This window comes from Stenotrophomonas sp. GW821-FHT01H02A (assembly GCF_059422145.1).
In genome coordinates this window covers 1-55000 of the sequence record NZ_JBWKWI010000003.1, presented here as the reverse complement: position 1 = coordinate 55000, position 55000 = coordinate 1, and the positions used below count along the sequence as shown (strand labels likewise).

At 67.1% G+C, this 55000-nt stretch carries 58 protein-coding genes and 4 tRNA genes (1 of these 62 cut by a window edge); 27 read left to right on the top strand and 35 right to left on the bottom strand.

Features of this window, described 5'->3' with window-relative positions; genetic code table 11:
- The 3 genes in view from AC07WC_RS05825 to AC07WC_RS05815 are tightly spaced (at most 32 nt apart) and all read right to left on the bottom strand, a layout consistent with a single transcriptional unit that may run on beyond the window.
- A protein-coding gene (locus AC07WC_RS05825; protein ID WP_495209412.1) for a purple acid phosphatase family protein crosses the window boundary here: on the bottom strand, positions 1-13 show its beginning. 1337 nt of this gene lie to the left of the window's left edge; only the first 13 of its 1350 coding nucleotides appear in the window; it begins with the start codon at positions 11-13; the stop codon falls past the left edge of the window.
- 32 nt (positions 14-45) lie between these two features.
- Positions 46-1164: a phytase gene (locus AC07WC_RS05820; RefSeq protein WP_495209165.1), complete on the bottom strand. Its 1119-nt coding sequence runs from the start codon at positions 1162-1164 to the stop codon at positions 46-48.
- Positions 1164-3734 carry a TonB-dependent receptor gene (locus AC07WC_RS05815; RefSeq protein WP_495209164.1) on the bottom strand — a complete coding sequence of 857 codons (2571 nt, stop codon included), beginning with the start codon at positions 3732-3734 and terminating at the stop codon, positions 1164-1166. The genes AC07WC_RS05820 and AC07WC_RS05815 overlap by 1 nt, the downstream gene beginning before the upstream one ends.
- Positions 3735-3918: 184 nt before the next feature.
- Here AC07WC_RS05815 and upp point away from each other — a divergent pair, with 184 nt between their 5' ends.
- Positions 3919-4554, top strand: coding sequence for a uracil phosphoribosyltransferase (gene upp, locus AC07WC_RS05810; RefSeq protein ID WP_019183235.1), 636 nt, complete (start codon positions 3919-3921; stop codon positions 4552-4554).
- Positions 4555-4662: 108 nt separating this feature from the next.
- Entirely contained in the window at positions 4663-4947 is a 285-nt protein-coding gene (locus tag AC07WC_RS05805; protein WP_495209163.1) for a PsiF family protein, read from the top strand.
- A gap of 97 nt (positions 4948-5044) precedes the next feature.
- Here AC07WC_RS05805 and AC07WC_RS05800 read toward each other — a convergent pair whose 3' ends face one another.
- The 6 genes from AC07WC_RS05800 to rsmD form a co-directional block, all read right to left on the bottom strand.
- Positions 5045-5932 carry an MBL fold metallo-hydrolase gene (locus AC07WC_RS05800; protein ID WP_495209162.1) on the bottom strand — a complete coding sequence of 296 codons (888 nt, stop codon included), beginning with the start codon at positions 5930-5932 and terminating at the stop codon, positions 5045-5047.
- A gap of 96 nt (positions 5933-6028) precedes the next feature.
- Complete coding sequence (ggt, locus tag AC07WC_RS05795; RefSeq protein ID WP_495209161.1) at positions 6029-7765, bottom strand: gamma-glutamyltransferase; 1737 nt, start codon at positions 7763-7765, stop codon at positions 6029-6031.
- Positions 7762-8046: a YfhL family 4Fe-4S dicluster ferredoxin gene (locus AC07WC_RS05790; RefSeq protein ID WP_070427136.1), complete on the bottom strand. Its 285-nt coding sequence runs from the start codon at positions 8044-8046 to the stop codon at positions 7762-7764. The genes ggt and AC07WC_RS05790 overlap by 4 nt, the downstream gene beginning before the upstream one ends.
- A gap of 125 nt (positions 8047-8171) precedes the next feature.
- Positions 8172-8663 (bottom strand): hypothetical protein, encoded by a 492-nt coding sequence (locus AC07WC_RS05785; protein WP_495209160.1) that lies wholly within the window; start codon positions 8661-8663, stop codon positions 8172-8174.
- Between the two features lie 47 nt (positions 8664-8710).
- Complete coding sequence (coaD, locus tag AC07WC_RS05780) at positions 8711-9220, bottom strand: pantetheine-phosphate adenylyltransferase (RefSeq protein WP_019183241.1); 510 nt, start codon at positions 9218-9220, stop codon at positions 8711-8713.
- A gap of 7 nt (positions 9221-9227) precedes the next feature.
- Positions 9228-9830 (bottom strand): 16S rRNA (guanine(966)-N(2))-methyltransferase RsmD, encoded by a 603-nt coding sequence (gene rsmD, locus AC07WC_RS05775; protein ID WP_495209159.1) that lies wholly within the window; start codon positions 9828-9830, stop codon positions 9228-9230.
- Positions 9831-10258: 428 nt separating this feature from the next.
- Here rsmD and htpG point away from each other — a divergent pair, with 428 nt between their 5' ends.
- On the top strand, positions 10259-12157 hold the full coding sequence (htpG, locus tag AC07WC_RS05770) for a molecular chaperone HtpG (RefSeq protein WP_495209158.1): 1899 nt from the start codon (positions 10259-10261) through the stop codon (positions 12155-12157).
- A 91-nt stretch (positions 12158-12248) separates the two neighbouring features.
- Here htpG and AC07WC_RS05765 read toward each other — a convergent pair whose 3' ends face one another.
- Positions 12249-12545, bottom strand: coding sequence for a hypothetical protein (locus tag AC07WC_RS05765; protein ID WP_495209157.1), 297 nt, complete (start codon positions 12543-12545; stop codon positions 12249-12251).
- A 165-nt stretch (positions 12546-12710) separates the two neighbouring features.
- Here AC07WC_RS05765 and ftsY point away from each other — a divergent pair, with 165 nt between their 5' ends.
- From ftsY to AC07WC_RS05750, 3 genes are all read left to right on the top strand, one after another.
- Entirely contained in the window at positions 12711-14132 is a 1422-nt protein-coding gene (gene ftsY, locus AC07WC_RS05760; RefSeq protein ID WP_495209156.1) for a signal recognition particle-docking protein FtsY, read from the top strand.
- 134 nt (positions 14133-14266) lie between these two features.
- On the top strand, positions 14267-15406 hold the full coding sequence (gene mutY / locus AC07WC_RS05755) for an A/G-specific adenine glycosylase (protein ID WP_495209155.1): 1140 nt from the start codon (positions 14267-14269) through the stop codon (positions 15404-15406).
- A gap of 4 nt (positions 15407-15410) precedes the next feature.
- Entirely contained in the window at positions 15411-15680 is a 270-nt protein-coding gene (locus AC07WC_RS05750) for an oxidative damage protection protein (RefSeq protein ID WP_019183247.1), read from the top strand.
- Positions 15681-15849: 169 nt separating this feature from the next.
- Here the strand turns inward: AC07WC_RS05750 and AC07WC_RS05745 are convergent, their stop codons facing one another.
- From AC07WC_RS05745 to AC07WC_RS05700, 10 genes are all read right to left on the bottom strand, one after another.
- Positions 15850-16314, bottom strand: coding sequence for a DUF6491 family protein (locus tag AC07WC_RS05745; RefSeq protein WP_495209154.1), 465 nt, complete (start codon positions 16312-16314; stop codon positions 15850-15852).
- A gap of 104 nt (positions 16315-16418) precedes the next feature.
- Complete coding sequence (gene lolD, locus AC07WC_RS05740; RefSeq protein WP_495209153.1) at positions 16419-17132, bottom strand: lipoprotein-releasing ABC transporter ATP-binding protein LolD; 714 nt, start codon at positions 17130-17132, stop codon at positions 16419-16421.
- The gene (locus AC07WC_RS05735; protein WP_495209152.1) at positions 17125-18366 is read right to left on the bottom strand and encodes a lipoprotein-releasing ABC transporter permease subunit; all 1242 of its coding nucleotides are present in this window, start codon (positions 18364-18366) and stop codon (positions 17125-17127) included. The genes lolD and AC07WC_RS05735 overlap by 8 nt, the downstream gene beginning before the upstream one ends.
- A gap of 23 nt (positions 18367-18389) precedes the next feature.
- Positions 18390-18761: a hypothetical protein gene (locus AC07WC_RS05730; RefSeq protein WP_495209151.1), complete on the bottom strand. Its 372-nt coding sequence runs from the start codon at positions 18759-18761 to the stop codon at positions 18390-18392.
- A gap of 28 nt (positions 18762-18789) precedes the next feature.
- Positions 18790-19038 (bottom strand): FAD assembly factor SdhE, encoded by a 249-nt coding sequence (locus AC07WC_RS05725; protein ID WP_019183252.1) that lies wholly within the window; start codon positions 19036-19038, stop codon positions 18790-18792.
- Between the two features lie 120 nt (positions 19039-19158).
- Positions 19159-19944: a succinate dehydrogenase iron-sulfur subunit gene (locus AC07WC_RS05720; protein WP_495209150.1), complete on the bottom strand. Its 786-nt coding sequence runs from the start codon at positions 19942-19944 to the stop codon at positions 19159-19161.
- A 163-nt stretch (positions 19945-20107) separates the two neighbouring features.
- A complete protein-coding gene (sdhA, locus tag AC07WC_RS05715; protein ID WP_495209149.1) occupies positions 20108-21898 on the bottom strand; it encodes a succinate dehydrogenase flavoprotein subunit in 1791 nt (596 codons plus the stop codon).
- Between the two features lie 31 nt (positions 21899-21929).
- Entirely contained in the window at positions 21930-22316 is a 387-nt protein-coding gene (gene sdhD, locus AC07WC_RS05710; protein WP_088432212.1) for a succinate dehydrogenase, hydrophobic membrane anchor protein, read from the bottom strand.
- Positions 22313-22705: a succinate dehydrogenase, cytochrome b556 subunit gene (gene sdhC / locus AC07WC_RS05705; protein ID WP_019183256.1), complete on the bottom strand. Its 393-nt coding sequence runs from the start codon at positions 22703-22705 to the stop codon at positions 22313-22315. The genes sdhD and sdhC overlap by 4 nt, the downstream gene beginning before the upstream one ends.
- A 56-nt stretch (positions 22706-22761) precedes the next feature.
- Entirely contained in the window at positions 22762-22935 is a 174-nt protein-coding gene (locus tag AC07WC_RS05700; protein ID WP_495209148.1) for a DUF1674 domain-containing protein, read from the bottom strand.
- A 39-nt stretch (positions 22936-22974) separates the two neighbouring features.
- On the opposite strand from AC07WC_RS05700, the gene ygfZ reads away from it, so the two are divergent.
- Complete coding sequence (gene ygfZ / locus AC07WC_RS05695) at positions 22975-23844, top strand: CAF17-like 4Fe-4S cluster assembly/insertion protein YgfZ (RefSeq protein WP_495209147.1); 870 nt, start codon at positions 22975-22977, stop codon at positions 23842-23844.
- Positions 23845-23967: 123 nt separating this feature from the next.
- Here the strand turns inward: ygfZ and AC07WC_RS05690 are convergent, their stop codons facing one another.
- Positions 23968-25059, bottom strand: coding sequence for an ABC transporter ATP-binding protein (locus AC07WC_RS05690; RefSeq protein WP_495209146.1), 1092 nt, complete (start codon positions 25057-25059; stop codon positions 23968-23970).
- Between the two features lie 354 nt (positions 25060-25413).
- Here AC07WC_RS05690 and zwf point away from each other — a divergent pair, with 354 nt between their 5' ends.
- The 5 genes from zwf to AC07WC_RS05665 all read left to right on the top strand — a co-directional run bounded on the left by zwf (position 25414) and on the right by AC07WC_RS05665 (position 31400).
- Positions 25414-26853, top strand: a complete 1440-nt coding sequence (gene zwf / locus AC07WC_RS05685; RefSeq protein WP_495209145.1) for a glucose-6-phosphate dehydrogenase — start codon at positions 25414-25416, stop codon at positions 26851-26853.
- Positions 26850-27857: a glucokinase gene (gene glk / locus AC07WC_RS05680; protein WP_495209144.1), complete on the top strand. Its 1008-nt coding sequence runs from the start codon at positions 26850-26852 to the stop codon at positions 27855-27857. The genes zwf and glk overlap by 4 nt, the downstream gene beginning before the upstream one ends.
- A complete protein-coding gene (gene pgl, locus AC07WC_RS05675; RefSeq protein ID WP_495209143.1) occupies positions 27854-28576 on the top strand; it encodes a 6-phosphogluconolactonase in 723 nt (240 codons plus the stop codon). The genes glk and pgl overlap by 4 nt, the downstream gene beginning before the upstream one ends.
- Positions 28577-28621: 45 nt before the next feature.
- A complete protein-coding gene (edd, locus tag AC07WC_RS05670) occupies positions 28622-30538 on the top strand; it encodes a phosphogluconate dehydratase (RefSeq protein ID WP_495209142.1) in 1917 nt (638 codons plus the stop codon).
- Between the two features lie 202 nt (positions 30539-30740).
- The gene (locus tag AC07WC_RS05665) at positions 30741-31400 is read left to right on the top strand and encodes a bifunctional 4-hydroxy-2-oxoglutarate aldolase/2-dehydro-3-deoxy-phosphogluconate aldolase (protein ID WP_495209141.1); all 660 of its coding nucleotides are present in this window, start codon (positions 30741-30743) and stop codon (positions 31398-31400) included.
- Between the two features lie 54 nt (positions 31401-31454).
- Here the strand turns inward: AC07WC_RS05665 and AC07WC_RS05660 are convergent, their stop codons facing one another.
- From AC07WC_RS05660 to ispG, 3 genes are all read right to left on the bottom strand, one after another.
- Positions 31455-32102, bottom strand: coding sequence for a response regulator (locus AC07WC_RS05660; RefSeq protein WP_495209140.1), 648 nt, complete (start codon positions 32100-32102; stop codon positions 31455-31457).
- 222 nt (positions 32103-32324) lie between these two features.
- Positions 32325-33032 carry a phosphatase PAP2 family protein gene (locus tag AC07WC_RS05655; protein ID WP_495209139.1) on the bottom strand — a complete coding sequence of 236 codons (708 nt, stop codon included), beginning with the start codon at positions 33030-33032 and terminating at the stop codon, positions 32325-32327.
- Entirely contained in the window at positions 33013-34278 is a 1266-nt protein-coding gene (gene ispG / locus AC07WC_RS05650; protein WP_495209138.1) for a flavodoxin-dependent (E)-4-hydroxy-3-methylbut-2-enyl-diphosphate synthase, read from the bottom strand. Before ispG ends, AC07WC_RS05655 begins: the two co-directional genes overlap by 20 nt.
- A 145-nt stretch (positions 34279-34423) precedes the next feature.
- Between ispG and AC07WC_RS05645 the strand changes: the two genes are divergently transcribed.
- Together AC07WC_RS05645 and AC07WC_RS05640 are read left to right on the top strand one after the other, a co-directional pair.
- Positions 34424-35650 (top strand): ATP-binding protein, encoded by a 1227-nt coding sequence (locus tag AC07WC_RS05645; protein WP_495209137.1) that lies wholly within the window; start codon positions 34424-34426, stop codon positions 35648-35650.
- Positions 35647-36231: a response regulator transcription factor gene (locus tag AC07WC_RS05640; RefSeq protein WP_495209136.1), complete on the top strand. Its 585-nt coding sequence runs from the start codon at positions 35647-35649 to the stop codon at positions 36229-36231. Before AC07WC_RS05645 ends, AC07WC_RS05640 begins: the two co-directional genes overlap by 4 nt.
- Positions 36232-36364: 133 nt before the next feature.
- On the opposite strand, the gene pgi is transcribed toward AC07WC_RS05640, so the two are convergent.
- From pgi to pcnB, 6 genes are all read right to left on the bottom strand, one after another.
- Positions 36365-37879, bottom strand: a complete 1515-nt coding sequence (gene pgi, locus AC07WC_RS05635; protein ID WP_495209135.1) for a glucose-6-phosphate isomerase — start codon at positions 37877-37879, stop codon at positions 36365-36367.
- Positions 37876-38256, bottom strand: a complete 381-nt coding sequence (panD, locus tag AC07WC_RS05630) for an aspartate 1-decarboxylase (RefSeq protein ID WP_019183273.1) — start codon at positions 38254-38256, stop codon at positions 37876-37878. The genes pgi and panD overlap by 4 nt, the downstream gene beginning before the upstream one ends.
- Before the next feature lie 183 nt (positions 38257-38439).
- On the bottom strand, positions 38440-39282 hold the full coding sequence (gene panC / locus AC07WC_RS05625; RefSeq protein WP_495209134.1) for a pantoate--beta-alanine ligase: 843 nt from the start codon (positions 39280-39282) through the stop codon (positions 38440-38442).
- On the bottom strand, positions 39279-40094 hold the full coding sequence (panB, locus tag AC07WC_RS05620) for a 3-methyl-2-oxobutanoate hydroxymethyltransferase (RefSeq protein ID WP_495209133.1): 816 nt from the start codon (positions 40092-40094) through the stop codon (positions 39279-39281). The genes panC and panB overlap by 4 nt, the downstream gene beginning before the upstream one ends.
- A 31-nt stretch (positions 40095-40125) precedes the next feature.
- On the bottom strand, positions 40126-40614 hold the full coding sequence (gene folK / locus AC07WC_RS05615; protein WP_495209132.1) for a 2-amino-4-hydroxy-6-hydroxymethyldihydropteridine diphosphokinase: 489 nt from the start codon (positions 40612-40614) through the stop codon (positions 40126-40128).
- 3 nt (positions 40615-40617) lie between these two features.
- Positions 40618-41985, bottom strand: a complete 1368-nt coding sequence (gene pcnB / locus AC07WC_RS05610) for a polynucleotide adenylyltransferase PcnB (RefSeq protein WP_495209411.1) — start codon at positions 41983-41985, stop codon at positions 40618-40620.
- Positions 41986-42035: 50 nt separating this feature from the next.
- Here pcnB and AC07WC_RS05605 point away from each other — a divergent pair.
- Positions 42036-42110, top strand: a tRNA-Glu gene (locus AC07WC_RS05605).
- Between the two features lie 95 nt (positions 42111-42205).
- On the opposite strand, the gene AC07WC_RS05600 is transcribed toward AC07WC_RS05605, so the two are convergent.
- Positions 42206-43693, bottom strand: coding sequence for a sugar porter family MFS transporter (locus AC07WC_RS05600; protein ID WP_495209410.1), 1488 nt, complete (start codon positions 43691-43693; stop codon positions 42206-42208).
- Between the two features lie 294 nt (positions 43694-43987).
- Between AC07WC_RS05600 and fdxA the strand changes: the two genes are divergently transcribed.
- Complete coding sequence (gene fdxA, locus AC07WC_RS05595) at positions 43988-44311, top strand: ferredoxin FdxA (RefSeq protein WP_019183294.1); 324 nt, start codon at positions 43988-43990, stop codon at positions 44309-44311.
- A gap of 88 nt (positions 44312-44399) precedes the next feature.
- On the opposite strand, the gene AC07WC_RS05590 is transcribed toward fdxA, so the two are convergent.
- Together AC07WC_RS05590 and dapA are read right to left on the bottom strand one after the other, a co-directional pair.
- Positions 44400-44924, bottom strand: a complete 525-nt coding sequence (locus tag AC07WC_RS05590) for a hypothetical protein (protein ID WP_495209131.1) — start codon at positions 44922-44924, stop codon at positions 44400-44402.
- A 26-nt stretch (positions 44925-44950) separates the two neighbouring features.
- A complete protein-coding gene (gene dapA, locus AC07WC_RS05585; RefSeq protein WP_495209409.1) occupies positions 44951-45844 on the bottom strand; it encodes a 4-hydroxy-tetrahydrodipicolinate synthase in 894 nt (297 codons plus the stop codon).
- A 164-nt stretch (positions 45845-46008) separates the two neighbouring features.
- Here dapA and AC07WC_RS05580 point away from each other — a divergent pair, with 164 nt between their 5' ends.
- The 9 genes from AC07WC_RS05580 to AC07WC_RS05540 all read left to right on the top strand — a co-directional run bounded on the left by AC07WC_RS05580 (position 46009) and on the right by AC07WC_RS05540 (position 51183).
- A complete protein-coding gene (locus AC07WC_RS05580) occupies positions 46009-46569 on the top strand; it encodes a glycine cleavage system transcriptional repressor (protein WP_019183297.1) in 561 nt (186 codons plus the stop codon).
- A gap of 78 nt (positions 46570-46647) precedes the next feature.
- A complete protein-coding gene (locus AC07WC_RS05575; protein WP_495209130.1) occupies positions 46648-47127 on the top strand; it encodes a peroxiredoxin in 480 nt (159 codons plus the stop codon).
- Positions 47128-47208: 81 nt separating this feature from the next.
- Positions 47209-48606 carry a PhoH family protein gene (locus AC07WC_RS05570; RefSeq protein ID WP_495209129.1) on the top strand — a complete coding sequence of 466 codons (1398 nt, stop codon included), beginning with the start codon at positions 47209-47211 and terminating at the stop codon, positions 48604-48606.
- The gene (locus AC07WC_RS05565) at positions 48603-49109 is read left to right on the top strand and encodes a hypothetical protein (RefSeq protein ID WP_495209128.1); all 507 of its coding nucleotides are present in this window, start codon (positions 48603-48605) and stop codon (positions 49107-49109) included. The genes AC07WC_RS05570 and AC07WC_RS05565 overlap by 4 nt, the downstream gene beginning before the upstream one ends.
- The gene (gene thiD / locus AC07WC_RS05560) at positions 49109-49918 is read left to right on the top strand and encodes a bifunctional hydroxymethylpyrimidine kinase/phosphomethylpyrimidine kinase (RefSeq protein WP_495209127.1); all 810 of its coding nucleotides are present in this window, start codon (positions 49109-49111) and stop codon (positions 49916-49918) included. The genes AC07WC_RS05565 and thiD overlap by 1 nt, the downstream gene beginning before the upstream one ends.
- Positions 49915-50754 carry an alpha/beta hydrolase family protein gene (locus tag AC07WC_RS05555; RefSeq protein WP_495209126.1) on the top strand — a complete coding sequence of 280 codons (840 nt, stop codon included), beginning with the start codon at positions 49915-49917 and terminating at the stop codon, positions 50752-50754. Before thiD ends, AC07WC_RS05555 begins: the two co-directional genes overlap by 4 nt.
- A 62-nt stretch (positions 50755-50816) precedes the next feature.
- Positions 50817-50893, top strand: a tRNA-Arg gene (locus AC07WC_RS05550).
- A gap of 54 nt (positions 50894-50947) precedes the next feature.
- Positions 50948-51024, top strand: a tRNA-Arg gene (locus AC07WC_RS05545).
- An 82-nt stretch (positions 51025-51106) separates the two neighbouring features.
- Positions 51107-51183, top strand: a tRNA-Arg gene (locus tag AC07WC_RS05540).
- A 46-nt stretch (positions 51184-51229) separates the two neighbouring features.
- On the opposite strand, the gene AC07WC_RS05535 is transcribed toward AC07WC_RS05540, so the two are convergent.
- Positions 51230-52378, bottom strand: a complete 1149-nt coding sequence (locus tag AC07WC_RS05535; protein WP_495209125.1) for an alpha/beta fold hydrolase — start codon at positions 52376-52378, stop codon at positions 51230-51232.
- Positions 52379-52479: 101 nt separating this feature from the next.
- Positions 52480-53463, bottom strand: coding sequence for a LysR substrate-binding domain-containing protein (locus AC07WC_RS05530; protein ID WP_495209124.1), 984 nt, complete (start codon positions 53461-53463; stop codon positions 52480-52482).
- A gap of 140 nt (positions 53464-53603) precedes the next feature.
- Here AC07WC_RS05530 and AC07WC_RS05525 point away from each other — a divergent pair, with 140 nt between their 5' ends.
- Positions 53604-54305: a pirin family protein gene (locus AC07WC_RS05525; RefSeq protein ID WP_495209123.1), complete on the top strand. Its 702-nt coding sequence runs from the start codon at positions 53604-53606 to the stop codon at positions 54303-54305.
- A 193-nt stretch (positions 54306-54498) separates the two neighbouring features.
- Positions 54499-55000: Ig-like domain-containing protein (locus AC07WC_RS05520; RefSeq protein ID WP_495209122.1), on the top strand; the 502-nt coding region annotated here is incomplete at its 3' end.

Genomic DNA, 55000 nt, shown 5'->3' with positions numbered 1-55000 from the left:
GCAGCAGCGCCATCGCCAGTGCGATCAGGGCGGCAGGAACGCGGCTCACGCGCCACACTCCAGCGGCAGCGACAACTGCCTGGCGATGCTCGCCCAGTCGAACGCGACCACGCCCTGGTCATCGTGCACGGCGTACAGCGCACCGTGCGGGAAACGCGCGGACGGCGCCTGCATCGACCAGATGCCGTCGGTGTTGGCCACCGTATTGCCCTGGAACGCCCCGACATGTTTCAGGCTGTGGCGGTCGAACAGATGGAACACGCTGCGCTGCTTGCCCTGCTCGGTGGTGATCCACCAGCCATCCTTGCCGCAGGTCCGCAGCATCACGCCTTCGGCCTGGGCCTGGAATGCATCGCGTCCGAACGTGGTGCCGCTGAAACGGCCCTCCAGCGTGTAGACCTTGATTTCACTGGCGTAGGTTTCGTCCTCTTCGGCGATCAGCAGGCGGTCATTGGCCGGGTCGCCCCAGATCGATTCGACCACCCGCAGCGCGCCTGCGTCGGTGGTGTCACCGATGCTGGCGGTGAGCGAGGCCTGCGCCATGCCGTCCTGCACGGTGAGCGCATAGCGGCGCACTCGCTTGTCCAGCTCGGCCAGCGGCGGCAACACGTCGTTGCCCTGCGCGTCTTCGCCAGCGTCGTAGGAATCGGTCACGTAGACATCGTAGCCCCCGCCCTGTTTGTTCACCCACAGCCCGTACGGTTTGCGCAGGTCCTCGGCGCCGAACACGCCCAGCGGGGTGAAGTCCGGCAGCTGCAGCACCTGCACGCGGTGGTTGTCGCGCTCCACGATCAGCACCAGGTCATCGACCACGGCGATGCCGTTGGGGCGGTCGAACTGGCCCGGGGCGGTGCCGAGGCTGCCGACGTCGCGCAGGTGCGCGCCAGTCTGCCCGTCATAGACCACCAGCTTGTCGGTTGCCTTGGCGGTGGCGATCAGCCAGACCTGGCCCTCGGGGGTAGTCCAGCTGGCCGGCGAGTCGATGTTGTCGTCCGGGGTCATCGGGGTCAGGAATGCCTCGGCGACGGTGGCGACATGGCGTGCGGTGCGGGCATCGACGGCCGCGGTCGGCGCGGCGGGTGCCGCCGGCTCCGGTGCGCCGCCCGGCTTGCAGGCGCTCAACAACGCCAGCGTGAGCAGGCCCAGGCAATGCGTGGCGCGCATCACAGGGCCACCTTCAGGCCGAGGGCGTAGGTGCGACCGTATTCCTCGTTCTGCAGGGTGCGCGAGCGCACGCCCTGGTAAAGCTCCAGCGGCTTGTCGAGCAGGTTCTGCGCTTCGAAGTAGACGCTCACGTTCGAGGTGATCTTGTAGTCCATGCTGAAATCGAGCTGGGTGTTGGGTGCGACGTAGATGTCATAGGCGCGGCTGTCGCCCAGCGAGTCCAGATACTCGCTGCGGTAGACCGCCGCCACGCGGGTACTGAAGCCGGCCTTCTCATAGCCGATGTGCGCGCTGTACACGTGCCTGGACGCGCGCGGCAGCATGAAATCGTCGCGCTCGCGGCCGGCCACGCCCGGGTCGAAATCGGTATCCAGCCAGGTGCCGCTGGCGCCGACCAGCAGACCATCCCAGCCGGCCGGCAGGAAGGCGAGCTGTTGCTGCCAGTTGAACTCGGCGCCCTTGACCGTGGCCTTGTTGCCGTTGATCACCCGGGTGACTTCGAAGCCGGGATACGCCGGATCGCTGTTGCTCACGGTGTTGACGATGTAGCCGTCGATCGACTTGTGGAACACGCCCAGCGAAACGATGCCAGTGCTGCCGAGATACTTCTCGATCGACAGGTCGATGTTCTTCGATTCGTACGGATCCAGCTGCGGATTGCCGACCCGGACTTCCTCATCGCCACGGCTCAGGCCCACGCGCGGTGCCACGTCACCGAACGACGGGCGCGAAACGGTCTTGTTGGCGGCCGCGCGCAGCACCCAGTCATCGCCTGCGTCGTAGCGCAGATGCAGGTCGGGCAGCACGTTGGTGTAGCTGCGGCTCACGCTCAGCGGGGTGACCGTGAAGCTGCGGCCGTTGGGCGCCACGTCCACGCTGTTGCCGGTGGCGCTGAACTGGGTGCTTTCCACGCGCACGCCGCCGATGATGCGCAGCGCGCCAACATCCCAGGTACCCATCGCGTAGCTGGCGAAAATGTCTTCGCTGGCGGTGTAGTCCTCTTCCAGCGAGGTCAGCGCGTTACCACCGGCATCCTGCGGGCGGGCACTGTACTGGCCCCCATGCTGGGCCCAGTAGCGGCGCATGGCGTCCGAGCTCATCCCTTGGCCGAGGCTGCCACCCCGGTGATCGGGAGTGGCGGTGGTCCAGTCCGACAATGCCACGTCCGGGCCGACGCGCAGTTCGCGCTCATCGACGTTGACGTCGCGGTCGCGCCAGCGGCCCAGCAGGCCGATCTTGTAACTGGAGGAATCCCCATCGAAGCGCACGTTGATCTGCGCGCTGCGCTCGCTGTCGTTGACCTGCTTCGGGGAGAGCACGAAGCGGTCGAAGTCGTAGTTGCCGTTGTCCATCCACTGCGCGCTGGTCAGGGTGTAGCGCGGGATGCCGCTGGTCTGATCGACGGTGGCGCCGAGGTCATCCCCGTTGTACTCGAAGCGCGCTTCCATCTCGTCGTTGACGCGCTCTTCGGTCCGCGTGTAGCCCACCTTGTAATCGACCACCGCGTTGGTGAGGCGGTTCTCGCCACCGGCGCTGGTGGTGAAGGTATTTTCCTTCTTGGTGCGGTAGCGCATGCGCTTCTGGATCGCATCGGCGGGCAGGTCATCGACGCGATACTGGTTGTTGCCCAGCGCGGTGACCTCGCCATCGCCGAAGTTGAAGATCGTGCGCTGGCGGGTTTCGGCATCATCGAACTGGCTGTACAGCGTGCGCAGGTAATAGCGATTGTCGTCGTCCGGATGCCAGTCCAGATTCAGATTGGCGCCGATGCGCTTGCGCTCGATATCGTACTTGCGCTGCTGCAGGCTGTTGGCGAACAGGTCGTCCTCGGCACCACCGTCGAACTCGCCGTACTCCACTTCGGTATTGTCCGACTCGAACTTGCGGTTCTGGTAGTTCACGCCCAGCGCCACGCCGAAGGTATCGGCGAACACTTCGCTGTAGTTGATCGCGGCCTTCGGGCTGGTGTTGCCCGACAGTTGCTGGTGGCTGGCCTCGATCTTGCCGCGCAGGTTGCGGCCTTCGCGGTCGAACGCCGAGGCCGACTCGACCAGGATCGCGCCACCGATGGCGTCGCCGGGCATGTCCGGGGTCGGCGACTTGACCACGCGCAGGCGCTCGGTCGAGTCGGAGGGAATCACGTCCAGCGGTGCAGCGCGGCTGGAGTCCTCCGGCGTGCCGATGGCGATGCCGTCGACGCTGACGCTGTTGAGATTGGCATCCAGGCCACGGATGACCACGAAGCGCCCCTCGCCCTGGTCACGGGTGACACTCACGCCGGGCAGGCGCTGCAGCGACTCGGCCACGTTCTTGTCCGGGTAGACGCCCATGGCATCGGAGGACACCGCGTCTTCGATCGCATCGCTGCTGCGCTTGAGGTCGACCGCGCGGGTCTGCGACTCCAGCTGCGGGCGTACTTCTACACGGTCCAGATCGATGGCCGCGGCACCGGCCGCGGCGCCGCTGGTCACCGCACCGCCATCGGGCGCGTCGGCGGCATGGGCGGACGGGGTGATCACCGCCAGCAACGAGAGGCTGATCGCCAGGCCCAACGGACGCTTCTTCTGCACTGCATTCCCCAATCTGTGTAAAGAATGGGTCAGCACGGTATGTCCGGCAGGTTGCATGGGGATGACACCGGTGGATGCGGCACCGCTCCAGAGACCCCCCCGTCACCTTTCCGTCACGCGACTCTGGCCCGGTACAGTGCGGCTGCGGCACACTATCAGCCTCTCCTTTGCCAACCCTCCCCCCATGAAAATCGTCGAAGTGCGCCATCCGCTGGTGCAGCACAAAATCGGCCTGATGCGCGATGCGTCCCTGAGCACCAAGGACTTCCGCGAGCTGGCCAATGAACTCGGTGGGCTGCTGGCCTATGAGGCGACCGCCGATCTGGATACCGAAGCCCACACCATGGCCGGCTGGGCCGGTCCGGTGACGGTGCAGCGCATCGCCGGCGCCAAGATCACCGTGGTGCCGATCCTGCGCGCCGGCCTGGGCATGCTCAGTGGCGTGCTCTCGCTGATCCCCGCCGCGCGGGTGAGCGTGGTCGGCCTGCAGCGCGATGAGGAAACCCTGCAGCCGGTGCCCTATTTCGAGCGCCTGACCGGCCGCCTGGAAGAGCGCGATGCGCTGATCCTGGACCCGATGCTGGCCACCGGTGGCACCCTGATCGCCACCATCGACATGCTCAAGCGCGCCGGCGCCCGCCGCATCAAGGGCATCTTCCTGGTCGCGGCGCCCGAAGGCATCGCCGCCGTGCAGGCCGTGCACCCGGACGTGGAGATCTTCACCGCCGCGATCGATGCCCAGCTCAACGAGAAGGGCTATATCCTGCCGGGCCTGGGCGATGCCGGCGACCGCATCTTCGGGACCCGCGTGGTCGGCTGATGGTGTCGTGCTGACCGGCGGCCAGCACCGGCCGCCGCGGCTTCACACGGCCTAGCCATGGCCGGGCAGAAGCTGCGCGCACCATCAACCCGTGCGTGGAGCTGCGTCATGAAGACCGTGTCCCTGCTGGCCTGCCTGCTGCTTCTGGGTGGCCCCGTGATTGTCAGTGCCGCCACGCCGCAGCAACAGCGCATGGCCGACTGCTCAGCCAAGAACAAAGGCAAGACCGGCGAGGACTACAAGTCCGCGCAGAAGGCCTGCCTCAGCGGCCCCGCCCCGGTGGCGAGCACGCCGCAGGAACGCATGAAGAGCTGCAACGCCGATGCGGCCGCGAAGAATCTGGCCGGCGATGCGCGCAAAACGTTCATGAGCGGTTGCCTGAAGGCGCATTGAGGCGTCGAACCGGGCTGTTGCCCGTGCCACGGGGATCGGTGCCGAGCAACGGTCGGCACCGACCGGCGTGGTTACGCGGCCGGGACAGCCCTGGGCGTTACGCCAAGGCGCGGGCTTTCAGTTCGGCCTGTTCGTGCACGGTGCCGAAGCGGCCCTTTTCATCGCGTGACACCTGCGCCAGCGCGCACTGCGGGTCATGGGTGAAAAACAGATGGACGTTACGGGCCAGTTTGTCTTCCAGGAAGCTGCGCTTCTCGTCGATCAGCAGTTCGGCGTTGCGGTCGTAGCCCATGGTGATCGGCACGTGCACCCACGAGCGGCCCGGGATCAGGTCCGCGCAGAACACCACCCCACCCCGTGCCTGGCCATCCACGGTTTCCGGCCCCGTGATCTCGGCCAGCATCAGCCCCGGCGTGTGCCCGTCGCTGAAGCTGAAACGCACGCTGTCGCCCAGCGTCTTCGAGTACGGGCCATCGACGATTTCCAGTCGCCCGCTTGCCTGCAGCAGGCCGGGCAGTTCGGGGATGAAACTGGCGCGGTCACGCGGATGCGGATGCAGCGCGCGGGCCCAGTGCCCGGCGCCGACCAGGAAAGTCGCGTTCGGGAACAGCAGTTCCGGCGAGCGACCTTCGCTCCACGGCGCCAGCAATCCACCGGCGTGATCGAAATGCAGGTGGCTCAGCACCACCACATCGATATCCTCATGCTCGAAACCGGCCTCGCGCAGGGATTCGATCAGCACATGGCTGGGTTCCTGCACGCCATAGCGGTCGCGCAGCCGAGGCTCGAAAAACGCGCCGATCCCGGTTTCGAACAGCACCGTCCTGCCGGCCAGCGGGCTGGCAAGCAGTGCGCGGCAGGCCAGTTCGATCCGGTTGAGATCGTCCGGCACTGCCCACTTTTCCCAGACGGCGCGCGGCGCGTTGCCGAACATCGCACCGCCGTCGAGTTTCTGGGAGTTACCGCGGATGGACCATAGTTTCATTCGCAAATTATCGTCGTGTGGCCGTTAAATATTCGCTAGCCACCGCCCATGAAAAAACCCCGCCACTGGGACGGGGTTTCTCGTTTCTGGGTTGAATCAGTGCGCCTGGCTGACCTCGGCACTGCCGACCGGATTGCGCGGGTCGCTGCCCCCGCTGAGCAGGTTGCTGCGGCGGTCCCATTCCACGGTCTGCAGGTTGCCCCATACGTGGCTGGAGCCGCGGCCACCGGCGGCGGTATCGCCGGGCAGATCGATCTTGTGGCCCATCGCCTGGAGCTGCTTGATGGTGCCGGCATCGAAGGTGCCATCCTCGGCTTCGATCAGATCCGGCAGCCACTGGTGGTGGTAACGCGGCAGCGCAGCGACCTGCTGCGCGGTCAGGCCATCATCGTAGCCCAGGATGCCCAGCAGCACCATGGTGATGATGCGGCTGCCACCGGGCGTGCCGAGCACCACGACCTTGTCGGCGGACTCCATGAAGGTCGGCGTCATCGAGCTGAGCATGCGCTTGCCCGGCTTCGGCGCATTGGCCGCATAGCCCATCACGCCGAAGGCATTGGGCGTGCCCGGCTTCAACGCGAAGTCGTCCATCTCGTTGTTGAGCAGCACGCCGGTGCCCGACGGAATCAGGCCCGAGCCATACAGCAGGTTGACGGTCTGGGTCGCGCCGACGCGGTTGCCTTCGCGGTCGATGATCGAGAAGTGCGTGGTCTCGTCATCTTCCAGCGGGGTCGGGTTGCCCGACAGCAGGTCGCTCGGGGTGGCCTTGTCCGGATGGATGGTGGCACGCAGGCCCTGCGCGTAATCCTTGCTGGTCAGCACCTTCTGCGGGATGTCCACGAAGTCCGGGTCACCCAGGAAGAAGGTGCGGTCGCGGTAGGCGCGACGCATGGCTTCCACCACCAGATGGGTGCGGTGCGCCGGATCCAGGTCCTTCAGGTCCCAGCCTTCCAGGATCTGCAGCATGGCGGCCAGCGCGATGCCGCCGGAGGACGGCGGCGAGGCGGTGGTGATGGTCCAGTCGCGGTACTTGAAGGAGATCGGTTCGCGCAGCTTGACCCGATAGCCGGCCAGTTCTTCGGCGGTCCATTGGCCACCGGCCTGCTTCACGCCCTTGAGCAGCAGCTTGCCGGTCTCGCCCCGGTAGAAGCCATCGAAACCCTGGTCGGCCAGGCGCTCCATGGTCCGGGCCAGTTCCGGCTGGCGGAACAGGTCGCCTTCGGCGATCGGCGTGCCGTTGCGCTCATACACTTCGCGCGTGCCGGGGTAGCGCTGCATCACCGCGCGCCGCGATTCGTAGCCCTTGGCCATCCGCGCATACACCGGGAAACCGTCGCGCGCGATGCGCATCGCCGGTTCCAGCGAGGTCTTCAGCGGCAGCTTGCCATGCTTGGAGGACAGTTCCACCAGTGCCGCCGGCAGGCCGGGAATACCGGCCGACCACGGGCCATTGACCGAACGGTCGCGGTCCAGCTCGCCTTTCTTGTCGAGGAACGCGGCGGGGGTGGCGGACGCTGGCGTGGTCTCGCGCGCATCCAGCATCACGTCCTTGCCGGTGGCCGCATCGTGCAGCAGGAAGAACCCGCCGCCGCCCAGGCCCGAGCTGATCGGCTCGACCACGGCCAGCGTCGCCGAAACGGCCACGGCCGCATCGAATGCGTTGCCGCCCTTGGCCAGGATTTCCATGCCCGCTTCCGTGGCCAGGTGATGGCCACTGGCGACGGCCACGCCATCAGGGTGTCCGGCCAGGGTCGACTGCGGGGATTCCGCAGCCCAGAGGCCCGGGCTGACCAGCAGGACCAACAGCAACCAACGACGCGACAGCGTGCTCATTTGGGCAGAAACTCCGTGACATACAATTCGGGATGATCGCGCTGCAGCCCGTGCAGCTTGGCCAGCAGGGCGTCCTGGGTTTCCGGAATGTCCGGATCGGGATCGATGCACTCGACCGGGCAGACGACCACGCACTGCGGTTCGTCGAAATGTCCCACGCACTCGGTGCAGCGGGCCGGATCGATCACGTAGATGGTTTCACCCATCGAAATGGCCTGGTTGGGACAGGCCGGCTCACAGACGTCGCAATTGACGCAGAGCTCATTGATTTTCAGCGACATGGCGTTACTCCACGCCCGCGCCGGCGGATGAGAACCGGCCCACGCGGGCGCGCGGGCCGGTCATCGGTGACGCCCCTGCGGGCGCCACCCGGGCCGCGCACGAGGCACGGCCGCCACTGCACGGGTTACTTGGCTTCGACGAAGATGTACTCGGCGCCGGTCGGCTGGATGATCGACTGGACACGGGCGTTGTCGGCAGCCTTGCCGATGAACACCACGCGCACACCCTTCATCGAGTCCGGCGAGACGTCCTTGAACACGGCCTGGATCATGTCGGCCATCTTGGCCGAGGCCGAAGAACCGAAGGCCAGCATGTTGCCCGGCTGCACGCCACGGCCCACGGCCTGGGTGGCGCTTTCGACCTGGCGCTCATACTTGGCGGCGAATTCCGGGTCCGATTCCGGGGCGAGGTAATACAGGTACGGGCTGTTGGTGATGTTGCCCATGTTCTGCACGGCCACGGCCTGCAGGTACTTCTTCCAGCCGGCATCGTCATCGGCAGCCGGGGCGACCAGCGCCTGCTGGGCTTCGACGACCGGTGCGGCCTCTTCCTTCTTGCAGGCGGTGAAGGCCAGCGCGAACGACGCGATCAACATGGCACGCATGGTGTTGTTCATGGAATTCCTCCCTTGGTGATTCTTGGTATGTATGGGTCTGACAGGTACTACGCTTGGCCCGACTTCGCTTCACGGACCTTGCGCAGCGCCTCAAGCACTGCGGACGGCACAAAGCCGGACACGTCGCCGCCCAGGCGGGCGATCTCGCGGACCAGCGAAGACGAAATGAAGCTGTGTTGCTCGGCCGGGGTCAGGAACAGCGTCTCGACCTCCGGGATCAGATGGCGGTTCATGCTCGCCATCTGGAATTCGTATTCGAAATCGGACACCGCGCGCAGGCCGCGCAGCAGCACCCCGCCCTGTACCGAGCGCACGAAATGCGCCAGCAGGGTATCGAAACCACGCACTTCCACGTTGCGGTTATGGCCCAGTGCATCGCGGGCCAGCTGGACGCGCAGCTCCAGCGGCAGCGTCGGCCCCTTGGATGGACTCTGCGCCACGCCCACCACCACCTTTTCGAACAGCGGCGCAGCACGGTTCACCAGGTCGATGTGACCGTTGGTGATCGGATCGAAGGTGCCCGGGTACACGGCAATGCGGCGGTTGGCCACGGTCATACGGTAGCTACGCGTGTTGGTCTGGTGAAAGTGTAGCAGTGGCGCGGCGATACAGGGCAAAACGGACCTCCCGGGTGCCCCCTTCGCGGTGCAGCAGCCACGGCGCGGGCATCCTCGGTGCCTGGTCGGCCGGGGACTCCACGTACAGCCAGGCATCGGTGGCCAGATGCGCGGGCAGCCCGGCGATCACCGCGTCCCACAGCCCATCGGCGAACGGCGGATCGATGAAGACGATGTCCGCCAGCGGCCCCGCCGGCTGCCGCAGCCACTGCAGCGCATCGGCCTGCACCACCGCGATCTGCTCCTGCGCCCCCAGCTTGGCCACCGACTCGCGCAGCTGCCGGGACAATGCCGCGTCCCGCTCCACCAGCGTCGCCTGCGCCGCCCCCCGCGACACCGCCTCCAGCCCCAGCGCCCCGCTGCCGGCGAACAGGTCCAGCACCCGCGCCCCGCCCAGCCGCGGCATCAACCAGCTGAACAGCGTCTCGCGGACCCGGTCACTGCTCGGCCGCAGCCCCGGCGACAGCGGCACCGGCAGCTTCGTATTGCGCCACTTGCCCCCGATGATCCGCACCTGGCCCACGGCGGCGGCCGGCTGTCGCGGTTTCATGCGTGGCTCCGGAGACAAAGGGAAACGGGATGGGCAAAGGGGCGGAAAAGAGTCATGGGCACCGAGGGCAGGCGATTCAGCCTGACATTCTAGGTTGTCGCAGTAAAACCCGCGCCCTTCGCTCACGTACCACGTGCCGTTACGACGATGCCAACCTGCCGGAGGGGTCCACCTGCACCACACCGGATCCCTGACAGGAGGATGGCGGGTACGGGGTGCCGGGAACGTTGGGCAGCAGGGATGCTGCCCACGAGGCCCCATGAATGGGTTCACGCCGCGTCCCGGCACCCCGTACCCGCCATCCTCCCTGCGCAGCCAGGCAGGCGCCGTGGCGGACGCACACCACTTGAATTCGGGACAATCCACCCCTACCCCTTGAGCCAGCCGCCGCGCCGGGCGCGGCAATGTCCCAAGGAGCAACACGACCCATGACCGTGCAGACCCAAAAAGAAACCCTGGGCTTCCAGACCGAAGTCAAACAGCTGCTGCAGCTGATGATCCACTCGCTGTACTCCAACAAGGAAATCTTCCTTCGCGAGCTCATCTCCAACGCTGCCGATGCCTCGGACAAGCTGCGCTTCGAAGCACTGACCCAGCCGGCGCTGCTCGAGAACGACGGCGATCTGCGCATCCGCGTCAGCTTCGATGCCACGGCCAATACGCTGACCATCGACGACAACGGCATCGGCATGAGCCGCGACGAAGCGATCACCCACCTGGGCACCATCGCCAAGTCCGGCACCGGCGACTTCCTGCGCCAGCTCTCCGGCGACCAGAAAAAGGACTCCCAGCTGATCGGCCAGTTCGGCGTCGGCTTCTACAGCGCCTTCATCGTCGCCGACCAGGTGGACGTCTACTCCCGTCGCGCCGGCCTGCCCGCCAGCGAGGGCGTGCACTGGTCCTCGCGTGGCGAAGGCGAGTTCGACGTGGAAAGCATCGACAAGCCCGAGCGCGGCACCCGCATCGTGCTGCACCTGAAGGACGACCAGCGCGATTTCGCCGATGGCTGGCGCCTGCGCGGCATCATCAAGAAGTATTCCGACCACATCGGCCTGCCGATCCAGATGGTCAAGGAACACCACGGCGAAGACGCCCCGGCCGAGGTCGAATGGGAGACCGTCAACCGGGCCAGCGCGCTGTGGACCCGCCCGCGCACTGAGATCAGCGACGCCGAGTACCAGGAGTTCTACAAGCACGCCGCGCACGATCACCAGGATCCGCTGGCGTGGAGCCACAACAAGGTCGAAGGCAAGCTCGAGTACACCTCGCTGCTGTACGTCCCCGGCCACGCCCCGTTCGATCTGTACCACCGTGACGCGCCCAAGGGCCTGAAGCTCTACGTGCAGCGCGTGTTCGTGATGGACCAGGCCGAGCAGTTCCTGCCGCTGTACCTGCGCTTCATCAAGGGCGTGGTGGATTCCAACGACCTGTCGTTGAACGTCTCGCGCGAAATCCTGCAGTCCGGCCCGGTCATCGACTCGATGAAGTCGGCGCTGACCAAGCGCTCATTGGACATGCTGGAGAAGCTGGCCAAGGACAAGCCGGAGGTCTATGCCGGCTTCTGGAAGCAGTTCGGCCAGGTGCTCAAGGAAGGGCCGGCGGAAGACTATGGCAACCGCGAGAAAATCGCCGGCCTGCTGCGCTTCGCCTCCACCCATGATGACAGCGGTGAGCCGAGCGTCTCGCTGGCCGACTACGTGGGCCGCATGATCGAGGGCCAGGACAAGATCTACTTCCTGACCGGCGACAGCCACACCCAGGTCAAGGACAGCCCGCACCTGGAAGTGTTCCGCAAGAAGGGCGTGGAAGTGCTGCTGCTCACCGACCGCATCGACGAGTGGCTGATGGGCTACCTGACCGAGTTCGACGGCAAGTCGTTCGTCGATGTCGCACGTGGCGATCTGGACCTGGGCGCGCTGGAAAGCGCCGAAGACAAGCAGGCGCAGGAAGCGGTTGCCAAGGACAAGCAGGCGCTGGTGGACCGCATCAAGTCCGCACTGGGCGATGACGTTGCCGACGTGCGTGTCTCGCACCGCCTGACCGACTCCCCGGCGATCCTGGCGATCGGCGAACAGGACCTGGGCCTGCAGATGCGCCAGATCCTGGAAGCCAGCGGCCAGAAGGTGCCGGACAGCAAGCCGGTGTTCGAATTCAACCCGGCCCACCCGCTGATCGGCAAGCTGGACCAGGAAGGCGATGCCGCGCGCTTCGATGACCTGAGCCGCGTGCTGTTCGATCAGGCCGCGCTGGCGGCAGGCGACACGCTGAAGGACCCGGCGGCGTATGTGCGCCGGCTCAACAAGCTGCTGCTGGAACTGTCGGCGTAAGGCGTTCTGCAGGGGGCGCCGGCTTCGTGTCGGCGCCCTGTTGCGGACGGTGATGCGTGGCGCTGGGCAGCGGCCGGCGCACCCGCCGGGATCAGGCCCAGCGGTCCAGCAGGGTGCCCAGCATTTCGTCCTGGCGGCGCACCACGGTCGCGTTGGCGGCAAACGCCAGCGCGGCCTGTTTGGCCGTGAGCAGGTCCGCGATCGGCGCATTGGCATCGTCGGGCGCGGCAACCACGGCGGCGGTCACACCGCCTCCAGCCGTTGTCGCCTGCGCGACACCCAGCCGTGTCGCATCCGTGACCGGCAACCGCGCCACGTTGGCGGCGGCGGCCTGCAGGCCCAGCGAGGCGGCACGCATGCCGGTGCTGGCAATGGACATCACGCTCATCGTTCACCGTTTCGCTGTTCCGGCCACGCCCGCATGGCGCAGCCCTTCACAACCGGTAACGGCCGCATCGGCCATTACTTGAGTCCCGCCCCACCGCACCTGCACGCCCATGGGCCTTCGGGGCGCAGTGGTAGCATACCCCTCTGATTTCAGCGTCTTTTGCCAATGCTCAGCTTCTTCCGTCGCAAAAAGCCCCAGGACGCCCCCCAAGAGGCGGCCAAGACCCAGCATTACTCCACCGAGGAGCTGGCTGCTGCGTTCCCGCAGGCCAGTCCGGAGCCTGCTGCACCGTCTGCACCATTGCCGGCCGTGGTGGAAACCCCGGCGCCTGCTGCAGCCCCGGTAGAGCGCGTGATCGCGCCGACGCCGGTTGAGCCTGCGCCTGCCGTTGCCACCCCGGTAGTGCCTGCTCCCGTCGTCCCTGCGCCCGTGGTCGCACCGCCGGCTGCCCCGGCGCCGGTTGCTCCCGCTGCCGTGGTGACCGCACCGGTTGTCCCGACTCCGGCTGCGCCTGCGCCTGCCGTCGTCGCGCCGCCGGTCGCCGCGCCGGTTGCGCCCACTCCGGTCACTCCGGCTACGCCTGTTACGCCTGTTACGCCGGCGGCTCCGGCTGCCCCGACCATCGTCACCGAGCGCCCGTCCTCACAGGACATCGCCCCCGCCGCGGCTGGCAAGAGCGGCTGGCGCGAGCGCCTGCGCAACAGCGTGATCGCCCGCAGCTTCGGCGGCCTGTTCTCGCGCAATCCCAAGCTCGATGACGACCTGCTCGACGAACTGGAGACCGCGCTGATCACTGCCGATGTCGGCGTCGGCGCGACCACCGCCCTGGTCGAAGGCCTGCGCAAGCGCATGAAGGCGCGCGAGTTCGCCGATGCCAATGCGCTGCTCACCGCGCTGCGCGCCGAGCTGATCGCGATCCTGCAGCCGGTCGCCAAGCCGCTGGTGATCGACCGTACCGCCAAGCCGTTCGTGGTGCTGACCGTCGGCGTCAACGGCGTCGGCAAGACCACCACCATCGGCAAGTTGGCCAAGCGCTTCAAGGACGATGGGCACAGCCTGATGCTGGCCGCCGGCGATACCTTCCGTGCTGCCGCCGTCGCACAGCTGCAGGCCTGGGGCGAGCGCAACGGCGTGGCCGTGGTCGCGCAGGGCCAGAACGCCGATGCGGCCTCGGTCGCCTTCGATGCGCTGCAGGCCGGCAAGGCGCGCGGCACCGAAGTGCTGATCGCCGATACCGCCGGCCGCCTGCATACCCAGGCCGGGCTGATGAACGAGCTCGGCAAGATCCGCCGCGTGCTCGGCAAGATCGACGCCCATGCGCCGCATGAAGTGCTGATGGTCATCGATGGCACCACCGGCCAGAACGCGCTCTCGCAGCTGCGTCAGTTCCATGCCGCGGTCAATGTGACCGGCCTGGTGGTGACCAAGCTGGATGGCACCGCCAAGGGCGGCGTGGTGTTCGCGCTGGCCCGCGAGTTCGGCATTCCGATCCGCTTCTGCGGCATCGGCGAGCGTCCGGAAGACCTGCGCGTGTTCGATCCGGAAGCCTTTGTCGACGCCCTGCTGCCGGAAGCGCTGGGCGCCTGATCAGCGCCGGGCCAGGCAGCGGCTTCACTTGTAGAGCCACCCCATGGGTGGCTGCTTCACCTCCGTGACCGCCCTCCCCCTGGCTGCCGATGCAGCCACGCATGGCGTGGTTCCAGCCCTTCTCCGGAATCTGCATGACCCGCCAGCCTCCCGCCAGCGCCGTATTGCCCGCCGACGATGTGTTCGTTTCCCGGCTGCTGCACTGGTTCGACGACCATGGTCGGCACGACCTGCCCTGGCAGCACCCGCGCTCGCCGTACCGGGTGTGGCTGTCGGAGATCATGCTGCAGCAGACCCAGGTCAGCACGGTCATCCCGTACTTCCTGAAGTTCCTCGCGGTGTTCCCGACCCTGCCCGATCTGGCCGCGGCGAGCAATGATGCGGTGATGGCGCAGTGGGCAGGCCTGGGGTATTACGCCCGTGCCCGCAACCTGCATGCGGCCGCACAGCGCTGCGTCGAGCTGCACGACGGCGAGCTGCCGCGCGATTTCGATGCCCTGCATGCGCTGCCCGGCATTGGCCGCAGCACCGCCGGCGCGATCCTCAGCCAGGCCTGGAATGATCGCTTCGCGATCCTCGACGGCAACGTCAAACGCGTGTTGACCCGCTATCACGGCATCGAGGGCTTCCCTGGTCTGCCGGCGATCGAAAAGCAGTTGTGGGCGGTCGCCGAGGCGCACGCCGCGCAGGTGCCCGCGACGCGCATGGTCGATTACACCCAGGCGCAGATGGACCTCGGTGCCAGCGTCTGCAGCCGCAGCAAGCCGGCGTGCGTGATCTGCCCGCTGCAGGCGACCTGCGTCGCCCGCCGCGAGGGCCGCACCGATCAACTGCCGACACCGAAACCCGGCAAGACCCTGCCCGAGCGCGAGGCGGTGGCGCTGCTGCTGCGTGACCCGCGCGGCCGCATTCTGCTGCAGAAGCGGCCCGACACCGGCATCTGGGCGCAACTGTGGACCCTGCCCCAGGCCGACAGCGGCATCGCGCTGCAGGACTGGTTCGACGCGCATATCGACGGCTCGCTGGACGATGCCGAGCCGCTGCCGGTGCTGGAACACACCTTCAGCCACTACCGGCTGCATCTGCAGGTACTGGTGGCCGCCGTGCAGGGCCTGCGCAACGAGGCCGAGGGGCTGCGCTGGGTCGCCGCCGAAGAGCTGGCCACGCTGGGCCTGCCCGCGCCGATCCGCAAGCTGCTCCAGACCGGTGCACCGCCCGCTCAGCCCAAGCGCCGTACAATGCGGCGCGCAGCAACATCCCAAGACAACGAGTAACGCTATGCCCCGCACCGTTTTCTGCCAGTACGAACAACGCGACGCCGAAGGCCTGGACTTCGTGCCCTACCCCGGCGAGCTGGGCCAGCGCATCTTCAACCACATCGGCAAGCCGGCGTGGGCCGCGTGGCTGGCGCACCAGACCATGCTGATCAACGAGAACCGGCTGTCGCCGCGTGATCCCAAGCACCGTGCATTCCTCGAAGAGGAACTGGTGAAGTATCTCTTCAGCGGTGGTGCCGAAAAACCGGCCGGGTTCGTTCCGGAGGCGTGACCGGGCCTGATACCGACCAACGGTCGGTATCTACCGCGAGAATCGGGGCTCCGAGCTTGTTGGCGATCGCCAGGTTGTGGCGATCATGGGGTTGTGGTGACCGCCAGGTTGTGGCGACCGCGAGATCGCGGTGCATCCTCGATAGGCCCTGGCCGGCCAGCGCCCGGCACTACCGGGTCGGCGCCTGCTGGCCTTCTTCGCGCTCCTGCAGCTGCGCCTGCCGCAGCTCCTGCTCGGAGGCGCGCAGCGCCTTGGTATCGAGCTTGCGGATGCTGCTGATGAAGCACGGCATGTTCATCGGTCCGGGCGTGGGGTCGCGCACCAGCACCTTGTCGAAGCGGGCCGATACACGGCCGACCCGGCTGGTCAGGCCGATCGCCGGGGCGTAGTCCAGCCCCTGGCACGGCCCGGTCAGTTCCAGCAGATAGCCTTCGCTCGGACGCGTCCACACCGCCAGCGCGCTCTCGCCCAGTTCGGTCCAGCCTGACAGCGAACCGTACAGCGGCATGTCCTGCTGCGGCGGCCCGGCGTGGGCGCGGTAGAGGTCGAGCTTCTGCGCGGTGGACAGGCGGCCGGTGCTGGCGCATGCGGCCAGCCCAAGGCACAGGGCCGCGATGGCAAGGATCTGCTTCATGACGCCTCCTGCTGGGGACTGTGCGCCGATCATGCACCGCCTGGCGTGCTCCCGGCGAGAGGAACCCGCCGGGTGTTCAGCGCTCAGGCAGGCAACAAGGCCGCTCAGACCTCGCTGTGCGCCAGGCTGTGCAGCCGCCCTTCGCGCAGTTCCAGCACGCGGTCCAACTTGCGTGCCAGCGAGCGGTCGTGGGTCACCAGCACCAGACTGGTGTGGTGTGCGCGGTTGAGTTCGAGCATCAGTTCGAACACCGTCGCGGCGGTCTTGTCGTCCAGGTTGCCGGTCGGCTCGTCGCCGAGCACGCAGGCCGGGCGGTTGACCAGCGCGCGGGCCACGGCAGCGCGCTGGCGCTCACCGCCGGACAGCTCGCCGGGCTTGTGGTCCAGGCGATGGCCCAGGCCGACCGACTCCAGCAGCGCCTGCGCGCGAGTGCGCGCATCCGCCACTTCTTCGCCGCCAAGCAGCACCGGCATCATCACGTTTTCCAGCGCGGTGAATTCGGGCAACAGGTGATGGAACTGGTACACGAAGCCAAGCGCGCGGTTGCGCAGCCTGCCGCGCTGGCTGTCGGACAGGCCGGACATGCGCTGGCCGGCGACATAGACCTCGCCCGCCGTCGGCGTATCCAGGCCACCGAGCAGGTGCAGCAGGGTGCTCTTGCCGGCGCCGGAGGCACCGATGATGGCCACGGTCTCGCCGGCGGCCACGCGCAGGTCCAGCCCGTTGAACACCGGCGTCTGCATGCGGCCTTCGGCGTAGGTCTTGGCCAGGGCTTCGGCGCGGATGACTTCCTGGCCCAGGGTGAGTGCTTCATTCATAACGCAGGGCCTCCGCCGGCTGGGTACGTGCCGCGCGCCAGGCGGGATACAGGGTGGCAAGGAAGCTCATGACCAGCGCCACGGCGGTGATCACGATGATGTCCGGGGTCTGCATGTCGGTGGGCAGGCCGGTGATGTAGTACACGTCCTCCGGCAGCAGCTTGACGTTGAACAGCGTCTCGATCGCGCCGAGGATGCGCTCCAGGTTCAAGGTCAGGGTGATGCCGCCAATGACGCCCAGCACGGTGCCGAAGATGCCGATCAGCGAGCCCTGCACCATGAATACCTGCATCACGCCACCCGGGGTCAGGCCCAGGGTGCGCAGGATGGCGATGTCGGCCTGCTTGTCGGTGACCAGCATCACCTGCGAGGAGACCAGGTTGAACGCGCCCATGGCGATGATCAGCGAGAGCAGGATGCCCATCACCACCTTCTCCATGCGCAGCGAGTGGTAGAGGTTGGCGTTCTGCTGGGTCCAGTCGCTGACGCGGTAGGCACCGGTCAGGTTGTGGGCCAGATCGACACCGACGTCCAGCGCCTTGTCCATGTCATGCAGTTTCAGGCGCACGCCGGTGACGCCATCGATGCGCAGCACTTTTTCCAGATCGGCCATGTTGGCGTAGGCCACGCCACGGTCAACCTCGTTGTAGCCGGCTTCGAAGATGCCGCTGACGGTGAAGCGTTTCATCCGCGGGATCGCGCCGATCGGCGTGCCCTGCACTTCGGCCAACGTCACCAGCACGGTATCGCCGACGCCGACACCGAGGTAGATCGCCAGTTCCTGGCCGACCAGCAGGTTGTAGCTGCCCGCGGTCAGGCTATCGAAACTGCCTTTCTTGACCTTCTGGTTGATCACCGAGACGTTCGGCTCCAGCGCCGGGTCGATGCCCTGCACGATGGCGCCCTGCACGCGGGGGCCGCTGAGCATGGCCTGGATTTCGATGTACGGCGCCGCCCCGGCGACACGCGGGTCCTTCCTGGCCACCTCCACCGCATGCGCCCAATCGGCCATGGGCGCGCCGTCGGTGGTGATGGTGGTATGCGCGGTCATCTGCAGCAGGCGATCGCGGATTTCCTTCTGAAAACCGCTCATGACCGCCAAGGTGGTGATCAGCACGGTCACGCCCAAGGCGATGCCGAGGATCGAGGCCATGGAGATGAAGGAGATGAAGCCGTTGCGGCGTTTGGCGCGCAGGTAGCGCAGGCCAATCGAGACAGGTATGGGTTTGAACATGCAGGTACGCCGGACAATTCAGGCTATGGTGCCACCGCAGGGGGTGAACGGGAAATGCAGTGTGCCCGGACGGCTAGTCGCAGTTCACGTGCCTGCGCCGGCGGAAGGGTATCGGGCCAGAACAGGCGCCAGTGGCGGCGGCCCTGCTGCCGCCAGGCCAGCTGCACCAGCGGGCCGCGGCGGCGCATCTGCAGCTCCTCGACCGGCGCGTCGTCCACCTGTGCGGGGTCGTCATCCGCGGGGATCACGAACATGCAGCCCGGGCGGCGCGCATACCGCCACGCCTCCAGCCACGTCCCGGCCATCGCCACCAAACCCGATGCCAGGCCCCAGGGCGTCGGCAGATCGGTGGCCCCCAACGCCCAGGGCATCAGCGCGCCCATGGCGATAAGCACGCAGCACTGCCAACGCGAGGGCTGCCACTCAAGCCGGCAGGGCGCGGATCCTGGCGATGAGGGCGGCGGGCGCGGCATGCGGGCACTCCTCGTAACCCATGAACCAGCGCCACAATTTATCGTCCTCGCTTTCGAGCAGGAACAGGAAAACCTCGCGCTCGTCCGTCGGTGCCTGCAGCCAGCAACGGTCCAGGTAACGGCCGAACAGCTGGTCCAGCTCGCGCATGCCGCGGCGGCAACGCCAGCGCAGCTTCTTCAGTTCAGTGGCTTCGTCCATCGACATCGCATTCCTCAGGGTGCCGGCCAACCAGGGCCGGAAACAACAGCGGCACCGGACCTTCCGGTCGGTGCCGCCGCGATCGCCGCCGCACGGGCAGCGATGACATGAACCGCTGGATCAGGCGCGGCGCGCCATCATCAGCTTCTTGATCTCGGCAATGGCCAGCGCCGGGTTCAGGCCCTTCGGGCAGGTCCGCGAGCAGTTCATGATGGTGTGGCAGCGGTACAGCTTGAACGGGTCTTCCAGCTCGTCCAGGCGCGCACCGGTGTCTTCATCGCGCGAGTCGATGATCCAGCGGTAGGCCTGCAGCAGGATGGCCGGGCCCAGGTAACGCTCGCCGTTCCACCAGTAGCTCGGGCAGCTGGTCGAGCAGCACGCGCACAGGATGCACTCGTACAGGCCGTCCAGCTTCTTGCGGTCTTCCGGCGACTGCAGGCGCTCACGATCCGGCGGCGGCGGGGTCTGGGTACGGATCCACGGCTTGATCGAGGCGTACTGCGCGTAGAAGTGGGTCAGGTCCGGCACCAGATCCTTGACCACGCTCATGTGCGGCAGCGGGTAGATCGGCACTTCGGCCTTGCCGCAGTCGGCGATGGCGCGGGTGCAGGCCAGCGTGTTGGTGCCGTCGATGTTCATCGCGCACGAACCGCAGATGCCTTCGCGGCACGAACGACGGAAGGTCAGGGTCGGATCGATCTCGTTCTTGATCTTGATCAGCGCGTCCAGGACCATCGGGCCGCAGGCGTCCAGATCGATCTCATACGTATCGGTGCGCGGATTGCTGTCGTCGTCGGGACTCCAGCGGTAGATCTTGAAGGTGCGGGTGTTCTTCGCACCGCTCTTGGCGGGGAAGTGCTTGCCCTTTCCGATCTTGGAATTCTTGGGGAGGGAAAACTCGGCCATGGCTGTTCTCGTTGGCTCAGGCGGCTCGCGCTGCGGTGCAGGCGCGGGTAGCACGGAAGATGAGGAAGTCGACACCACCGGCCCGCGGCGCACGCACCACCCCACCCGTGCGGGTGGCGGCGGTCGCAGGCGCTGCGTGGACGGAGGTCATGCCGCAGGTCTCTTAGTAAACGCGCGGCTTGGGCGGGACGACGTCCACGTCCTTGCTCAGCGTGTACATGTGGACCGGGCGGTAGTCGAACTCGCACTTGCCGTTCTCGTCGACGTTGACCAGCGTGTGCTTCTGCCAGTTGACGTCGTCGCGGTCCGGGAAGTCCTCATGCGCATGCGCGCCGCGGCTTTCCTTGCGCTGTTCGGCCGAGTTGATCGTCGCCACCGCGTTGAGCAGCAGGTTGTTCAGCTCGTAGGTTTCGATCAGGTCCGAGTTCCACACCAGCGAACGGTCGGAGACCTTGACGTCCTGGAAGGAGTCGAAGATCTCGGCCATCTTGGCGCAGCCCTCTTCCAGCGTCTTGCTGGTACGGAACACCGCCGCGTCGTTCTGCATGGTGCGCTGCATGCGATCGCGGATGACCGAAGTCGGGGTGTCGCCGTTGGCGTAACGCAGCTTGTCGAGCAGGCCCAGGGCCTTGTCGCAGGCATCGGACGGCAGGGTCTTGTGCGGCTGGCCCGGCTTGATGGTGTCGGCGCAGCGGTTGGCCACCGCACGACCGAACACGACCAGATCCAGCAGCGAGTTCGAGCCCAGGCGGTTGGCGCCGTGCACGGACACGCAGGCGGCTTCGCCGATGGCGTACAGGCCCGGGACGACCGCATCGGGATTGTCGCCGACCTTGCGCACGACTTCGCCGTGGTAGTTGGTCGGGATGCCACCCATGTTGTAGTGCACGGTCGGGATGACCGGGATCGGCTGCTTGTGCACATCGACGCCGGCGAAGATGCGGGCGCTCTCGGCGATGCCCGGCAGCTTGTCGTCGATGACGCCCGGGCCGAGGTGGGTCAGGTCGAGCAGGATGTGATCCTTGTGCTCGCCGACGCCGCGGCCTTCGCGGATCTCGATGGTCATCGAACGCGACACCACGTCGCGCGAGGCCAGATCCTTGTAGTGCGGTGCGTAGCGCTCCATGAAGCGCTCGCCATTGCTGTTGCGCAGGATGCCGCCTTCGCCGCGCACGCCCTCGGTGATCAGGCAGCCCGCGCCGTAGATACCGGTCGGATGGAACTGCACGAACTCCATGTCCTGCATCGGCAGGCCGGCACGCATGACCAGGCCGCCGCCGTCGCCGGTGCAGGTGTGGGCCGAGGTGGCGCTGAAGTAGGCGCGGCCGTAGCCGCCGGTGGCCAGCACCACGCCATGGGCGCGGAACAGGTGCAGCGAGCCGTCGGCCATGTCCAGTGCGAGCACGCCGCGGCAGACGCCTTCCTCATCGAAGATCAGGTCGAGCGCGAAGTACTCGATCATGAAGCGCGCGTTGTGCGCCAGCGACTGCTGGTACAGCGTGTGCAGCATGGCGTGGCCGGTGCGGTCGGCGGCGGCGCAGGTGCGCTGCGCGGACGGGCCTTCGCCGTACTTGGTGGTCATGCCGCCGAACGGGCGCTGGTAGATCTTGCCTTCTTCGGTACGGCTGAACGGCACACCGTAGTGTTCCAGTTCGATGATGGCCGGGATCGCTTCGCGGCACATGTACTCGATGGCGTCCTGGTCACCCAGCCAATCCGAGCCCTTGATGGTGTCGAAGAAGTGGTAGCGCCAGTCGTCTTCGCCCATGTTGCCCAGCGCGGCGGAAATACCGCCCTGCGCGGCCACGGTGTGCGAACGGGTCGGGAAGACCTTGGTCAGGCAGACCGTCTGCAGGCCCTTGGCGGCAAGACCGAACGTGGCGCGCAGGCCAGCACCGCCGGCGCCGACCACGACCATGTCGTACTTGTGTTCCGTAATCTTGTAAGCGGACATCTAATCTGGATTCCTGTCTTGGTGCCTGGACTCAGGCAACGCCGAGCGCAATGCGGGCGACCGCAAACACACTGACGATCGCGCCGAGCACGGCGATGAACTTCACCGTGGTCTGCAGCGCCAGGGCCAGCAGCGAGTTATGGATGTAGTCTTCCAGTACGACCTGCAGGCCGAGCTGGGCGTGCCAGAACATCGCGACCAGGAAGCCGACCAGCAGCACCGCGTTCCACGGCTTGGACACCGCGTCGGTGGCGGTCACGTAATCGGCGCCGATCAGGCTCAGCACGAACACCAGGAACCAGATGGTCAGGCCGACCAGCGCGGTGGCGGTCAGGCGCTGCATCACGAAGTGCTCGGTACCGGTCTTGGCGGCGCCCAGGCCACGCACGTTCTTCAGCGGGGTACGGTACTTGTTCATGCGGCCGCTCCCATGAAGACGTAGGCCCAGACCAGGGCGGTGATCACCAGGCTGGCGAACACCGAGACCCAGCTGCTGCGCACGAAGGCGGGAATGGAGAAGCCGATCGCGAAGTCCTGCACGATATGGCGGATGCCATTGCACAGGTGGTAGGCGAAGGACCAGGTCCAGGCGAACAGGAACAGCTTGCCGTACCAGCTGCCGGCGTGGCCGGTGAAGCAGTTCCAGGATTCAGGACCCATCATCAGGGCGAGCAGGCCGCCGGCAATGATCAGGGCTCCAACAGACAGAAAGATGCCGGTCGCTCGATGCAGGATCGAGGTGGCCATCTGAATCTGCCAGCGATACACCTGAAGGTGCGGGGAAAGGGGACGTTCTCTGGCGGCCATTCGCTGGGCTCGTTGTCTCGGCTGGGCGGCGCAATGCCGCGTTGGCTCAATGCTGATCAGAAATCGATGCAGCGTCCGTTTTTTTCCCAATCTCCGTACCGCACCGGATCAAGTCCGCCGCGGCCGCCGATTTCCAAAGGCAACGCCGGGGTCTCGGGAAGCGGTTGCTTCTCCGGTACCAGCGCGCCTTCAGCTTCAGAATCTGGAGAGGGGGTTGTTTGGCCTATCATGGGTGGTCTCGCAACGCACAAATTTTAGACCCCGTTCACGTGCCTGACAACCTGCCCTCCGATTTCGCCGGCTTTTCGCGCCTCCCCGGTCACCAGCTGCTCAGTCTCAGCGGTGCCGATGCGGCCGCGTTCGCCCATGCCCAGTTCTCCAGCGACGTCACCGCCCTGCCCCTGCGACATTGGCAGTGGAGCGCGTGGCTGACGGCCAAGGGCCGCACCATTGCTGTGTTCCAGCTGTTGCGGCTGGACCAGGAGCGCATCGTGCTGCTGCTCGCCGACGGCGACGCCGATGCGATTGCGTCGCAATTGCAGCGTTTTGTGTTCCGTCGCAAGGTGCGGATCAAGGTGCGAAACGATCTTGCCGTGGTGGCGAGCTTCACCGCGCCGGAAGCGGCATCCGGGGCCGCGATTGCGCAACTTGCCGGTGAGAACATCGAATTGGACCTGGGCAGCGATGCGCTTCCGCGCAGCCTGAGGATCGGATCGGCCGAGACTGTGGCCGCGACCGCGCACAGTGCCGATATCGCCTTGGCCTGGCGCCAGTCCGATCTGCGCTACGGGCTGCCGCGCCTGGACGCCGATCAGCGCGAGCAGTGGACGCCGCAGCAGCTGGGGCTGGACCGCCTGAACGGGTACAGCGTCAAGAAGGGCTGCTACCCGGGCCAGGAAATCGTGGCCCGCACCCACTTCCTGGGCAAGGCCAAGCGCGCCCTGCAGCTGCTGCGGGTCGTGGAGGGCACGACCAGCGGCACGCAGGTACATCAAAAGGACGCAGCGATCGGCACGGTGGCCTCGGTAGCCGGCGATCTGGCCCTGGCGGTGCTGCCGCTGGAGATCGCGCCGGAGCCGTTGAGCGTCGGTGGCGTCGAAGCCGCCCACCTGCCCCTGCTGGATGGCTTGGCGCGGTAACCGCCATCGACCGCTGATCGATACGTACGCACCCCGCCGGCATCGCGGTCACGACCCACGGTGGTGACCTGCCGCCCGGCAGGCGCCGACCGCTGGTCGGCGCCCCCGTGATCCGCCCGCGCCTCAGGCGTCGTTCAAGCGCTCGCCGGTGCCGGCATCGAAGAAATGCAGGCCCTGCGGGTGGATCGCGACGCGGATCGGCTCGCCGACCGACGGCAGCGCCTGCGGCGCCACGCGCATCACCAGGGGCTGGCCGCCACTGGTCATGTTGACGAAGATCTCGTTGCCGACCGGCTCGATGCCATCGATCATCGCGTCGAACGCCGTCACCTCATCCGCGGCGGCCGGCTGCAGATGCTCCGGGCGCACGCCCACGGCGATCGCCTTGCCGACCCACGCCGGATCGATCCGGGCCTGGCCCAGCGGCGCGGTCAGCCCGGTGTCCTGCACGGCATAGCCACTGTCGGTACGCTGCAGGGTGCCGCGCAGCACGTTCATCGCCGGGCTGCCGAGGAAGCCGGCCACGAACAGATTGGCCGGGCGGTCGTAGAGCGCCATCGGGGTATCGATCTGCTGGATCACCCCATCCTTGAGCACCACGATGCGCTGGCCCAGGGTCATCGCCTCGACCTGGTCATGGGTCACGTAGATCATGGTGGTGCCCAGCTTGCGGTGCAGCTGGGCGATTTCGGTGCGCACGCTGTGGCGCAGCTTGGCGTCCAGATTGGACAGCGGCTCATCCAGCAGGAACACCGCCGGCTCGCGCACCAGTGCGCGGCCCAGCGCAACGCGCTGGCGCTGGCCGCCGGACATCGCCTTGGGCAGCTTGTCGAGCATGTCGGTCAGGCCCAGGGTTTCGGCGGCCTCGCCGACCCGCTTGCTGATCGTGGCCTTGTCGTGGCCGCGCAGCTTCAGACCGAAGGCCAGGTTCTCGGCCACGGTCATGTGCGGATACAGCGCATAGCTCTGGAACACCATGGCGATGTCACGATCCTTGGGCGCCACGTCGTTGACCACGCGGTCGCCGATCGTCAGCGTGCCGGCGCTGATCTCTTCCAGCCCGGCGACCATGCGCAGCAGCGTGGACTTGCCACACCCGGACGGCCCCACCAGCACCATCAATTCACCATCGGCCACTTCGAAGGTTGCGCCCTGCACGGCCACCTGACCGTTGTCGTAGACCTTGCGAACGCCCTGCAACTGCACTTTTGCCATATCACCATTCCAGTCCGCCCGGTCTCCGGGCTGTTATGCGGAACTGCCTTCGGCCCTCCCGATGGCAGGTCGATGGCGTGGTGCCGCATGACGGCGACCACTGCAATCGAATACAGTCTGCGCATTCTGCCATGTAAACGTTTTCACGTGGCAGTATCCGATAGTCGGCCGTGACCGGGGCGCCGGGGAGGATGCGATATCTCCCACGACACCCGGTCGGCAGGCCATCATGCCGGGCGGAATCCATGGGGCGTGCTGCACCTGCATCAAGCAGACAACGGACCCCGCCCGACCCCCGAGAACATAGACGAGAAGCGATTGACAACGATGTCACCCGGATCTGAAACTCGAGCGATGCACGACACCCTTTTCCTGTTTGGTGCCACAGGTGACCTGGCCCAGCGCTATCTGTTCCCCTCGCTGCTGCGATTGCTGGGCGACGGCCTGCTCCCCGAAGACTTCAAGGTCCGTGCGCTGGCGCTGTCGCCGCACGACACCGAGGCCTTCCGCGAGATCCTGCGCCCGCGCCTGCAGCAGGCCATGCCGATGGCCAGCCAGGACGACATCCATTCGCTGCTGCAGCGCATCGACTACCGCTCGGTGGATCTGCGCAATCCCGAGTCCGTGGCCGAATCGGTCCAGGACCTGGTCGACCGCAACTGCGTGAGCTACCTGGCGATCCCGCCGGGCCTGTACATCTCCACCTGCGAAGGCCTGGCCAAGGGCGGCGCGTTGGCGGCGCCGCATCGGCTGATGCTGGAAAAGCCGATCGGCAGCGACAGTGCCAGCGCCGAGGAGATCATCTCCACCATCGGCCAGTGGATCGACGAAGACCGCGTGTTCCGCCTGGACCACTACCTGGGCAAGGCCGCGGTGCAGAACCTGATCGCGCTGCGCTTCGGCAATACGCTGCTCGAGGCGGTCTGGAACCGCAACTACATCGAATCGGTGCACATCCTGGTCGCCGAGAGCGAGGGCGTGGACGGCCGCGACGCCTATTACGCCCGCTCCGGTGCGCTGCGCGACATGGTCCAGAGCCACATCCTGCAGCTGCTGTGCCTGGTCGCGATGGAACCGCCCGCCTCGCTGGAAGCCGATCGCATCCGCGACGAAAAGGTCAAAGTGCTGCGCGCCCTGCGTCCGCTCGACGCCAAGCACGCCGCGCGTGACAGCGTGCGCGGCCGCTACACCGCCGGCACCATCAACGGCCAGCCCGCGCAGGCCTACCAGCCGCCGGAAGGCAGCGACGTGGAAACCTTCGCCGGTGTCACCGCGCATATCGACAACTGGCGCTGGTCCGGCGTGCCGTTCCACCTGGTCACCGGCAAGCGCCTGGCCGAGCGCACCACCCGCGTGGTGGTCACGCTCAAGCCGGTCACGCATTGGCTGTTCGAGCGCCCGCACCGCGGCAACGCGACCCCGAACCGCATCACCTTCCAGCTGCAGCCGCAGGAAAACATCGAGCTGGGCCTGATGAGCTCGCTGGCCGGACCGGAATGGGGCGCGCTGGAGCTGCATCCGCTGGAACTGGAACTGTCCGTGCCGACCGGCCTGCACCGCCGGATCGCCTACGAGCGCCTGTTCCTGGATGCCTTCAACGGCAACCACGCACTGTTCGTGCGCGATGACGAAGTGCGCGCTGCCTGGGCCTGGATCGACAGCGTCAGCGACGCGTGGAAGGAAGCCAAGCTGCCGCTGCAGCCCTACCCGGCCGGTGAGTGGGGTCCGGCGGAAGCCGCCGGCTTCCTGCCCGCCGAAGCCGATGCCGACGCTGCCCGTGGTGGCCAGGCATGACGGTGTTGTCCCAGCCGGTCCTCGTCGCGGATATCGGCGGTACCAATGCACGTTTCGCACTGGCCGACACCTCGCTGGCCGCGCCGCTGAAGCAGGACAGCATCCGCGAGTTCGCGGTTGCTGACTTCCCTTCGCTGGGCGAAGCCGCACGGCATTACCTGGACCAGATCGGCGCGGAAGCCAGGCGCGGCGTGTTCGCCGTGGCCGGCCGCGTCGACGGTGACGAAGCGCGCATCACCAACCACCCGTGGGTGATTTCGCGCATGCGCACCGCGCACATGCTCGGCTTCGACGAGCTGCACCTGATCAACGACTTCGCTGCGCAGGCGATGGCGATCTCGCTGCTGCAGCCGCAGGACGTGATCCAGGTCGGCGGCGCCTCGTGGGTTCCGGGCAAGCCGGGCCAGCCGCGCAACTATGCGGTGATCGGTCCGGGCACCGGGCTGGGCGTGGGCGGGTTGATCCTGCGCCATGGCCGCTGCTACCCGCTGGAAACCGAGGGCGGCCATGTCAGCTTCCCGCCGGGCACGCCGGAAGAAATCCGCATCCTGGAGATCCTGTCCGAGCAGTTCGGGCGGGTCTCCAACGAGCGCCTGATCTGCGGCCCCGGCCTGGTCAACATCCATCGCGCCGTGTGCGAGATGGCCGACATCGACCCGGGCCAGCTGCAGCCGGTGGACGTCACCGCGCGGGCGCTGCATGGCGATCCGCAGGCGATGCGCACCGTGGATGTGTTCTGCGCGGTGTTCGGCGCGATCGCCGGCGACCTGGTGCTGATGCAGGGCGCCTGGGACGGCGTGTTCCTGACCGGCGGCCTGGTGCCGAAGATGCTCGACTCGCTGCAGCACTCCGGCTTCCGCCAGCGTTTTGAACACAAGGGCCGCTTCTCTTCGATCATGTCCAAGGTGCCGTCACTGGCGGTGATGCACCCCAGCCCCGGCCTGCTCGGTGCAGCCGCGTATGCGGCGGATGTGGAACGCGATCTGCCGGGAGGCACTGCATGAATACCCTGGATACGTCCGACCGCTTCACCCTGGTCCGTCACGGCGACGCCGATGCCTGGATCGAGGCCGTCGCCGCGGAAATGGCGGCCGAGCTCAACCGCGACATCGCCGAGTTCGGCCGGGCGCGCATGCTGCTCTCCGGTGGCACCACGCCCGCACCGGTCTACCAGGCGCTGGCCGAGCTGGACGTGCAGTGGGACCGGGTGGAAGTGAGCCTGGTCGATGAGCGCTGGCTGTCGCCGCAGGATCGCGACAGCAATGCGTGGCTGGTCCGCGAAAGCTTCCTCAACCGTGCCGAAGGCGCCCATTTCGATCCGCTGGTGCGGGTCGGCAAGCCACTGCCCGAGTGCGTCTACAGCGCCAACCTGCAGGCCCAGCACAGCCAGAGGCCGTGCCTGAGCGTGCTCGGCATGGGCAACGACGGCCACACCGCGTCGTTGTTCCCGGGCTCGAAGGACCTGACCCGCGCCCTGGAAAGCACCCTGCCCTACGCGGCGCTGGATGCCACCGGCTGCCCCGGTGCCAACCAGTGGCCGCTGCGCATCACCCTGACCCCGCACGGCCTGAAGCAGAGCCGCCAGCGCCTGCTGCTGCTGCGCGGCAAGCAGAAGCTGGAAGTGCTCAAGCACGCGCTGGAAAGCAACAACCCGCAGCTGTATCCCATCCTCAACGCGATCGATCTCGACGGCGCGAAACTGCGCGTCCACTGGTGTGACTGAGTTGCCCCGGTGTTGTTCCGTTCGCCTTCTCATAGCCGGTAGCCAATGAGCCTGCATCCCAAACTCCATGCCATCACCGAGCGCATCGTCCAGCGCAGCGCCGCCTCGCGCGCCGCCTACCTGGCCGGTGTCGACGCGGCGCTGCGCGACGGTCCGTTCCGTTCGCGCCTGAGCTGCGGCAACCTCGCCCACGGGTTCGCCGCGTGCGGCCCGACCGACAAATCGCGCCTGCGCGGCGGCGTGACGCCCAACCTGGGCATCATCACCGCGTACAACGACATGCTCTCGGCGCACCAGCCGTTCGAACACTACCCGGAGATCCTGCGCGAGACCGCACGCGGACTCGGCGCCACCGCCCAGGTGGCCGGTGGCGTACCGGCGATGTGCGACGGCGTCACCCAGGGCCGTGGCGGCATGGAGCTGTCGCTGTTCTCGCGCGATGTGATCGCCCAGTCGACCGCGATCGGCCTGAGCCATGACATGTTCGACGCCAGCGTCTACCTCGGCGTCTGCGACAAGATCGTGCCCGGCCTGCTGATCGGCGCACTGGCCTTCGGCCACCTGCCGGCGATCTTCCTGCCGGCCGGCCCGATGACCCCGGGCATCCCGAACAAGCAGAAGGCCGAGGTGCGCGAGCGCTACGCCGCTGGCCAGGCGACCCGCGAGGAACTGCTGGAAGCCGAGGCCGCCTCGTACCACGGCGCCGGCACCTGCACCTTCTACGGCACCGCCAACTCCAACCAGACCCTGCTCGAGGCGATGGGCGTGCAGTTGCCCGGCGCGTCGTTCGTCAATCCGGATACGCCGCTGCGCGATGCGCTGACCCGTCAGGCGGCCGTGCGTGCGCTGGAAATCAGCGCGCTGGGCGATGATTTCCGTCCGCTGGGCCGTCTGATCGACGAGCGCGCGATCGTCAATGCGGTGGTCACGCTGATGGCGACCGGCGGCTCGACCAACCACACCATCCACTGGATCGCGGTCGCGCGTGCGGCCGGCATCGTGCTGACCTGGGACGACATGGACCAGCTCTCGCAGCTGATCCCGCTGCTGGCCCGCGTCTATCCGAACGGCGAAGCCGACGTGAACCGCTTCGCCGCCGCCGGTGGCACCGCGTTCGTGTTCCGCGAGTTGATGGAGGCCGGGCTGATGCACGCCGACCTGCAGACCGTGGCCCAAGGTGGCATGCACCAGTACGGCCAGGAGCCGGCGCTGCGCGACGGCAAGCTGACCTACATCGATGGCGTGCGCGAGAGCGCTGACCCGGACGTGGTGCGTGGCGTGGCCGATCCGTTCGAAGCCCAGGGTGGCCTGCGCCTGCTGCGCGGCAACCTTGGCCGTTCGCTGATCAAGCTCTCGGCGGTGAAGCCGCAGTTCCGCACGATCGAAGCCCCGGCAGTGGTGGTCGATGCGCCGCAGGTGCTCAACAGACTACACGCGGCCGGCGTGCTGCCGCACGATTTCGTGGCGGTGGTGCGTTACCAGGGCCCACGTGCCAATGGCATGCCGGAACTGCATTCGCTGGCGCCGCTGCTGGGCCTGCTGCAGAACCAGGGCCGCCGCGTGGCACTGGTCACCGATGGTCGCCTGTCCGGTGCCTCGGGCAAGTTCCCGGCCGCGATCCACATGACGCCAGAAGCCTCGCGCGGTGGTCCGCTGGCGCGGGTGCGCGAGGGCGACATCATCCGTCTGGATGGTGAAGCCGGCACGCTGGAGCTGCTGGTGGATGCGGCGGAGTTCGCCGCACGCGAGCCGGCACCGAACACGGCACCCGCGGCGCATGATCTGGGCCGTAATCTGTTCGCGATGAACCGCCGTCTGGTGGGCCCGGCCGATCAGGGGGCGATGTCGATTTCGTGCGGTCCGGCGGCCGATGACGGCAGCATCTGGAACTACGATGCGGAGTACGAGCTTGGGCATGATGCGGCGGCGGCGCATGCGCCGCATGAGGCGAAGGACGCCTGAGCTGAGGCAAAAAGCAGCGGCGGGGTTTCCTGGTTGAGGCAGCGGGATGACCCCGACCAGGACGCGCCGTGAACCCGTCCATGGGGGCTCGTCAGCGCCATCCATGGCGCTGTAACGGCCCTGGTCGGGGCCATCCCGCTGCCTCCGGACACATTTCGGCGCTTTGGGGCGCCGCATATTTTGAAAAAAGGATTGGATACGCATGAGCATCGCCGAACATCAGAAACGCGCTGAAACGCTGTTGAAGGCTGCCGGCATTCTGCCGGTGGTGACCGTGCATACGCTGGATCAGGCCCGTGCGGTCAGTGCGGCCTTGCTGGAGGGTGGGCTGCCGGCGATCGAGTTGACCCTGCGTACGCCGATGGCGATGGACGCGCTCGCCATGCTCAAGCGCGAGCTGCCGGATGTGGTGGTGGGTGCGGGCACGGTGTTGACCGTGGAGCAGATGCAGCAGTCCATCGATGCGGGCGCGGATTTCCTGGTCACGCCGGGGACGCCGGCGCACATGGCCGATGCGTTGGCGCAGGCGCCGCTGCCGGTGGTGCCGGGTGCGGCGTCGCCGACCGAAATGCTGGCGCTGTATGCGCGCGGTTTCCGGGTGTGCAAGCTGTTCCCGGCCTCGGCCGTGGGCGGGCTGGCGATGATCAAGGGCCTGGCCGGTCCGATTCCGGATCTGAAGTTGTGCCCGACCGGTGGCATCACCGAAGACACCGCCGCCGAATACCTGGAGCAGAAGAACGTGGTCTGCATCGGTGGCTCGTGGATGGTGCCGGGCGGTTGGATCGAGCGTGGCGAGTGGGACAAGGTGCGCGAGAGCGCGGCCCAGGCTGCGAAGATCGTGGCGCGGGTCCGCGCGCACTGAACGAAAACGCCCGGGCATGCCCGGGCGTTTCTTTATCTGGCACCCGCGCGAGGATTACATCGGGCGCGCCGGATCCACCAGGCCGTACTGGCTGGCCATGCGCGCCAGCGCGATGTTGTCGTTGATGCCCATCTTCTCGAACAGGCGTGCCTTGTGCGTGTTGACGGTTTTCGCGCTCAGGCTCAGGCGCTTGGCGATGTCTTCCTGGCGCAGGCCCTGGGTGAGCAGCAGCGCCACTTCCAGTTCGCGCGGGGACAGCGTATCGAACGGCGAGTGGTTGCCTTCCACGTTCGACAGCGCGAGGTTCTGCGCGATGCTGTTGCCCAGGTAGCGACGGCCCAGCGCGGCATCGCGCACGGCACGCAGCAGTTCCTGTGCATCGCAGGCTTTGCCGATGTAGCCGGAGGCGCCGGCTTCGAGCAGGCGCTTGGGCATCGGGCCATCTTCGAGGACGGAGACGATCACCACGCGGGTACCGTGATCGCCACGGACCACGCGCTCGGTCACTTCCATGCCGCTGACGCCGGGCAGGTGCAGATCGCACAGCACGACGTCGGGCCGCAGGCGGCGGATGTCCGGCAGTGCATCTTCACCGCTCTCCGCCTCGCCGACCACGTCGATGTCGGTTTCGTTGGAGAGGATCATCTTCATGCCCGTGCGTACCAGAGCATGATCGTCCACCAGATACACTCGAATCGTCATCCGCCAACCTCGTCAAACACTGTGAACGGGGGCAAGCCTAGCCGCGGGATGTGGCGATCACAAGGAACCTGGTTCCCCATCATCGCGTTCTGGTCCGCGCATCACAGACGTGCTGTCCTGCCCCTCCCCCTGTAGCGGTCATCCTAGCCCGTTCCAAAGAAACAGCCTATCGATGCAGCCCCCTTTCATGCCGTTTTCGGCCAGTTTACTGCCGTAATGCCCTCAATGGCGATGCCGCCAGGGGTGCCGGCGGCGGAACATGACCAGGAAGCACCCTACCACCCAGACCAGGGCGGCACACCAGCCGGCCAGGATGTCGGAGGGGTAATGCACCCCGAGGTAGACCCGGGACAGGCTCACCAGCACCGCGAAGGTCACTGCGGACAGGGCGACCGGCCAGCGCCAGCGGGTGTTCCAGGCCAGCAGCACCAGGGTGACGGCCAGGGTCATCGAGCCCATGGCGTGCCCGCTGGGGAAGCTGAAGGTGCTTTCCGGGGCGATCGATTCCCACAGGCTGGGCCGGTCGCGCTGGAAGAAGCGCTTGCTGCCCAGGTTGAGCAGCGCCGAGCCGACGAAGCAGATCGCCACGAAACTGGCTTCGCGCCAACGCTTGCGCCAGGCCAGCAGCGCCACGATCAGCACATCGGCCGGGATCAGGAACCACTCGTAGCCCAGTTTGGACAGCAGCACGAAGAACTGGTCCAGGCCCGGCGAATGCAGGCCGTGGAGCTTCCACAGCACGGGGGCATCGAAGTAGATCGATTCCAGCTCGTGGACCTCATCGGCCAGCGCGACGAACCCCGCCAGCGGCAGCAGCACCCCGACGAACAGCAGCACGAAGCGCCAGGCGTTGTGGCCCATCCAGTGGCGGAAGCCGGCCGCCGGCTCCGGTGCGGCCAGCGCCGCCGGCTTATCCGATGTTCCGGACATAGGTGCGTTCGACGTAATCGTCGATCAGCGCCACGAAGTCCTGGGCGATGTTCTCGCCGCGCAGGGTGACCGTCTTTTCACCGTCCACGAAGACCGGCGCGGCCGGCGTCTCGCCGGTACCCGGCAGGGAGATGCCGATGTTGGCGTGGCGCGATTCGCCGGGCCCGTTGACGATGCAGCCCATGACCGCCAGGGTCATGCTTTCCGCACCGGGATGGCTGACCTTCCAGATCGGCATTTTCTCGCGCACGTGGTTCTGCACGACCTTGGCCAGCTCCTGGAAGAACTCCGAGGTGGTCCGGCCGCAGCCCGGGCAGGCCGTGACCAGCGGCGTGAACGCCCGCTGCCCGGTGGTCTGCAGCAGTTCCTGGGCAACGATCACCTCGGCGGTGCGCGACTGCCCCGGCTCGGGGGTCAGCGAAATACGGATGGTGTCGCCGATGCCTTCCTGCAGCAGCACCGCCAGCGCCGCCGAGGAGGCGACGATGCCCTTGCTGCCGATGCCGGCTTCGGTCAGGCCCAGATGCAGCGCGAAATCCGAGCGCTGGGCCAGGTCGCGGTACACCGCGATCAGTTCCTGCACGCCGCTGACCTTGGCCGAGAGCACGATGCGATCACGCGGCAGGCCCAGTTCCACCGCGGTTTCGGCCGAATCCAGCGCCGAGCGGATCAGCGCCTCACGCAGCACGCGCCCGGCATCCCAAGGCTGCTGGCGCTGGCTGTTCTCGTCCATCAGGCGCGCGGCCAGCGACTGGTCCAGCGAGCCCCAGTTGGCGCCGATGCGGACCGGCTTGTTGTAGCGGATCGCGAATTCGATCAGCTGCGCGAACTGGGTGTCTTTCTTCTTGCCGAAGCCGACGTTGCCCGGGTTGATCCGGTACTTGGCCAGGGCTTCGGCGCAGGCCGGCTCCTGGGTCAGCAGCTGGTGCCCGTTGTAATGGAAGTCGCCGATCAGGGGGACATCGATCCCCATCATCTGCAGCTTTTCCACGATCCGGGGGATGGCCGCGGCCGACTCGGGATTGTTGACGGTCAACCGCACCATCTCCGAGCCCGCGCGCCACAGTTCAGCCACCTGCTTCACACTGGAGGCGACATCGGCGGTGTCGGTGTTGGTCATCGACTGCACCACCACGGGATGGCCGCCGCCCACGACCACGCCGCCGATACGGACGGGCTGGGTCTGGCGGCGGGCCCACACGGCGGAGTCGGCGGGTTGGGTCGGTCGGGTCACGGCGTCATGCATCCGCCTATTTTAGCGCGCCCAGCGTGCAGGTAGGTGTCCGCCCGTTGGTTGGCACTCATGTTCGGCGGCGGCCGGCGCCTGCCACACACCGATGCGGCCGATTGTCGCAGGCAGCCGCTGGCGGGAGCGCATAGGATGTGCGGTGATGACCGGTACCGACGCCCCCTTTCTCCGCACTCTGTGCAGCCTGCGCTGGCTGGCCGTGGCCGGCCAGGCGGCCACGATCCTGGTCGCCACCTGGGTGCTCGGCCTGGAACTGCCGCAGCTGCCGCTGTGGGCCGGCGTCGCCGCGCTGACCCTGTTCAACCTGTACGCGCAACTGCGTGTACACGGCCCGGATACCGCGCCGGTGACCGCCTTCGGCCACATCCTCGTGGACGTCACCGTGCTGACCTGGATGGTGGGCTGGAGCGGCGGTGTCGCCAATCCGTTCGGCTCGCTGTTCCTGATCCTGATCGCACTGGCCGCGCTCGCCCTGCCCCTGCGCTGGACCCTGGCCGTGGCCGCGGCCTGCCTGATCGGTTACGCGGTCAGCGGCGTGTTCGGCCTGCCGCTGCCCAGCGGCTATTTCACCGGCGCGCAGATGCAGCAGTGGGGCGTGGTCTGCAACTTCCTGCTGTCGGCGACGGTGGTGCTGGTGTTCGCCACCCGGCTGGCGATCGCCCTGCGCCAGCGCGAACACGAGCTGGCGCTGCTGCGCGAACGCTTCGTGCGCAACGAAGGCATCGTCGCACTGGCCACCCATGCCGCCTCGGTCGCCCACGAGCTCAACACGCCGCTGGCGACGATGACCCTGCTCGCCGACGACATCGCCGACCAGACCGAAAGCAGCGAGGTCCGCGATGATGTGGAAACCCTGCGCGAGCTGCTGGTGCAGTGTCGCGAACGGGTGCTGGCGCTGGCCCGCCCGGCCGCAGGCGACGCCCCCGGCCGCGACGCGGTGACCCTGCCACAGGTGCTGGAACAGTGGCGGCTGGTGCGCCCGACCATCGCGCTCAAGCGCAATGAAGACGCCCCGCTCACCCTGCCACTGGACCCGGGCATCGGCCACCTGCTGATGGTGCTGCTCAACAATGCCGCCGATGCCGGCGAGAAGGCCGACCGACCGCAGGTGGATCTGTCGCTGCGCATCGAAGGCGATGACCTGATCGGCGAGGTGCGCGATTACGGCCACGGTTTCGATGCCCGCCAGGCCGTGCTGCCCGGCACATTGTTCAACAGCGGCAAGACCGACGGCATGGGTGTCGGCCTGGCCCTGTCCCACGCCACCATCGAACGCCTGGACGGCGAGCTGTGGATGCGCCCGGCCACTGGCGCCGGTACCCGCGTCGGCTTCCGCCTGCCCCTGTCCCCACGGGAGACTTCCGCATGACCGCTTTCACCCCCGCGCCCGGCCAGGCCAGCCATGGCCTGCTGGTCGACGACGACGAGCTCTATCTGCGCACGCTGCAGCGCAGCCTGGCCCGCAAGGGTCTGGAAACCGTGACCGCCAGCGACACCGCCTCGGCCCTGCTGCTGGCCCGGCAGCAACCACCGGCCTACGCGCTGATCGACCTCAAGCTCGGCAGCGAGTCCGGCCTTGCGCTGATCCAGCCGCTGCGCGCCCTGCGCGAGGACATGCGGATCCTGCTGGTGACCGGTTATGCCAGCATCGCCACGGCGGTGGAAGCGATCAAACTCGGCGCCGACGACTACCTGCCCAAACCCGCCACGGTGCCGATGATCCTGCGTGCGCTCGGCGAAGAGGATGATGGCCCCGCCGATGACGGCGACCTGGAGCCACCGGATGCGATGACCCCGATCAGCCGCCTGCAGTGGGAGCACATCCAGCAGGCGATGCACGAGACCGGCGGCAACGTGTCCGCCGCCGCGCGCCTGCTGGGGATGCACCGGCGCTCGCTGCAGCGCAAGCTGGCCAAGCGGCCCAGCCCGGAGCGCGACCCAAGCCGGTAATACCGACCGCCGGTCGCCCGCGCAGACACCGGTAGCGCCGACCGTGGGTCGGCTGCTCTTCGCCATGATGATCGACACCGCGCGCTGCGCGCGATAGCCGACCAACGGTCGGCTCTACGCGGCGATCAGGCGGTCAGGCTGTCAGGCGCCCCAGCAACTCCAGCGTCACCGGGTCGGTGATCGCATGCGCTTCACCCTGCAATGCCGGCAGCAGCTGGCTGGCCAGCTGCTTGCCCAGCTCCACGCCGAACTGGTCGAACGCATTGATGTTCCAGACCAGCGACTGCACGTACACGGCGTGTTCATACATGGCGATCAGGGCACCGAGCGACTGCGGGGTCAGCGCATCGAGCAGGATCAGCGTGCTCGGGCGGCCGCCGGGGTACTCGCGATGGGGATCCTCGCTGCCCTGGCCGTTGGCCAGCGCCTCGGTCTGCGCCAGCAGGTTGGCCATCAGCGCCTGGTGGTTGACCACGTAGGGATCATCGTTGTGCACGCAGCCGATGAAATCGGCCGGGATCACGCTGGTGCCCTGGTGCAGGGCCTGGAAGAAGCTGTGCTGCACATCGGTGCCCGCCCCGCCCCACCACACCGGCCCGGTGTCGCTGGCCACCGGGCTGCCATCAAGCTGCACGCGCTTGCCCAGGCTTTCCATCACCAGCTGCTGCAGGTAGGCCGGCAGCAGCGCCAGGCGCTGGTCGTAGGTCATCACCGCATGCGTGGCGTGGCCAAGCAGGTTGCGGTTCCAGATATCGGTCAGCGCATGCAGCACCGGCAGGTTCTGCGCCAGCGGTGCGGTCAGCGCGTGTTCGTCCATCTGCGCCGCGCCCTCGAGCAGCTGTTCGAAGCGCGTGAAGCCGATCGCCAGCGCGATCGGGAAACCGACCGCCGACCACAGCGAATAACGCCCCCCCACCCAATCCCACATCGGCAGCACGCGGCCGGCGGCGATCGCGAAGGCCTTGGCCGCGCGCTCGGGGTTGGCACTGACCGCATACAGGCGCTCGCTGCCGCCCAGCCAGTCATGCAGGATCTGCCCGTTGAGCAGGGTTTCCTGGGTACCGAAGGTCTTGGAGATCAGGATGCCGGCGGTGGTCGCCGGGTCCAGCGTGGCGAGCGTGCGCTGCATCGCGGCGCCGTCCACGTTCGAGACGAAATGCACGCGGAAACGCGCACCGGAGACCGGACGCAGCGCATCGGCCACCAGCCGCGGACCCAGGTCCGAGCCGCCAATGCCGACGCTCACGATATCGGTGATGTTGGTCGCTTCCAGTGCGGCGATCAGCTCGCCCATCTGCCTGCGCACCTGGGCGGCAGTGGCAAACGCCTCACCGGCCACCGGCGCGCCGCTGGCATCGCCGCGCAGTGCGGTGTGCAGCGCGGCGCGGCCCTCGGTGACGTTGACCGTTTCACCGCGGAACAGGCGCTGGAAGCCGCCGGCGACATCGCGCTCGGCAGCCAGCTGCAGCAGTGCGTCCAACGCCGCGCGGTCGTACTTCTGCCGCGCGAAATTGACGTACAACGGACCGACCCGCACCCCCAGCGTTTGTGCGCGGCCCGGTTCGGCGGCGATCAACGACGGGATGCTCGCGCCGCGCAGGCGCTGGGCATGGGAATGAAGCGGGTCGAATCCGTTGTGCTGTGTCATGCGGCCTGTGTCGGGATCGTGTCGTTGGTGTGGGAGATCTGGTTCTTGCCGTCCACATATACCAACTTCGGCTTGAAGCTGTCAGCTTCTTCTTCGCTCATGCTGGCGAAGGCGGCGATGATGATGATGTCGCCCACTTGCACGTGGCGCGCGGCACCACCGTTGAGCGACACCACGCCGCTGCCGGCTTCGGCGCGGATGGCATAGGTGGAGAAACGCGCACCGTTGGTCACGTCCCAGATATGCACCTGCTCGAACTCGCGGATGCCGGTCGCGGCCAGCAGGTTGTCATCGATGGCGATGGAACCTTCGTAGTTCAGCTCGGAGTGAGTGACGGTGGCGCGGTGGATCTTGGTCTTCAGCAGGGACAGATGCATGGCAACGGGGAAACGGTAAAGGAAAGGGAAATTCTAGCACCCGGGGACCCGGCGGCAGGGGGCAGCCCTGCCCTCCCCCTCCGGCGCTGCCGGCCGTTCAGCCAGAGCGGGCGGACGGGGTTGGGGCCCGGAAACGCACAGGGCCACCCGAAGATGGCCCTGTGCTGGCACCCGCTGGCGGGCTCAGAACTCCAGGTTGTCGATCAACCGGGTATTGCCGATCCGCGCGGCGATCAATGCCACGCGGGTGCCGTCGTTGGCATCGGCCGGCTCGGACAGGTCCGGCAGGCGGACCACGGCATAGTCGACCTGGAAGCCAGCCGCCTGCAGCGCGGCGGCCGCTTCGGCCTCGATGAGCGTGCGGCTCTTGCCGGCGATGAAGCCCTCGCGCATGCCAAGCAGCACCTGGTGGATGGTGGTGGAGACCGGGCGCTGCTCGGCGTTGAGGTACTGGTTGCGCGAGCTCATCGCCAGGCCGTCGTCTTCGCGCACGATGTCGCCACCGACGATCTGGATCGGGAAGGCCAGGTCTTCCACCATCTGGCGGATCACCGCCAGCTGCTGGTAGTCCTTCTTGCCGAAGGCCGCCACGTCCGGCTGGACCTGGTTGAACAGGCGCGAGACCACGGTGCAGACACCATCGAAATGGCCAGGGCGGTGCGCGCCTTCAAGCAGGCCGCTGATGCCCGGCACGTTGACGCTGGCCGCCAGCTCGACACCGAACGGGTACATCGATTCAACGGTGGGCAGCCACAGCACATCGCAGCCGGCCTGCTCCAGGCCGGTGGTATCGGCTTCGGGCGTGCGCGGGTAGCGGGTGAAGTCCTCGTTCGGGCCGAACTGGGTCGGATTGACGAAGACGCTGGAGACCACGCGGTCGGCGTACTGCCGGGCCAGCGTGACCAGCGAATAATGCCCTGCATGCAGGTTGCCCATGGTCGGGACCAGCGCGACGCGCAGGCCCTCGCGCTTCCAGCCGTTGACGATGGCGCGCAGACGGGACAGTTCGGTGACGGTTTCGATCATGAGGCGTAGGCGTGTTCTGCGTCGGGGAAGGAGCCGTCGCGCACGGCGTCGGCGTAGGCACGGACCGCGCCGGCAACCGACCCGCCTTCGGCAAGGAAATCCTTGACGAACTTGGGACGGCGATGGCCGCTGTCCAGTCCGAGGAAATCGTGCAGCACCAGCACCTGGCCATCGCACTGCGGGCCGGCACCGATGCCGATGGTCGGCACGCTGACCTCGGCGGTGACCAGGCCGGCAACCGGCGTGGGCACGCATTCGAGGACGATCAGGCTGGCACCGGCGGCAGCCGCTGCCTTGGCGTCATCGCGCAGCTGCTGGGCCGCGTCGCCACGGCCCTGCACGCGATACCCGCCCAGGCGCAGCACCGACTGCGGGGTCAGGCCCAGGTGCGAGCAGACCGGAATCTCGCGCTCGACCAGGTAGCGGATGATGTCCAGCTTGAAGCCGGCGCCTTCGATCTTGACCATCTCCGCGCCGGCCTGCAGCAGGCGCAGCGAAGCCTCCAGCGCGCGCTCCGGGGTGGCATCGGCGCCGAACGGCAGATCGGCCACCAGCAGTGCGCGCTGCAGCACGCGGGCCACGGCGCGGGTGTGGTAGACCATGTCGTCGGTGGTCACCGGCAGGGTCGAATCGTGCCCCTGCACCACCATGCCCAGCGAGTCGCCGATCAGGATCAGGTCCACGCCGTTGGCGTCGAAGCTGCGGGCGAACCCAGCATCGTAGGCGGTCAACATCACCAGCTTCTGCCCATTGCGCTTGGCCTCCGCCAATGCGGGGACGGTCCAGGGCTTGCTGTCTGCGTGGGTACTCATGAGCTGATAACCGGTGGCGATAAGCCCCGCATTATCCTCCTATTGGAGCGATCCCGCAGGCCTCGACCCGCACCACAGCATCCCGCACGCGGCCGTGACCGGGAATGATCGCCTCCGGCGCGATCTCGGCCAGCGGCAGCAGCGCGAAGGCGCGCTCGTGCAGGTACGGGTGTGGCACTTGCAGCTGCGGCAGATCGATCACGTCGTCGCCGTACAGCAGCACGTCCAGGTCCAGCGCGCGCGGACCCCAATGCACGGCGGGATCACGCACACGGCCGAAGCGGCGCTCGATCGCCAGCAGGGCGTCCAGCAGATCCGGTGCAGGCAACGCGGTGTCGAGCAGCGCGGCGGCGTTGACGAACGCCGGCTGGTCTTCGTTGCCCCAGGCCGGCGTGCTGTACAGCTGCGAGCGCGCGCGCAGCGTGGTCTGCGGCAGCGCCGCCAGCGCCTGGAAGGCATCGCGCAGGGTCTGCGCGGCGTCCCCGAGATTGGCGCCCAATCCGATGCAGGCCAGGCTCACGATTTACTCGCCTGCCGCTCCACCGGGACGACGACGGCGGCGGCGACGCTTGCGCGGTGCGCCGTCTTCGCCCTCACCTTCGGCCTGGGCAGCATCCAGTGCCGAATCCAGTTCGGTGCCGGACTGCAGCTGCGCTTCGCGCCAGAACGCCACATCGGCTTCGTGCTCGCTGGAGGCGACCTGGCGCAGGACCAGGAAGTCGTAGGCGGCGCGGAAACGCGGATGGGTCAGGGTGCGGATCACGCGCTTGCGCTGGCGCGAGCCGAACCGGCCCTGCAGCAGCCAGATCTCCTGCATCGGCAGCGAGAAGCGGCGCGGCAGCGCGATCGTGGTCAGCTGGTGCAGAGTCACGCGGTCGGCCGCGCGGCGCTGCGCCTCTTCCAGTGCGACTCCCTGCTTCTGCAGGCTGGCCAGGGCACGGCAGAACGCCGGCCACAGCAGCAGTGCGAACAGGAACGACGGCGACACCGGCTCATCATTGGCCACGCGCAGGTCGGTGTTGTGCAGGCCTTCGATGACCATGCGGCGCAGCGCGCCACTGCGGTTGCTGCGCAGCGCGGCGGCGCTTTCCGGAAACATGACGTCGAGCAGGCCGTAACGCTCCAGGCCCTCGAAGCTGGCCACCCCGTGCCCGGACAGGAACAGCTTGAGCACTTCCTCGAACAGGCGTGCCGGGGCAGCCTCGGCCAGCAGATTAGCCAGGCGCGGCAGCGGCTCGGCGGTGGCTTCTTCGATCTGGAAACCAAGCTTGGCCGCCAGCCGGACTGCACGCAGCATGCGCACCGGGTCTTCGCGGTAGCGCTGCTCGGGATCGCCGATCAGCTTCATCAGGCGGGCCTGCACGTCTTCGAAGCCGCCGGTGTAATCGCGCACCGAGAAGTCCTCGATCGCGTAGTACAGGGCATTGCAGGTGAAGTCGCGGCGGATCGCGTCGTCTTCGATGCTGCCGTACACGTTGTCGCGCACGAGCATGCCGTTTTCCATCTCACGGTCGCCGCTGCCATCGTCGATGTTGGCGCGGAAGGTGGCGACCTCGATGATCTCGCGGCCGAACACCACATGCGCCAGGCGGAAGCGGCGGCCGATCAGCCGGCAGTTGCGGAACAACTGCTTGACCTGCTCGGGCGTCGCGTCGGTGGCGACGTCGAAATCCTTGGGGTGGCCGTTCACCAGCAGATCGCGGACGGCGCCGCCGACCAGGTAACCGGCAAACCCGGAATCACGCAGCCGGTACAGAACGCGCAGGGCGTTGGGGCTGATGTCCTTGCGGGAGATGTTGTGCTGATCGCGCGGGATCACGCGCAGGCTGAACGGTGATGTAGCAGAGGAATTGATGTTGGCGCTTCCGGTTGAGTTTTCGGGATTGCCCAATGGCATCTAGGTCCATATACTAGCGCGCTGCGCAGTTCGCGACAAAGCCTGCTCCCTTCGTCTAGAGGTTAGGACGTGGCCCTCTCAAGGCTAAAACAGGGGTTCGAGTCCCCTAGGGAGCACCAGTCGCGGTGCAGATAGCCAGAAACCCCGCCACGGCGGGGTTTTTTGCGTTCCAGGCCCGGCGCTGCGCCCCTGCCCGACGGGCGACGGAAGCGACTCAGCCCTCCATCTGCTCCAGTTCCCGGCCCTTGGTCTCCCTGACGAAGCGCAGCACGAAGAACACCGAGACCACGGCGGCGACCGTATAGATGCCATAGGCGCCGGCCAGGCCGATGCTGGCCAGCAGCACCGGGAACGAGACGGTGATGGCGAAATTGGCGGTCCACTGCGCCGCACCGGCCACCGCCAGTCCCGAGCCACGGATCTGGTTGGGGAACATCTCGCCCAGCATCACCCACATCACCGGGCCCCAGGACATGTTGAAGAAGATCACGTAGACATTGGCCGCCACCAGCGCCAGCACGCCCATGGTGTCGCTCAGCTGCAGCGTGCCACCGGCATCGAGCGAGCCGCTGGCGAAGGCGATGGTGACCAGCGCCAGCGAGATCGCCATCCCGATCGAGCCGAACCACAACAGCGGCTTGCGGCCGATGCGGTCGATCAGGATCACCGTGACCAGGCAGGCGCCGATGCTCAGCGCACCGGACAGCACGTTGATCAGCAGCGCGTCGTTCTCCGAAAAGCCCACCGCCTGCCACAGCACCGCGCCGTAGTAGAAGACCACGTTGATGCCGACCAACTGCTGGAACACCGCCAGGCCGAGGCCGACCCAGACGATCGGGCGCAGCTTGCCGGTGGTTCTGTTGATCAGGTCGGAGAACGTCGGGCGGTGCTGGTCCTGCGCCAGCGAGCCTTCGATCTCGGTGATCTTGGCCTGTGCCTCGGCCGCCCCGTACAGCCGGGTCAGCACCGCCAGCGCCTGTTCCCGGCGCCCCTTCACCACCAGGAAGCGCGGGCTCTCCGGGATCACCAGCAACAGGCACAGGAACAGCAGTGATGGAGCCGCCTGCATCCAGAACATCCAGCGCCATGCCGGCTGGCCCAGCCACAGCGCCTCGGTGGACGCGCCGGCCGCCCTGGCCAGCAGGTAGTTGCTGAGGAAGGCGCAGAACAGCCCACTGATGATCGCGATCTGCTGCACCGTGGCCAGCCGCCCGCGATAGCGGGCCGAGGCGACCTCGGCGATGTAGGCCGGCGACATCACGCCGGCCGCCCCCACGGCAATGCCACCGATCACCCGGGCGATGATGAACGCCGTGGAGCTGTGCGCCGCGCCGGCACCGAGCGCAGAGAACAGGAACATCACCGCCGCGATGATCAGCACACCCCGGCGGCCGAGCCGGTCGCCCAGGCGGCCGGCGAAGAAAGCACCGATCGCGCAGCCCAGCAGCATCGAGGCGACCTCGAAACCGATCCCGGCCGAACTGGACTGGAAGGTGTCCTTCAAGCCATCGACGGTGCCGTTGATCACGCCACTGTCGAACCCGAACAGGAAACCACCGAGGGTGGCCACGCAGCTGATCAGGACGATGAAGCCGGTGTTCTCGCCGCGGCCTGCGCGGATGCTGCTGGGCGACGCACGGGACATGGACATACCTCGATCGAAAGGAGGTTGCGGATCAGCGCGGCAGGTACTGGCGGCCAGATTCTCACACCTGCAGCGCACACGGTATTGATCGGCCCGCCCGTTGCGGGGGGACACGCAGCAGCGACGGCCGTACCGATCGCACCGGCAAGCGGGTGTTCGGCCCCCTGTGTGCCGAGCGCCGGCGGCATATCTGCGCTGGAGACCGGCATCCCTGGCCTGCCCGAGCGCTTCGTCCGCTGGGCCTGAGCCTTGTGCCAGCGGCATTTCGGGGATTCAGGCAGGATCCGATCCCGCGCCGTGGACCAACCTGTTCTAGAATTGTCCGGCTTACTGTCGGATTCAGATCCAGCCATGCCTTTTGTCGTCACCGAAAACTGCATCAAGTGCAAACACACCGATTGCGTGGAAGTGTGCCCCGTGGATTGCTTCCATGAAGGCCCCAACTTCCTGGTGATCGACCCGGATGAGTGCATCGACTGCACCCTGTGCGAACCGGAGTGCCCGGTCAACGCGATCTTCCCCGAAGACGACGTGCCCGCCGGACAGGAAGTCTTCGTCGCCCTGAACGCCGAACTGGCCCAGGCCTGGCCGGTGCTGACCGTGCGCAAGGACCCGCCTGCCGACGCCGGCGAATGGGACGGCAAGCCGGACAAGCTGAAACTGCTGGAACGCTGAGTCGTCAGGTTCCTGCGGGCACGAAAAAGGGCGCCGAGGGCGCCCTTTTCGTTTCCTCCCCCATGCATCCGGGGGATGGCCCTCTGGATCAGGGGGCCAGCTTCGCCTTCAGCTCGCCCAGCAGCTTGGTCGGCGCCGCAGCGGTGGCCGGCAGACCACGCGGGTCGACCGCCGACACGTAGGCGCCGGCATCGACGGCGACCACACGGACCAGGAAGTCGCTGCCTTCGAAGGCAACATCGTAGGAGCCCAGCAGCTGCGCCTTGCTGGCGATCTTCACGCCTTCAACGGTCTCCAGCGCGGCACCGACCTTCGCAAACACCTCATCCTTGGTGCCCGCCACAGTGAAACCGGCGTTGTTGGCCGGCGCCTGGGTCGAGGACGGGGCCGGACGCGCGGCCTGCGAGGCCAGCGACGAGCTGGTGGCCGCGGTGGCAGCGGCCTGGCCAGCCGGGACGTTCAGGTCCGGCGGCACTTCCAGCGGGCGCACTTCCGGGGCCAGGGCATAGTCGCCCTTGGCACCGCGCTTGAAGCAGCCGGTGGTGCCGACGAGGGTGGCGGTGGCCAGGATCGCAAAGGACAGCACGCGGATGGCGGAAACGGATTGACGCATGGGAATCTCCTGGGTGACCACTGTGATCAGTGGTTGGATAGTGCTTCCAGCGCACCGATATCGGTGGCCAGGTGTTCGGCAGCGGCGTGATGGGCCGCGGACAGGGGCAGCAGCGGCAGGCGCAGGCCGTCACCAATGCCGATCCGGCGCAGCAGCTCCTTCACCGGGATCGGGTTGGACTCCACGCCGCAGAATTCGTGGAAGGGCTCCAGACGGGCGTCCCAGGACTCGGTCGCCTCGCGCTCACCGGCCGCGGCGAGATCGCACATCCGGCGGTAGGCGCCCGGCAGGGCGTTGGAGCCCACCGAGATCAGGCCGTCCACGCCGGACAGGATCGAGCGCGCGGCGGTGCCATCGTCGCCGCTGAGGATGACGAAGTCCGGCGAACGCAGCGCCAGCAGCGCATGCACGCGGCCGACATCGCCCACCGCTTCCTTGATGCCGACGATGTTCGGGTGGCTGGCCAGCTCGGCCACGGTCTCGGGCAGCATGTCGCAGCCGGTGCGGCCGGGCACGTTGTACAGGATGACCGGCAGGCCGCCCTGGTCGGCCACCGCGCGGTAATGCGCGATCAGGCCGGCCTGGGTCGGGCGCACGTACGGCGGGGTCACCACCAGCGCGTGGGTGGCGCCATTGGCGGCCGCGCGGCGGGTCTGCTCGATCGTTTTTGCCGTCCCCGACAGGCCGGTCCCGGCCAGCACCGGGATGCGCCCGGCAACGGTTTTGACCGCGCTGCGCAGCAGCTGGTCGTATTCGTCGTCGGACAGGGCCGCGGCTTCACCGGTCGAACCGGCCACCACCACCCCGTGAACACCACCCTCCAGTTGCAGATGCAGCAGGCGCTGCCAACCGTCGGGATCCAATGCGCCGTTCGCCTGGAAGGGCGTCGCCAGCGCGGTGATGAGACCGGAAAGGGACAAGGACATCGTGCTCGGAAGAAAGGGGGCACCGTGCCTGCGTAAACGCCGGCCAGATGTACGTTGCATGTTACTTGCGGGTCGAAAGCGCGGGCAAGTATGCTGGACTCCGGCGAACGTGCCGTCGTCCGGCCGTTCAGACTCACCTTGCATCACCCGGAACCATCTTGACCGACACCACGCCGCGGCCTGCGCCGACCGAAAACCACCTCCTGATCAACGCCTATACGACGCATCCGGAGTCCCCCCTGCTGCCTGTGACCCGGCGTATCGCCGACAGTGGCTGCAATCTGGTCGATGCCCGCCTGGCCACGGTCGGTCGCGACGTCTCCGTCACCGCCTTGGCCACCGGCTCGTGGGACTCGGTGGCCAAGCTGGAGGCGATGCTGACCCGGCTGGAGCGTGAGGAAGGCCTGAAGCTGGTCTGGTACCGCACCGGTGCCAAGCAGGCGCAGTCCAACCTGCTGCCCTACATCGTGGAAGTGATCGCCGCCGACAAGCCGGGGATCCTGTTCCAGCTGGCCGATTTCTTCGACCGCCAGGGCATCACCATCGAAAACCTGCAGAGCACGCGTTACCGCGCGATGCAGACCGGTGCGGAAATGTTCTCCGCGCAGGTCACCATCGGCGTGCCGGCCAACATGCACATCGCCGCGCTGCGCGATGATTTCCTCGAGTTCTGCGATCACCTCAACCTCGATGCGATCATGGACCCGATGAAGTTCTGATGTTTCGCGCGCTCGTCACGGGCGCGCGGGGTTTCATGCAGTTGTAGTAGACGTACCCCAGGATCCGGAAAGGAACTCATGAACGACGGCGACACCCTGGACAGCACCACCCTCGCGCTTCCGCTGGCCTTGTCCGGCGGCGACACCACCACCCTCGGCGATCTGGCCGGCCAGTGGCTGGTGCTGTACTTCTACCCCAAGGACAGCACCCCGGGCTGCACCACCGAGGGCATCGATTTCAATGCGCTGCTCCCGCAGTTCAGGAAGGCCGGCGCCCGCGTGTTCGGCGTCTCCCGCGATTCGGTCAGATCCCACGACAACTTCTGCGCCAAGCAGGGTTTCGGCTTCCCGCTGATCAGCGATGGCGACGAAGCGCTGTGCACCGCGTTCGACGTGATCAAGCTGAAGAACATGTACGGCAAGCAGGTGCGCGGCATCGAGCGCAGCACCTTCCTCATTTCGCCCGACAGTCGTATCGTGCAGGCGTGGCGCAAGGTCAAAGTGGCCGGCCACGCAGACACCGTCCTTGAAGCCCTGAAGGCCGCGAAAGCCCAGTGATCAACCCGGCACCCCCAATGGCCATCACCCTGCCCCGCAGGTCGTGATGGCTTGTCTCTGTTCTGCCACCAGGAATTGACGATGACCCGAGGCAAGCGCATCTACGTACTGGATACCAACGTGCTCATGCACGATCCGACCGCGCTGTTCAAGTTCGAGGAGCATGATGTCTACCTGCCGATGCAGGTGATCGAAGAGCTGGACAACGGCAAGAAGGGCACCACCGAGGCAAGCCGCAACGCGCGCCAGGTCAGCCGTTTCCTCAATGAACTGGTGCAGGCCTCGGGCCTGGAGAACCTCGCCGATGGCATTCCACTGCAGCGCCCGAACGGCCTGCAGCTGCGCAGCAAGCAGAGCGTGGGCCTGCTGCGCTTCCAGACCAGCCACTTCGAAGCGGGCAAGAGCTTCGGCGCGGTCATTCCGGACAACGCCATCCTCGGTGCGATCCTGGCCCTGAAGGAACAGGTGCCCGAGATTCCGGTGGTGTTCGTCTCCAAGGACATCAACCTGCGGATCAAGGCGGCGATCGCCGGCATCGTCTCCGAAGACTATGAGAACGACCGCGCGCTCGACGATTTCAGTCTGCTCTATACCGGCGCCACCGAGCTGCCGGAAGACTTCTGGAAGAAGCACACCGACAACCTGCGCAGCTGGAGCGACAAGGGCCGTACCAGTTACGAAATCATCGCCAGCGAAGACGAGAACTGGCATCCCAACCAGTACGCCTACCTGCCCGGCGACGATGAAGTCGAACTGCGCGTGGCCAAGGTGGACGGCGACAGGATCACCTTGGCGCTGGTCAACGATTTCCGCCATGGCAGCCATGCGGTATGGGGCATCAGCGCGCGCAACCGCGAGCAGAACTTCGCGCTCAACGCGCTGATGGACCCGGAGATCGATTTCGTCACCCTGCTCGGCACCGCCGGCACCGGCAAGACGTTGCTTGCCCTGGCCGCCGGCCTGGCCCAGACCATGGACCAGCAGCGCTACCGCGAGATCATCATGACCCGCGCGACGGTCAGCGTCGGCGAGGACATCGGCTTCCTGCCCGGGACCGAGGAAGAAAAGATGACGCCGTGGATGGGCGCGCTGACCGACAACCTGGAAGTGCTCACGCATACCCAGGAAGGCGGCGCGTGGGGGCGTGCGGCGACCAACGACCTGATCGCCAGCCGGATCAAGATCCGCTCGCTGAATTTCATGCGTGGCCGCACCTTCCTGTCGCGCTACCTGATCCTGGATGAAGCGCAGAACCTCACTCCCAAGCAGATGAAGACCCTGATCACCCGTGCCGGCCCCGGCACCAAGATCGTGTGCCTGGGCAACGTCGAACAGATCGATACCCCGTACCTGACCGAGACCACCTCGGGCCTGACCTACGCGGTGGACCGCTTCAAGAACTGGCCGCACAGCGCGCACATCACGCTGCGCCGTGGCGAGCGTTCGCGCCTGGCCGATTACGCTTCGGAGGTGTTGTGAGCCGTTCCCTGTCGCGTGCCGTCCTGCCGCTGGCGCTTGCTGCGCTGGCGGCCGCCTGCACGCCTGCCAATACGCGGCCGGGCGCCAGCGTCCCGACCGCGGTCAAGACCGGCCAGTCCTGGGTGGTAACCCGCCCCGTGGTCGCCGCCCAGGTACTGGATACCTGCTCACGTTCCAGCCCCGGCCGCGAGCCGGGGCGCGTTACCGGCTACTGGGCGCCCAGCCGCCAACAGGTGGAGCAACTGGAAGCCCGACTGCCGTCGCTGGAGGCGCAGGTGCCCAAGGCCGCCGATTTCGACCGCCAGTATGTGGGGATCGACATGGACGGCCGGCAGCTGATCTATCTCAACGCCTTCCATCTGCCCGATGACGCCGACATCGATCCAGCACGCGAGGCGATCCGGGTCTGCGATGGCGGTACGCAGTTCTGGGGCGCGCTGTTCGACCCGGCCAGCGGCACGTTCTCGGACGTGCAGTTCAACGGCCCGCCTGCAGGTCGGTGATGACGCCCTCCAGCCCCGTTTCCGCCCTGACCATCGCCGGCTCCGATTCCGGCGGTGGTGCCGGCATCCAGGCCGACCTGAAGGCCTTCGCCGCCCATCGCGTGCATGGCCTCTCCGCGATTGCCGCGCTGACCGCACAGAACACCCGCGGCGTCACCGCCGTGCACGTGCCGCCGCTGGATTTCCTGCAGGCCCAGATCGATGCCTGCTTCGCCGATTTCGACATCCATGCGGTGAAGCTGGGCATGCTGGCCAACGCCGAGGTGATCGGGCTGGTGGCCGATGCGCTGGAACAGCATCGCCCACCGCATGTGGTGCTGGATCCGGTGATGGTCGCCACCAGTGGGGCCAGGCTGCTTGAGGCGAGTGCGCTGGATGCGATGCGCACGCGCCTGATTCCGCTGGCTACGCTGCTCACCCCGAATACCCCGGAAGCCGAACTGCTGCTCGGCCGCCGCATCGTCAGCGCCGAAGATGCCGAAGATGCCGCCGACGCGCTGCTCGAGCTGGGGGCCGGCGCGGTCCTGCTCAAGGGCGGCCATCTCGACGAAGGCAGCCGCGTGATCGATCGCTATTTCGACGGCGTCACCCGCGAAGAGTTCATCCATGCCCGGCTGCCGGTCGATGCGCACGGCACCGGCTGCACGTTGGCCTCGGCCATCGCCGCGCAGCTGTGCCAAGGGCTGTCGTTGCCGAACGCCTGCGAAGCGGCCATCGACTACGTCGCGCGTGGCCTGCAGAGCGGCTATTACCCCGGCCGCAGCGAGGTACTGGTGATCGACAACTTCGGCGCGGCGCGACCGGCATGATCGACGCCTCTCCCCTGCCCGTACAGACCGGCGATGGCCATCGCGTCGAACTGCTGGCGCGCGTGCCCACGCAGCCACGCGCACGCCTGCTGTGGCTGCCGGCGCTGGGCGTGGCCGCGCGCCACTACCTGCCCTTCGCCGAGGCGCTGGCCGCGCGCGGCGTCGCGGTGTACCTGCACGAGTGGCGCGGCAACGGCAGCAGCAGCCTGCGTCCGTCACGCACCCAGGATTGGGGGTATCGCGAGATCCTCGAACACGACCTGCCGGCCAGTCTTGCGCAGCAGCCCGAAGCGAACACCCCACCGCTGGTCATCGGCGGCCACAGCCTGGGTGGGCAGCTGGCCTGCTGTTTCGCCGGGCTGCACCCGCAGCGCTTCGCACGGGTGTGGCTGGTCGCCAGCGGTACGCCGTACTGGCGCACCTTCCCGGCCCCGCGCGGCTGGACGCTGCCGCTGGTGTATCGCTTCCTGCCCTGGCTGGCCCAGCGCCAAGGGGTCCTGCACGGCAAGCAGCTCGGCTTCGGTGGCACCGAGGCCCGCGGCCTGATCCGCGACTGGTCACGCGTCGGGCTCAACAACCACTACGCGGCCGCGGGCATGACGGTCGATCTGGAGGCCGGCATGCGCGCGTTGCAGGGCCAGGCCACCGCGGTGGTGATGGACCACGACTGGCTGGCGCCGCCCTCCTCGATGCAGGGGCTGCTGGCCAAGATGCCAGGCATGCGTGCGCAGCTCAGTGTGCTGAGCGCGCCGACGCTGGGCACGCGCGCGGATCACTTCGCCTGGATGAAAACCCCGGAAGCCGTGGTGGAGCAGCTTTTTCATTCATTTGAATGAAGACCTTCACAAAAACCGTTGACGAATGCGACGCCGATCCGCATAATTCCGCTCCTGTTGACGCGCCCGTAGCTCAGTTGGATAGAGTACCTGGCTACGAACCAGGCGGTCGGGAGTTCGAATCTCTCCGGGCGCACCATCAGCAGGGTATCGATTTCGCCGTCGGTATCAGTAATGAAAATTCGATGTAAATGCGCCCGTAGCTCAGTTGGATAGAGTACCTGGCTACGAACCAGGCGGTCGGGAGTTCGAATCTCTCCGGGCGCACCATTACATCGAACGGCAGGCTCGCCTGCCTTCCCGTCGAACGTGGCGACACGTGCGGCAGGACACACAACCAGACAATGCAAATGCGCCCGTAGCTCAGTTGGATAGAGTACCTGGCTACGAACCAGGCGGTCGGGAGTTCGAATCTCTCCGGGCGCACCATTGCATCGACGAAGACAGCAGCCATCGGTTGCTGTTTTTTTTTGCCTCAGCCGCGCGGCGGGACGTGCGCCCGTGCCGCCTGCATCGCCATCAGATCAGCCTCGCCCGGCAGTTCCGGCGCCGGGCACTCGCCACCGGCGTGGTCGTCATGCGCCAGCCAGTCGTCTATCACACCGCCCAGCAGGTCCACGCGCAGCGGCAGCGTGATGTGATCTTCGCCTCGCAGTTCGATGTAGTGCACGCGCGGACTGGCCGCCGCCAGACGGCGCCCCTGCCCGACCGGCACATGCTGATCATCCTGGCCATGCAGCAGCAGCACGCAGGCGCGGCTGTCGGCCAGCGCGCGGGTGACATCGACGCGGTCCAGGTCCAAGTCCAGCCGCTGGCTGGCGGCGGCGATCACCTGGTCGATGTCCTGCCCGCCATAGCGCCACCGCCCGTAGGCGGCCATGGCCTGTGCTTTCCACGCGGTCGGCTGCAGCGACATCAGGTGCGGGATCATGCTGCGGATCGCATCGCCGGCATTGGCGAACGACTCCATCGCCACCACGCCGGTGACCTGGTCACCGAGCTTGTCGGCGGTGAACAGCGCGGTGGCCGCACCGTAGGACACCCCGAACAGGTACAGCGGCCCGACCACCTCACCGCGCACTTTCAGCGCGGCGATGACATCCACCACATCATCCGATTCGAAGGTGCCATAGCCGGACGGACCCGCCCCCGAATGGCCATGATTGCGCAGGTCGATGGTGACCACGCGGTAGCCGGACTGCGCCAACTGCAGCGACCACGGCAGCATCGCATCACCGTTCATCATCCAGCCGTGCAGCAGTACCACCGTGCCGCGCGGCGCCTGTGGCTGGAACGGGTGCGGCAGGTCCAGCGCCATCCCGGTGCGCAGCGGCTCGCCGTTGTCGTGCTGCTGGGGCAGGTACGCGTAGTGCACCCCGTACTGACCGGGGTCGAACGCCCGCCAGAAGATCGGCACGCCCGCGCGCCCGGTCACCCGGCCATGCCGGTTGGGCACGCTGTCCACCGCGTCGGCGATGCGCGGCATGTCCAGCAGGGTGGACACGCCACCGGGAGCGATCAGGCGATCACTCAACGAGGTCGAGGCGGCGGTGGAGGTCAAGGAGGAGCAGGCAGCCAGCCACAGGCCGGCCCCGGCCAGCAGCAACAGCAGCAAGCGCTTCATGGGCAGAGTCGGAAAAACCAAACGAGTCCGGCAGGTTACCGATCGCGTCGGTGCCGCTCTATCGCATCCGTATGACCATCCGATGACAGCGTAGCCACGATTCAGCTTGAGCGGACGGGCGCCGGGATCGCAGCGCACGCCCCTGCCCCGGCCTGCGATCCGCCCAGCCAGCCTTCCATGGTGGGCCACCAGCCCGCCAGCACCTCCGGGCGCCGCATGCGTTCCCGCCACCAGCGCAATGCCGCGCCCTCTTCGCCCGTGCGCCAGGCCAGCCAGAAGGTCTCGTCCGGCTTGGGCTCTTCGACCTGTTTGATCACCAGCCGGCCGTCCCGCACCGCCTGCTGCACATACGGCTCGGGCAGGAAACCAAAGCCCAGTCCGGCGCACTGCAGGCGGAACTTGCTGACCATGTCCGGCACGGTCACGGTCTCCTGCCCCATCAGCAGCCCGACCGTGCGCGGCAGCAGCCGCCGCGCAGAGTCGGCCACCGCAATGGCGCAGTGGCTGGCCAGCTGCTCGCGGCCGAGCGGCCCGGCGGCAGCGGCCAGCGGATGCGAGGGCGCCACCGCGAACACGAAACGCACCACACCCATCGGCTCGACCACGTAGCCGCCGCCACTGGGCCCCTCGCCCGCCGCACCGACCAGCAGGTCCGCGCGCCGGTCCAGCAGGGCCTCCCAGGTGCCCGAGAGCGATTCACTGATCAGCCGCATCCGGGTCTGTTCGGCCACCGCAGTGAAGGCGCGCACATCCTCGGCCAGCAGCGCCGGTACGAACATCGAATCGACCGCCACGGTCAGCTCGGCTTCCCAGCCGGAGGCCACCCGCCGCACCCGCATCTCCAGCTCGCGCGCCGCCCGCAGCAGATGCCGGCCCTCTTCCAGCAGGGCCTCCCCGGCCGGGGTCAGCTGCGCGCGCGGGCCAACCCGGTCGAACAGCTGCACGCCCAGGTCCTCTTCCAGCTTGGACACCGTGTAGGAGATGGTCGAGGGCACCTTGTGCAGGGCCTTGCCGGCCGCGGCGAACGAGCCACGGCGGTCGATGGCGTCCAGGATCTGCAGGGCGTCGAGGCTGAGCTTGAGCATTCGAATTTTTCGATGATGGCTTGCAAAACTATCCGTTTTTCAACGCACCAGAGCAAGCGGATACTGGCGCCAACAGGAAAGGGACCGTCATCGACCGCCCCGGCCCACCATCGAAACCATCGAACACCAAGGAGATTCCCATGCTGCAGATCCGCAAGAGCAACACCCGTGGCAAGGCCGACCATGGCTGGCTGAACTCCCTGCACACCTTCTCCTTCGCCAACTACTACGACCCGCGCTACGTGAGCTTCGGTCCGCTGCGGGTGATCAACGAGGACCGCGTGCAGGGCGGCCAGGGCTTCGGCACCCACAGCCACAGCAACATGGAGATCATCTCCTACGTGCTGGGCGGCGCGCTGGAGCACAAGGACTCGATGGGCACCGGCTCGGTCCTGCGCTACGGCGATGTGCAGCGCATGAGCGCCGGCAGCGGGGTCAGCCACAGCGAGTTCAACCACTCGGCCGACGACGCGGTGCACTTCCTGCAGATCTGGCTGTTCCCCGACCAGGAGAACATCACGCCCAGCTACCAGGAGACCCATTTCGCGCCGGAGACCAAGCGCGGCCAGCTGCGCCTGATCGCCTCGCGCGATGGCCGTGACGGCTCGCTGCAGATCCACCAGGACGCCAATCTCTACGCCACGATCCTGGACGGCGACGATCGCGTCCACCTCGCGCTGGCGCCGCGCCGCGGTGCCTACGTGCAGGTTGCCCGCGGCCAGCTGCAGGTCAATGGCATCACCCTGGATGCCGGTGACGCACTGCAGGTCAGCGACGAGGCACAGCTGACGCTGGAAAACGGCAACGATGCGGAAGTCATCGTGTTCGACCTGCCCTTGTGACGCCTGTTCGATAGACAACAACGATGACGCCCCGACCGACTCGGGGCGTCCAATTCAAACACTTTCTATAGGGCGATACGTTCCGGGCTGAGAGGCTACAGGGAGCGCTGCATCAAGATCTGCTCATTCTGCCCCGTGAGGCGGTGATGGGCTGTCGACGGCGCTACTTTCACCCTCTTCTCTGGAACCACCCATGACCCAACGCGCTCTTCCACCACCTCCGGTGATCACTCAAGTGCTTGATCGGCAAGGCGCCAACACCGGCCCGCTCAATCCCTTCGACCGGACTGATGATCACCAGCCGCAGCTGAGCGGCACCGCGCAGCGTTTCGCACGATTGATGATCTATGACGGCAATCGATACATCGGTCAAACAGATGCTGACATGTTCGGTAACTGGACTTTCATTCCGACAATACCCCTGAGCGACGGCGGGCACGAATTCAGCGCAGTGGATTATTCCGGAGGCCTGCAGCGCAGCGAGCCCTTCCCCATCATCGTGACACCCATTGATGCGACCACCCCAAATCCGCCTTCACCGCCGACCATCAATGTCTATGACGATGTAAATGAAGCGGGCTTCATCAAGCATGGCGGAACTACCGATGACCGCATCCCGACGTTGAGCGGTAGCGCACAGCCCTACGCCATGCTGCAGATCCTGATCAACGGCCGGCAGGCCGGTTACGCCACCG

Coding starts and splice junctions, on each gene's coding strand:
- AC07WC_RS05820 (WP_495209165.1), bottom strand. CDS start 1,164: ATGCGCGCCACGCATTGCCTGGGCCTGCTCACGCTGGCGTTGTTGAGC.
- upp (WP_019183235.1), top strand. CDS start 3,919: ATGAAAATCGTCGAAGTGCGCCATCCGCTGGTGCAGCACAAAATCGGC.
- AC07WC_RS05805 (WP_495209163.1), top strand. CDS start 4,663: ATGAAGACCGTGTCCCTGCTGGCCTGCCTGCTGCTTCTGGGTGGCCCC.
- AC07WC_RS05800 (WP_495209162.1), bottom strand. CDS start 5,932: ATGAAACTATGGTCCATCCGCGGTAACTCCCAGAAACTCGACGGCGGT.
- ggt (WP_495209161.1), bottom strand. CDS start 7,765: ATGAGCACGCTGTCGCGTCGTTGGTTGCTGTTGGTCCTGCTGGTCAGC.
- AC07WC_RS05790 (WP_070427136.1), bottom strand. CDS start 8,046: ATGTCGCTGAAAATCAATGAGCTCTGCGTCAATTGCGACGTCTGTGAG.
- AC07WC_RS05785 (WP_495209160.1), bottom strand. CDS start 8,663: ATGAACAACACCATGCGTGCCATGTTGATCGCGTCGTTCGCGCTGGCC.
- coaD (WP_019183241.1), bottom strand. CDS start 9,220: ATGACCGTGGCCAACCGCCGCATTGCCGTGTACCCGGGCACCTTCGAT.
- rsmD (WP_495209159.1), bottom strand. CDS start 9,830: ATGAAACCGCGACAGCCGGCCGCCGCCGTGGGCCAGGTGCGGATCATC.
- htpG (WP_495209158.1), top strand. CDS start 10,259: ATGACCGTGCAGACCCAAAAAGAAACCCTGGGCTTCCAGACCGAAGTC.
- AC07WC_RS05765 (WP_495209157.1), bottom strand. CDS start 12,545: ATGAGCGTGATGTCCATTGCCAGCACCGGCATGCGTGCCGCCTCGCTG.
- ftsY (WP_495209156.1), top strand. CDS start 12,711: ATGCTCAGCTTCTTCCGTCGCAAAAAGCCCCAGGACGCCCCCCAAGAG.
- mutY (WP_495209155.1), top strand. CDS start 14,267: ATGACCCGCCAGCCTCCCGCCAGCGCCGTATTGCCCGCCGACGATGTG.
- AC07WC_RS05750 (WP_019183247.1), top strand. CDS start 15,411: ATGCCCCGCACCGTTTTCTGCCAGTACGAACAACGCGACGCCGAAGGC.
- AC07WC_RS05745 (WP_495209154.1), bottom strand. CDS start 16,314: ATGAAGCAGATCCTTGCCATCGCGGCCCTGTGCCTTGGGCTGGCCGCA.
- lolD (WP_495209153.1), bottom strand. CDS start 17,132: ATGAATGAAGCACTCACCCTGGGCCAGGAAGTCATCCGCGCCGAAGCC.
- AC07WC_RS05735 (WP_495209152.1), bottom strand. CDS start 18,366: ATGTTCAAACCCATACCTGTCTCGATTGGCCTGCGCTACCTGCGCGCC.
- AC07WC_RS05725 (WP_019183252.1), bottom strand. CDS start 19,038: ATGGACGAAGCCACTGAACTGAAGAAGCTGCGCTGGCGTTGCCGCCGC.
- AC07WC_RS05720 (WP_495209150.1), bottom strand. CDS start 19,944: ATGGCCGAGTTTTCCCTCCCCAAGAATTCCAAGATCGGAAAGGGCAAG.
- sdhA (WP_495209149.1), bottom strand. CDS start 21,898: ATGTCCGCTTACAAGATTACGGAACACAAGTACGACATGGTCGTGGTC.
- sdhD (WP_088432212.1), bottom strand. CDS start 22,316: ATGAACAAGTACCGTACCCCGCTGAAGAACGTGCGTGGCCTGGGCGCC.
- sdhC (WP_019183256.1), bottom strand. CDS start 22,705: ATGGCCGCCAGAGAACGTCCCCTTTCCCCGCACCTTCAGGTGTATCGC.
- AC07WC_RS05700 (WP_495209148.1), bottom strand. CDS start 22,935: ATGATAGGCCAAACAACCCCCTCTCCAGATTCTGAAGCTGAAGGCGCG.
- AC07WC_RS05690 (WP_495209146.1), bottom strand. CDS start 25,059: ATGGCAAAAGTGCAGTTGCAGGGCGTTCGCAAGGTCTACGACAACGGT.
- zwf (WP_495209145.1), top strand. CDS start 25,414: ATGCACGACACCCTTTTCCTGTTTGGTGCCACAGGTGACCTGGCCCAG.
- glk (WP_495209144.1), top strand. CDS start 26,850: ATGACGGTGTTGTCCCAGCCGGTCCTCGTCGCGGATATCGGCGGTACC.
- pgl (WP_495209143.1), top strand. CDS start 27,854: ATGAATACCCTGGATACGTCCGACCGCTTCACCCTGGTCCGTCACGGC.
- edd (WP_495209142.1), top strand. CDS start 28,622: ATGAGCCTGCATCCCAAACTCCATGCCATCACCGAGCGCATCGTCCAG.
- AC07WC_RS05665 (WP_495209141.1), top strand. CDS start 30,741: ATGAGCATCGCCGAACATCAGAAACGCGCTGAAACGCTGTTGAAGGCT.
- AC07WC_RS05660 (WP_495209140.1), bottom strand. CDS start 32,102: ATGACGATTCGAGTGTATCTGGTGGACGATCATGCTCTGGTACGCACG.
- AC07WC_RS05655 (WP_495209139.1), bottom strand. CDS start 33,032: ATGTCCGGAACATCGGATAAGCCGGCGGCGCTGGCCGCACCGGAGCCG.
- ispG (WP_495209138.1), bottom strand. CDS start 34,278: ATGCATGACGCCGTGACCCGACCGACCCAACCCGCCGACTCCGCCGTG.
- AC07WC_RS05645 (WP_495209137.1), top strand. CDS start 34,424: ATGACCGGTACCGACGCCCCCTTTCTCCGCACTCTGTGCAGCCTGCGC.
- AC07WC_RS05640 (WP_495209136.1), top strand. CDS start 35,647: ATGACCGCTTTCACCCCCGCGCCCGGCCAGGCCAGCCATGGCCTGCTG.
- pgi (WP_495209135.1), bottom strand. CDS start 37,879: ATGACACAGCACAACGGATTCGACCCGCTTCATTCCCATGCCCAGCGC.
- panD (WP_019183273.1), bottom strand. CDS start 38,256: ATGCATCTGTCCCTGCTGAAGACCAAGATCCACCGCGCCACCGTCACT.
- panC (WP_495209134.1), bottom strand. CDS start 39,282: ATGATCGAAACCGTCACCGAACTGTCCCGTCTGCGCGCCATCGTCAAC.
- panB (WP_495209133.1), bottom strand. CDS start 40,094: ATGAGTACCCACGCAGACAGCAAGCCCTGGACCGTCCCCGCATTGGCG.
- fdxA (WP_019183294.1), top strand. CDS start 43,988: ATGCCTTTTGTCGTCACCGAAAACTGCATCAAGTGCAAACACACCGAT.
- AC07WC_RS05590 (WP_495209131.1), bottom strand. CDS start 44,924: ATGCGTCAATCCGTTTCCGCCATCCGCGTGCTGTCCTTTGCGATCCTG.
- AC07WC_RS05575 (WP_495209130.1), top strand. CDS start 46,648: ATGAACGACGGCGACACCCTGGACAGCACCACCCTCGCGCTTCCGCTG.
- AC07WC_RS05570 (WP_495209129.1), top strand. CDS start 47,209: ATGACCCGAGGCAAGCGCATCTACGTACTGGATACCAACGTGCTCATG.
- thiD (WP_495209127.1), top strand. CDS start 49,109: ATGACGCCCTCCAGCCCCGTTTCCGCCCTGACCATCGCCGGCTCCGAT.
- AC07WC_RS05555 (WP_495209126.1), top strand. CDS start 49,915: ATGATCGACGCCTCTCCCCTGCCCGTACAGACCGGCGATGGCCATCGC.
- AC07WC_RS05535 (WP_495209125.1), bottom strand. CDS start 52,378: ATGAAGCGCTTGCTGCTGTTGCTGCTGGCCGGGGCCGGCCTGTGGCTG.
- AC07WC_RS05530 (WP_495209124.1), bottom strand. CDS start 53,463: ATGCTCAAGCTCAGCCTCGACGCCCTGCAGATCCTGGACGCCATCGAC.
- AC07WC_RS05525 (WP_495209123.1), top strand. CDS start 53,604: ATGCTGCAGATCCGCAAGAGCAACACCCGTGGCAAGGCCGACCATGGC.